The sequence below is a fragment of the Gordonia malaquae genome (genome assembly GCF_037148075.1).
Lineage (GTDB): Bacteria > Actinomycetota > Actinomycetes > Mycobacteriales > Mycobacteriaceae > Gordonia > Gordonia malaquae.
On the sequence record NZ_JBBCUB010000004.1, the window covers coordinates 342187 to 398471 of the forward strand.

Consider the following 56285-nt stretch of genomic DNA (forward strand, 5'->3'; position numbering starts at 1 on the left):
CGCCGCCGTCTTCGCGGTGTTGCCGCTGGCGCCGACCGATCTCCAGGGCGCCGCCGTCACCACGATCGGCAGGCTTCACTACGTGTTGGCGATCACCTGGTTCGCGATCTCCTACTCGCTGACGGGGAACTTCAGCCGATGGATGTCCGACGCTGTCGGCGGCACGGCGGCGTCAGTCGCCTCCGCCCTGCACATCGTGGCGCTGGTGTCGCTGATCGTGCTGGTCGTGGCCCTGGTCACTCCACTTCGACGACGCCTGTTCGGCATCGCCGAGCGGGTGTTCATCGTGGCGATCTCGGTGTTCTATCTGTTGGTCGCCATCGGTTTGCTGCTCTGACCACGACGCACAAAAAAAGCCGTCGCCCCGGCTTCCATGAGGGAAGCCGGGGCGACGGTTGAGATGAGTCAGTCCGTGACTAGTCGCTGTTCAGGTAGCTGAGCAGACGCAGGATCTCGACGTACAGCCAGACCAGGGTCACGGTGAGGCCGAGTGCAACGCCCCACGACGCCTTCGCCGGAGCGCCCGCGCGGATCAGTTCGTCGGCCGAATCGAAGTCGATCAGGAACGAGAACGCCGCGAGGCCGATGCAGACGAGCGAGAAGATGATCGCAATCGGGCCACCGTCGCGCAGGCCGAGACCGGTGCCGCCGTTGAAGAATCCGACGACCAGGTTGCCGATGACCATCACCAGGACACCGAAGATGCCCGCAGTGATCATGCGGGTGAAGCGCGGGGTGACGCGGATGGCGCCAACCTTGTAGACGACGAGCATGCCGACGAACACGCCTAGCGTGCCGAGCACCGCCTGGCCGATCATGACGCCTGCGGACGTGTCGCTGATCGTCAGATTGCCGAAGACGAACGAGATCGCACCGACGAAGAGGCCTTCGAAGGCCGCGTACGCGAGAACGATCGCCGGGTTGTCCTGCTTGCGACCGAAGCTCGCGATGAGGACCAGAACGAGGCCGCCGATGGCGCCGACGCCCATGATCGGCGCAGCGATCGACATCTGCGCGTCGACGGTGTCACGACCGCTGATCACGAAGTATGTGGCTACCGCGAACAGGATGACCGTGCCGAGCGTCATCGCGGTCTTCGTGACGACGTCGTCGATGGTCATCGGGCGAGTACCGGCCTGCGGCTGGTAACCCGGCTGCGTGTACTGCTGGTTGTACTGCTGCTGGCCGTAGGTCATCGCGCCCTGGCCCGCACCGGCCATCCCGGTGCCGAACGTGGCGTATCCACCTGCGTTCTGCTGCTTGTTGTCTTTGACAACGCCCCGCATGATCGGGTTGCTGCTCTCTCGCACTGTCCGCTCCTTAGACGAATGGGTGCTTTCCACGACTGGTTCGATCAGTTCAACGAACGTCGAAGCCGATTGGTTCCCACTTTACCGGTACTTGACTCAAGCCGGAGCAGACGGCGCGCATCGCCGCCTCGGCGGTCGCCAGATCGTCACCCCACGGCAGACCCGGCTTGGTGACCATCAGCGACGCGACGCCGTGCGCAACGGACCACACCTGCATCACCACCGCGACCGGATCGCCTTCAGCTATCAGTCCCGCCGCCATCGCCTCTTCGATGGTCTCCCGGATGTGACCGAACGCCGACGACAGCAGCACCTCGTCGGTGAGGCTCGGCTCCCCCGCTCGGGTGACCCGCGAGAACGTGGTGCGGAAGACGACGTCGTTCTCGATCGCGAACCGCACATACGCAATCCCCTGCGCGACGGCTCGGTGCCACAGATCGTCGATGCCCTCGGCCGCCGCCATCATCACGTCGTCGAACCGCTCGTAGTAATTGGCGCAGACCGCGTCGAGCAACTCGTCCTTGTCCTGGAAGTGCAGGTAGATCGACGGCGGCGTGACGCCGACTCGCTGCGCGACGGCACGGATTGACACCGCATGCGCACTCCCCATCTCGATGAGCAGGTCGGTGGTCGCATCGAGTATCTCGTCGGCGAGCTGATCCCCGGCGCCACGGGGAGACCGCGGGCGCGACACGTTGTCGGTCATCACTCCTCCTTCAACCCGATCCGATCATGGAGTCTGCGGAGCGGCGCGGGCGCCCACCAGTTCCACAGGCCGGCCAGCCGCATGAACGCCGGCACCAACAGCATCCGGATGATCGACGCGTCCATCAACACCGCGAGTGTCAGACCGACGCCGAACATCCGCATGAACGACACCTCCGACGCCGCGATCCCCGCGAACACGATCGCCATGAGAAGTGCCGCCGCGGTCACGACGCGACCGGTGCGGGCGAGGCCGACGGCGACAGCGTGGTCGTTCGCCTCCTTCGTCCGGTCGGATTTGAGCCACTCCTCGCGGATACGTCCGAGGAGGAACACCTCGTAGTCCATGGACAACCCGAATGCGATGCAGAACATCAGAATCGGCATCGTCGCCACGAGATAACCCTGCGGCGTGGTGTCGAAGCCGCCGAGGTGCCCCTCCTGGAAGATCCAGACCATCGCGCCGAACGTCGCCGACAGCGACAGAATGTTCAAGACCAGCGCCTTGAGCGGCAGGAACACACTGCCGGTGAACAGGAACAGGAGTACGTAGGTCGCGACGGCGATGATGATCAGCACCCACGGCAGGTAGTGGAACATCGCGCTCACCACGTCGTTGTTGACCGCGGCAAGCCCGGTGAACGACACCGTCGACCCCGCGGGCCGGTCCACGGCGCGCAGCGCCTCGATCTGGTCCTGGCCGGTGTCGCCCATCGGTTCCACGTCGGTTGCGATGCTCACGAGCGCGACTCCCCCGACCGAGTCGGCCGGGTCGCCGGGTGCCACCGGCTTCCCCTGGACGAACGTTCCCACCGGCGAGGTGACGGCCGCGACCGCGTCGACCTTCGAGAGGTCGGCCACGTAGCTCTTCAACTCCGCCTCGGCGACGCCGCCTTCGACCACCGCGATCGCGGTAGCACCCGGTTCCTGCGCGTACTCGGCACGCGTCTCGTCGGCCATCGAGTGCACGCTCGCGTCCTTCGGAAGCACCCGTTCGTCGGGAAATCCGAACTTCAGCGACAGGAACGGCGCGCCGAGGATCAGCAGCAGGACGGGCACGACGATCGCCACCGGGACAGCACGTCGCAGCACCGCCTGCGACACCCGGTACCACCCCGACTCCTCGATCGGCGCGGTTGCTCGCGCCTGGTCTGCCGCCGGATCGACCGGCCGTCGCCTCAGCTTGCGCCATGCCTTGCGGACGTTCAATGCGTCGACACGGTCGCCGAGGACCATCAGCAACGCGGGAGTCAGCACCAGCGCCGCGATCAGCGCGACGAGAACCACCCCGACTCCGGCGTACGCGAAGGACCGCAGGAAGTACATCGGGAAGATCGCGAGCGCCGCCAACGACAGCGCGACGGTGACCGCGGAGAATGCGACCGTGCGTCCAGCGGTGTCCATGGTCCGGATGATCGCGGCGCGACGGTCCCGTCCGTTCGACACCTCTTCGCGGTAGCGGGTGACGATGAGCAGGGTGTAGTCGATCGCGAGCGCAAGACCCATCGCGGTGGTGAGGTTGAGCGCGAAGATCGAGACGTCGGCGAAGCCTGCGATGACCCGCAGCAGCGCGAGCGTGCCGACGATGGCCGCACCGCCGACGAGTACCGGGAGTGATGCCGCGACAACGCCTCCGAAGATGACGATGAGCAACAGGAAGCTGATCGGGATGGCAATGGCCTCGGCGACGGCGAGGTCTTTGCTCGTCTGCTTGTTGATCGTGCCGTAGACCAGCGCCATTCCGCCGGTCTGAATGCGCACGCCGTGCCGCTCACCACCGAGCAGGTCGCGGAGTTCCTCTGCGTTCTTGGGCGCATGCTCGTCGCCGCCGGCGATGGACGCCACGATCTGAGTGGACGACTTGTCGGTGCTGAGCAGCTCACCGGCGAGATTCGGCGAGTTCCACACCGTCAGGACAAGTTGCTGCACGTATCCGCCACGTGCGACGGACTTGCCGTCGAAGATCGCGAGGATCTCGTCCCGCGTGGCGATGGAGTTCTTGTCGACCGTCATGTCGACGCCGGGCGCGCCGTCGAGCTTGACGACGAACTGCATCCCGCCGCGGTCGAACGTGTCCCGGAGAACGTTGTTCGCGTGAGTCGACTCCGAACCGGGGTCTTCGTACCCTCCGGCGAGCATCTTCCCCGCCGCCCCCGCGCCGTACACGGCACAGAGCGCAAGGATCACGACAGCGACGGCGAGGACCGCGCGTGGAGCGGAAAGGATCCGTTCGGTCATCCGTGCCAGCACGTCGACCTCCTGACTTCGTTCGATCACTGTTATCGCGATTAAGTTACCACCATTAAGTTAACGCCGGAAAGAGCAAAATCGTGCCACCTGAACCTCGACAGATTGGCATAAAACCTGTTCTAATTCGCATGTGTCCCCGATCACAGATGATGAGAGTGCGCAGGTAGCGCGCCCAAGCGAATCCCAGCGCGACCCGGAATGGCTTCGCGACCGACTCGACACATGGCTCAAGTCGCATGAGGGCGACGACGCCGCCGTCCTGACCGTCGAACTGCCGTCGGCCAACGGGATGTCGAGCGAGACGCTGTTGGCCACGGCCCGCATCGCAGGCGTCGAGCAGAGCCTCGTCGTCCGAGTGGCACCGATGGCCGACAGCGACCCGGTGTTCCCGTCGTACGACCTCGACGGACAGTTCAATCTGATCCGCCACGTCGCCGATCACACCGACGTCCCACTTCCGACCCTGTGGTGGTCCGAGCCGAGTCCGGATGCGCTCGGAGCCCCCTTCTTCGTCATGGGACGCGTCGACGGCATCGTGCCCCCAGACGTGATGCCGTACACCTTCGGGTCGTGGGTGTCCGAGGCGACCGACGAGCAGCGCCGCACTCTGATGTCGGAGTCGGTCGGCGTGCTGGCCGCGGTGCACGCCGCGCCGTTGCCCGCCGTCGGCGTCACGCTGCACAACCCGGGCGAGACGCCCCTGCGCGGACACGTGCACCGCCTCCGCGAGTTCTACGACTGGGCCTCGCAGGGTCGCGCAGGCGCGCCGCTGATCGAGCGCGCTTTCGCCTGGGTGGAGGAGAACTTCCCCACCGAGGAATCCGACCCGGTGCTCATCTGGGGCGACGCCCGCATCGGCAACATCATGTACCGCGACTTCGCGCCCGTCGCCGTGCTCGACTGGGAGATGGCGACCGTCGGGCCCCGCGAACTCGACATCGCGTGGATGATCTTCATCCACAGGTTCTTCCAAGACCTCGCGGAGCTCGCCACACTCGAGGGCCTGCCGACCTTCCTGAGCCGCGAGGACGTCGCCGCCGAGTACGAGCGTCGCACCGGCCACACCCCGCGTGACCTCGACTTCTACATCACCTACTCGGCGTTGGTGCACGCCGTCATCATGTTCCGCATCAACTGTCGGGCAATCCATTTCGGGCAGGCCGCCGAACCGGCCGATCCGGACGACATGATCCTGCACCGCGCCACAGTGGAAGCCATGATGGCCGGGACCTACTGGCCTCTCGACTCCGCCCCTCGACTGCGCTCGGGGACCCCACGAGGAACAGAGGAAGCATGAGCCATTCAGCCCTGTCCGAGATGGACGACTACCCGATCCATCAGATCGCCGAGGTGGTCCGCCACGTCGGGACGTCCGATCGCAACTTCTACGACCGGTACTACTTCAACTGCCACGGCGACATGCGCGGCGACAGCGCCGAGCCGTGGCTGATCGTGGGGCTCGGCGTGTACCCGAACCTCGGCGTCGTCGACGGGTTCGCGGTAGTTCGCCACGGCGACGAGCACATCGTGGTCCGCGCGTCGAAGGCGTTGGGAGACAATCGGAACGATCTGACAGTCGGACCGCTGAAGGTTGAGGTGCTCGACGGCCTGCAGCGCTTGCGCGTGTCGCTGGCGCCCGGGCACGGCGACGTCTCGTTCGATCTCGTCTTCGACGCCGACGGCCCCGCCGCCCTCGAACCGCGTCACTACCAGCGCCAACTCGAGCGCGTCACGTTCGACACCATGCGGTTCGTGCAGACCGGCCGGTGGACGGGGTCGCTCACCGTCGACGGCGACGACTTCGACGTCCAGCCGGACACCTGGCGAGGCAACCGTGACCGGTCGTGGGGTGTGCGTCCCGTCGGCGAGGCCGAGCCGCCCGGGCGCCGTGCCGCCGAGACCGACGCGACGTCGTTCTTCTGGATCTACTCGGTGATGCGTTTCGCCGACTACTCGATCGTCGTGATCGTGCAGGAACTACGGACCGGCGAACGGATCATGGGCGACGCCCGCCGCGTGTGGAACGATCCGACACGCGAACCGGAATGGCTCGGTCGGATGGAGCACGAGGTGGAGTTCGTCTCCGGGGGGCGGGAACCGTCCGGCGCCACCCTGCGCTTTGTGAAGCCGTCCGGGGAGTCGACGTCGGTGCGCTGCGAACCGAAGGTCGCGAACTTCATCGGCTTCGGGACCGGTTACGGCCTGGAACAGGACTGGCGACACGGGATGTGGCAGGGCGACGAGAAGGTCGAAGCCGTCCGCAACAAGGTGTCCGAACTGGACCCGACCATGAAGATGTTCTGCCCGATCGACCACTACGCGACGTTCACGTACACGGACGGCGATGCCGTGGTCAGCGGGGACGGACTGTTCGAGTTCGCGGTCATCGGACCGCACGACCAGTATGGGTTCGCCGAGTACATCGACGTCGCGCCGTAGCCTCGCGCGAGTGGTACCGCTGAGCGCCGCCGAGGTCCTCACCAGCATCGGTCATGCCGAGCGGTACCACTCGCGCGATCTACAAATCGGTCAGTGCATTCCGCGGCGGACGGCGAGCACAAAATCGCCCATGTTGGTGATCAGCTCATCGACGGCGGACGGATCCGGTCGGTAGTCGACACGATCGAGTTCGTCGCCGATGAGGCCGAACAGGCCGCCGATCACCGCGAGGGCGATCGCCCCGACGTTCTCGGGCAGGTCGTCGCCGGATCGCTCCCAAGTCGAGACGACCAGGCTCGACGCACCGCGCCGGTTCTCGCGACGAAGCTTGTCGATCCGAACCGTGATTCCGCCTGCGACGCCGAACGTGACGATGCTGACGCGTGGATCGTCGGTGAGCGCGTGGGCGAGCGCGCCGACGAGTGCCCGAGTCGTCGTCTCCTCGTCGACGTCGTCGTCCGGGATCGCCTCGACGACCCTGGTGAACGTCCGTTCCGTGCACCGCTGCAACAGCGCTACGTAGCACTCTTCTTTGTTGCGGAAATGCTCGTAGAAGGCCTTGTTGCCAACCAGTGCGGTCTGGCACAGGGCTTCGATGGTCGTGCCGGCGAAGCCGGCCGTGGCGAACATCTCGAGCGCCGTGTCCAAGAGCAGCTGTCGTCGACGCTCGGCTCGTTCGGCTGCGTCGAGCCCGAGAATCACTCGTCCGGTGTCGTCAGGGGGTTTGGTCATGCGCGCCACACAGCGAACTGTAACGCGTTCTACTTCTTGGGTGTGTCAGTTCTGTGGGACAGCGCAGCCGTCTGGCCCGCACGCATCGCCGTCAGCGATGAGCGTCGGCCCCGGACGATCCGCCCACGCCTTCGCCAGAGCCTGCGCGAACACCTCCGACGACTGCGCCCCCGACACCGCATACTTGCGATCGAAGACATAGAACGGGACACCGCCGACGCCGAACTCCTGGGCCTGCGCCTCGTCGCGTCGGACCTCGTCGGCGTAGCGCGATGGATCGTTGAGCACCTCGCGGACTGCGGCCTCATCGAAGCCCGCACCCGTCGCGACCTGCACGAGCCTGTCATCGTCGCCGAACAGCGGAGCCTGCTCGGCGAAGTTCGCGACGTACAGCGCGTCGAGCATCTGCTCCTGACGGCCGAGCTGAGCCGCCCACTGCAGCAGGCGGTGCATGTCGAACGAATTGCCGTAGTCCCGGCCCGACGTCACGTACTCGAGGCCCGCCTCATTCGCCGCGGCACCGAGCTGCCGTTCGCCGTCGGCAGCCTGCTCCAGCGTACGACCGTACTTCTGTGCCAGGTGCTCCACCACGCTGCCGGACGTTCCCGCGGGAATCGTGGGGTCGAGCTCGAACGAACGGTGAGTGACGGAGACCGACTCGCGTCCATCGAACTCGGCGAGAGCGTCGTTGAAGCGCTTCTTTCCGAGGTAGCAGAACGGGCAGTTGACGTCGGTCCAGATCTCGACCTGCATGTGCGTAGCGCCTCCAAAACAGAATGACTCAATCAGTCTTCTGCAACGCCGGTGCCGGCGTGGATGTTCCCGGCATCCGCAGTGCGAGCAGCGCACCGGCGGCGGTCAGGACGACCGTCCACCAGAACGCGTCACGGAATCCGGCGGCGCCTGCCGTCCCCGCAGTGAGGACAACGGCGACGATCGCGGTCCCGACCGACCCGCCGACCTGCTGGAACGTCCGCGTGACCATCGACGCGTCGTGCTTCATGTCCGATGGCAGCCCGACGAACGACGCCGACATGATCGGGCTGAGCAGCACGCCGAGTCCGAGACCCCGGATGAACAACGCTGTCATCAGCCACCAGAGAGGCGTGTCGACGTCGACAAGTGCAAAAGGAATCGTTGCCGCGGCAACCACCGCAAAACCTGCGACCGCGACCCGCCTGGCGCCGACCGCATCAGTCAGTCGGCCGCCGATCGTCCGGCTGGCGAGGGCGCCGACGCCCTGCGGGACCAGGACGAACGCAGCGGCGAGGACCGATTCTCCACGGATCTGCTGGAGGTACAGCGGCAGCGCCAGCATGGCGCCGAACGACGTCACGCCGAAGAAGAACAGTGCGACGGACGACGATGCGACCGCTCGTCGTCCGAGCACCCGCACGTCGACGAGCATCGGGCGACGGGGATTCAGGCCACGCACCACGAAGCCCGCGAGCAGGACCAGGCCGATGGTCGCCGGGATCAGCACGTCTGCCCGAACGAACCCCGCGTGAACGTTGGACAAGCCGAGAAGCACACCCACGAGTCCCGGCGCGAGCAGCATCAGACCGACCCAGTCGAGCGGTGTCCGGCTCTGCGACCGGTCGTCCGGAATCCGACCGGAAAGCGCGAGCGCGATGAGGCAGACCGGAACGTTGACGAGGAACAGCCACCGCCAATCCAGCCAGTTGAGGATGACGCCGCCGACGACGGGTCCCAGAATCGGGCCGAGGGCGGTGGGGACGCTCACCATCGCTACGAGTCGGCCGAGGGCACGCCCGCCGCTCGCCGCCACCAGTACGGACGTCATCAACGGGAACAGCAATCCTGCACCCAGGCCTTGGAGCACGCGGAACACGATGAGCGCGTGGATGTTCCAAGCTGACGCGCACAGCACCGACCCGAGCAGGAACACTGCGAGACCGGTCCGCCACACCGTCCTAGATCCGAATCGCAACGCCGACCAGCCGGCGAGCGGAACCGCGACAGCGAGTGCGAGCAAGTAGCCGGTGTTGGTCCAGCCGATGGTGTCGACGGATGCCGACATCGCCGCGGCCAGGCGATCGAAGCCGATGGTCACGATGGTGGTGTCCAGGATCGGTGCGATCAGCCCGGCGATGACGGCGACCGCCACCCGTTTGGCTTCGGCAGGTATCGCGTCGAGCGTCTGAGTGCTCATGAAACCTCTTTAGACTCAGTTGCGTATCTTATCTGCCGCCGACTGTAGGCCGATGAGATAAGATGCGCAAGTGACTCTTAATGAGAAGCCGACGCGCAGGCGCGGAGCCGAGCTGGAAGCAGCGCTGCTCGACGCGGCGTGGGAACAGCTGACCGAGCGCGGATACGCCGGATTCACGTTCGAGGCCGTCGCGGAGCGAGCCGGAACGTCGCGACCGGTCCTGTACCGGCGGTGGTCGTCGCGCACCGAACTCCTGCAGGCGACCATCCGTCACCACGGAGCCGCCGAAGACGTGTCGGCGCCCGACACCGGGAGCCTGCGCGGCGACCTGCTCGCCGCTCTGCGTCGCTCCAACCAGCGACGATCAAACTTCCTCGTCCTGCTCTCCGCCAGTCTCGGCGAGTATTACGACGAGTCCGGCTCCACGCCGAGCGACGTCCGCGACCTCCTGCTGGGCGGGCAGCGGTTGGGGATCGACGAGATCCTCGATCGCGCTGTCGCGCGTGGCGACATAAACGAAGCACGGCTCACACCGTTGGTGCGAGCCGTGCCGTTCAATCTGTATCGCCACGAGGTCTTGATGACCCTGAAGCCGGTCCCCGACGAAACGCTCGAGGCGATCGTCGACGAGGTGTTCCTGCCCCTGGTCTGCGACTAGCTGTACTTGTAGAAGCCCTCTCCGGCGGCGAGGCCGAGCTTGCCCTTGTCGATGTAGTTCCCCTTGAGCCAGGCGGCAAGCTTCTGCTCGTCGTCGCCGCCGTTCATCAGGATGTTGTACGGAGTGTTGAGTCCGACGACGTCGTAGATCTGGAACGGCCCCATGGGTGCGCCGGTGCCGATGCGCCAGGTCTTGTCGACGTCCTCCGGCGCGGCGTATCCGCCTGCTGCGAGCGCGAGGCCGGCGTTGAGGAACGGCACCAGCATCGAGTTGAGGACGTAGCCGGCCTTCTCCTTGTGGATCGGGATCGGCACCATGCCGATCCCCCCCGCGAACTCGACCACGGTGTCGAACACTGCCGGGTCGGTCTGGGCGGTGCCCATGATCTCAGCGGTGTTGAACGCCCACACGTGGTTGGCGAAGTGCAGTGCGAGGAATCGGTCAGGGCGGCCGGTCGAGTCGGCGATGTCGCTGGGCAGCAGGGTCGACGAGTTGGTCGCGAAGATCGTCTTGGCCGGCGCCACCTCGCCGAGGGTGGCGTAGGTGCTCCGCTTGAGGTCGAGGATCTCCGGGATCGCCTCGATCACCAGGTCGGCATCTTTGACGGCGTCCGCGAGGTCGGACGAGTAGGACACGCGCGTCAGGGCCTCGTCGGCCTTCCCGTCCGCAGCACCCTTGACCTCGTTCTTGTACGTCTCGACCAGTCCGGCGAATCGGCCTTTCGCCTGCTCGATGGCGTCGTTGTTGATGTCGTACGCGGTGACGGCGAAGCCGTGATAAGCGGACTGGAAGGCGATCTGCGATCCGAGCACGCCTGTGCCGAGGACTACCACGTTCTTGATGTCGGTCATTGCCGGTTCCTCTCGTGAGAAGGGTCGATCAGGTAGCCGTCCACGATCTGCCGCAGTTGTCGGCGGAGGTCGTCGGCGGAGTCTGTGGGTGCGCTCGCCGCATGCGCTGCGACGGCGAGGTGGACGGCCGCGAATGCGGTGCGACCGGCCAGGCGAGCGGCAGCGGGTGACGGGTCGAGGCCCTGCCGCGAAGCTTCCCGCTCGAGCACGTCGACGATCGCCGTCTGCGTCCGCGCGACGAGTTCAAGCCCCACCGCGCGGTACCGCTCAGCCGGAGCGCCGAAGATCAGTTCACGCTGATACGCGGCAGCGTCCTCCGGTCGAACTCGAGCGCTCGCCAGGATCGGCTCGACGACAGCCAGGAGTGCGTCGACGACGTCCGCCGCAGCTTCTGCCACGACGATTCCCTCGTCGAGGGCAGCGGCGAACCTCTCGTTGTAGATCATCAACAGCAACTCGCCCTTGGACGACGCGTAGCGAAAGAGGGTGCCTGCGGCGACGTCGGCGCGATCGGAGATCTGCCGAGTCGTAACCGATTCGAAGCCGTGCTCGTCGAAGAGGTCGGAAGCCGCGCGGAAGATGCGGTCGCGCTTGTCCGCCATGTTGCGGTCGCGTCGTCCCCGCTCCATCTCGCGCCTCCTCTACGGATCGTGCTCAATATTGAGCGTACTCATTTTTGCGAGAAGGGCCAGCCGCACGGCTGTCTCGTCCACCACACCTGGCATGCTTGTCCCCGCGCCCCCATAGCCCAATTGGCAGAGGCAGCGGACTTAAAATCCGCAAAGTGTCGGTTCGAGTCCGACTGGGGGCACGTAGCCCGTCAGAACAACCGGCCTGCGTCTTCGGCCGGCGGTTCTTCAAGGGTCAGGAGCGCCTGTTTCCGCTCGAGACCGCCGGCGTATCCCGTGAGCGAGCCGTCTGAGCCGATCACCCGATGGCACGGAACGATCACGCCGATCGGGTTCGAGCCGACCGCCTGACCGACTGCGTACGACAGGCCTTTGCCGCCGAGACGCTCGGCCACCCACCCGTAGCTGACCGTCTCGCCGAACGGGATCTCCTCCAACATGGCCCACACTTTGCGCTGGAAGTCCGTGCCCACAAGTGCCAGAGGCAGGTCGAACGTCGTCCGCTCCCCCGCGAGGTACTCCGCGAGTTGGGACGACGCAGCTCTAAGCAATGCATCCGGCGCGGAGCTGACGTCCTCGCCGAAGCGTGAGTCCTCGGGACGTCTCGCCTGATCGTCGAAGTACAGCCCGACGACACAGTCGCCGTCAGCGACGATCGTCACCGGGCCCAACCCAGTGGCGACCACCACGTGACGACTCATGCCTTCATAGTGCACGTCATGCGTACCGCCTTGTCGCTCGATCGAAGTTCACGCGATGGAAGCCGACGATTCGTGCCGAACACGACACTGCGCCGTGCGATCGCCACGTCGCGGCGCTAGTCTCCGGCAGTGATCACCTTCCGCTCGCTGCCCCTCCGCGCTGCAACACTGTTCCTCGCAGTCCTCGCCGCCATCGCACTGGTTCCCGGCGTGGCGGGCACCGCGTCGGCCGCCCCTCGACTGGCGAGTGCCTCGAACTTCCGCGACATCGGCGGGTACGAGACGGTGGACGGCAAGACCGTCCGCACCGGGGAGTTGTTCCGCTCCAACAAGTTGAGCAACCTCACCGACGCCGACAAGCAGACACTCGTCGACCTCGGAATCACCCTCGACGTGGACCTCCGCAACGCATCCGAACGCGATGAGGCGCCCGATCAGATGCCCGCAGGCATCCGCTACCAGGTGGCCGACGTCGTCAGCCTGAACAGCGGACTCTGGTTCCACGAATTCGTGCCGATCACACTCGGGCGCGCATTGATCGACGCGTACACGACGAAGTCGTCGAATGTCGGGCAGAGCATCGGCTACCCGTTCATGGTCAGCTTCGTCGGCTCGGACGCGGCTTTCCGTGACCTCGTCAAAGCCGCCGCGACCAACCCCGGCGGCATGGTCTTCCACTGCAGCGCGGGCAAGGACCGCACAGGCTGGGGCACCGCGATCATCCTGAGCATCCTCGGCGTCCCGCGCGCGACCATCGAAGCCGACTTCATGAAGTCGAACACTTACCTCGGCCGCAGCGACGCCGTTGAGCTGTCCTGGCTGAATGCCGCGTTCGATCAAGTGAAGCGTCTCTACGGTTCGATGGACCGCTACGTTCGCAAGGGTCTGAAGATCGACCAGGCGACGATCGACAAGCTCCGCGCGCGCATGCTTGCCTGACATCGGGCATGGCGGTGTCCCCGCCTGACCATGTCAGGCGGGGTCGCGCACCACATCCGTCCCTTCCGGGACCGGTGGTCCCGGTGGTGGACTGGGGAGCCGGCAGCCGAGCCACTTCTCCACGGCCGACCCAGACTCGGTGGTCCGGGCCGCCCGGTCGGGCAGTGCTTTCTCGGGTTGGAGTGCGTGGTTGACCTGCCACGGCTGGTTCGACCCGGTCGGCCGCCACCCGACCCGACCGGCGAACGGACCCACCTCGACGATGGTGCTCTCCCACCCGCCCGGCCGGGTGGACACGATCCGATTGTGGCCGCCGCACGCCCCGCCGAGGTGATCGATGTCGGTCGGCCCACCGTCGGCCCAGTCAGGCATGTGGTGGGCCTGGGTCCGCGACCACGGCACGGTGCAGCCGGGCGCGGTGCACCCACGATCCCGACCGAACAACGCCAACCGCTGCGGCAACGACGCGAAACGCTTCCCCGCCCCAGGTACAGGACCTGCGACGACGCATCGCCGAACACCTCGAGCCACGGCGTGGCATCGGCGGCGATCTCCACCAGGTCCTTCACCGGCATGCGAGTCCCGGTCGCGGTGACCGCCACACCCGAACGAGACTCGAGGTCGCCGAGCGCGGCGGTCACCACCAGATGCGCGGGCAGCCCCGTCGACTCGCCGAGACCACCGGCCTCGAGCAGCACCGTCCACATCGCATCGAGCGCATCATGATTGCGCTGGGCCTGCGTGCGAGTGTCACGCTCACGCGCAGCCGCCAGGGCCGCCGGGTCGACGGTGGTCGCCGCCCCCGACGGCGACTGCGGGTCGTCGGGATTGTTCATCCCGGGCGCGGCCCACAGCACCAGCAACGCCTCGAGCTTGGCTCGCGCGGCCGGAGTCAGCCTGGCGCTGATCGCCGACATCAACCGGCGGTCCTGCGGCGCCAACGTCACACCCCTCGTACGGGCGCGATCGGCATCATCGGTGAGCTCACCATCAGGATCAAGATGGGCCAGGATCCGCTTGCCCGCCGTCCGCGTGCCCTCCGGAGTGAGCGTCCGAGCGACCTCGGCCAGTTGCGCCTCAGCACGCGCTTTGTCCTCGGCCGGGATCGCGGCGGGGATGTTCTCGACCATCGCCACGATCTCGGTGACATGCTCGAGAGACAGGTCCCCGTCGGCGACCGCGGCGGCCGTCGCAGGCAACGGCGAGTCGAGCTTCTCACCGGTGAAGGCGAACATCGGGATCAGCCCGGCGGAGGCATCACGCCTGCGGCGGTTCTCCCCCGCACTCAACCGCAGGTGATGCTGCAGGTAGTGCTGCGGATACGGCGATCCCACATCACGGTGAGCACCCCGCTCAGAGACCTCGACGAACAGCCGGGAATCAACACCGACGTTGCGGCGGTGCGAACGCTCCACATCCTGCACCACACCGAGGAGCTCCCGATTCGACAGCCCGTCGAGGGACACCCGGGCCAGCTTCTCCGCGACCGCGTCCTGCAGGCGGGCGAGGTCGACCGGGTTGTCGGGGAGATCGATGCTGGTCATGGGGTGCCACCTCCTTCGGAGTGCCTGCCGGTGTTGTCGTTATGTCCAGTTTACTCCTGTGTGTGAGAGAACACAATAGTCTAGCTATTGTGTTCGACAGTTGATGCGTGGCAGCATCCCGGCCTTTCGACTCGCAAGCTCGCTCAAGGAGCAAGGGCGGCGTCGCCCAAGGAGCAGAGGGACAGCGGCGTTCAAGGAGCAAGAGCAGGCTCCTGCACGGAGCGGGGAAGGCTAGCGCTGGACGGCTTTGGCCACGGCGATGCAGCGGGTGATCCAGTCGCGCTCGTCGGCGTCGAGGGCGCGGTTCATGCGTTTGGCGTCTTCAACGGCCCAGTGGGCATTGAGGATCATGCGGACGATCACCCAGTCGCGGGCACGGTCGTCGTCGAGTCCGGCAGCTTCGACGAGCGTGTAGAAGCGGCGCTGGATCGACTCGCGCAAGTAGCCGTCCATCTCGTCCCACCGGTTCCACAACATCGGAGCGAGCTCATAGTGCGGGTCGCCCGACATCGGCTGAGGATCGATCACCAGCCACGGCTCACGGTCGGCCGCGAGCACGTTCTCGTAGTGAAGGTCGCCGTGGATGATCCGCCCGACCGACGCCGGATCGTCGACGAACGCCCTGCCGCGGTTGAGGGCGTGGTCTATCAGCCTCCGCGGAACCGGCATCTCCCTGGCGTCGGCTTCAAGCGCGCCGAGCCAGCGGTCGACAAAACCGGTGAGTGGCCGCAGCCGCGGCGGAGCGGGCCGGTGCAGCCTCGAATAGAAGCCCGCGACGATCTCGCACGCCTGCAGGTCCCACTCCTGCGACAGGTCACGTGAATGGAGCTGTTCGAGGAGCATCGCGTGGCGGGCGGGGTCGGCTCGGAACATCGTCACGGCGCCGTCCCCCGCCCAATACGTCAGTGCGAGGTGCTCATGTTCGGTCTCCGGGGACGAGTCGAAGCCGACCTTCAGCATCGCGTCCCCGTCAGAGGTGCTGACCGGAATCACGATCGACGCGAACCCGTTGGTCGGCTCTCCCACCACGGTCAGCCCCCAGTCGGAGACGATCTCGTCGCAGAGCCGCGGGAGCCGGTCGAGCCAGTTCTCCCAGTCGGGCCCGAGACGTCGTTGGGCGTTCAGCTCGTCAGGGATGCGCACCATTCCAGCGTACGGAGACAGTTACTCGACGGCCTTCATACAGCCGCCGAGGCGACCGACGTCGGACGCGGGCACGCCGAACGCGGCACAGTCGATCGAGGTTCCGACGTCGAGTGCCCGCCAGGTTCCATCCGAATAGCGGAACAGCACCCCCGTCGGCTGCGTCCGGCCGTCGGGCATGGTGTGGGCGATCGCCGAGTCACCGGAGCAGTCGACGTGCTCGAACGTGATCGGCCACGCCAGCCGCTCGGAGAGATCCGAATTCTGCACCATCATCACCAGATCGTCCGCTTCCGCGAACGCACACGGCGTCAGCGGCTCGTCGACGGTGGTCTGCTCCGCCGACAGCGGCTCCGCGGAGCATCCGACGACGACGATCGCAGTTCCAGACAGGAGGAAGGCGCCCACGACTCCGGCGATGCTGCGCTTCATCGGTGCGCCCTTTCTCCCGCGCGTCGACCCGGAGTCGAACGCTGACATCAACTACATCGAACACAGCTTGTTCGCTGTGAACAGTCTGTCATTCGACTGGACGACGCGGGCCGGTTGGCCGTTCCCTCGCCGTCGAAGCGGCGAGTAGTCAGGCTGCCACGAGTTCACCGTCGGCCGCGGTTGCCGACTCGCCGCCAGGCAGGCGGGTGGCGACCAGGTAAACAGCCAGCCCGGCCGCGGTGATGATCGCGCCGACCCAGAGCGGCGAGGTGTAGCCGAGCCCTGCGGCCAGGGTGAGGCCGCCGATCCAGGCGCCGAGAGCGTTTCCGACGTTGAACGCCGCGATGTTGGCGCCGGAGGCCAGCGTCGGCGCATCCCCCGCGTAGTTCATGATGCGCATCTGCAGGCCGGGGACGGTAGCGAAGCCGAGGCCGCCCATGAGGACTAGTGCAACGACGGTCGCGATCTGCGAGCCGGCGGTCACTGCAAACGCCGCAAGCACTACTGCGAGAGCGATGAACAGGGCGATCAGCGTGCGGCGCAGATCTCGGTCGGCAGCGCGGCCGCCGAGCAAGTTGCCGACGAAGAGACCGACACCGAAGAGGACGAGCAACCACGGCACTGTCGACGAGTTGAAGCCGCTGACGTCGGTAAGGGTGTAAGCGATGTACGTGAAGGCGCCGAACATGCCTCCGTATCCGAGGACGGTCACGATCATCGACAGCCACACCTGGCGGCTGCGGAAGATGCCGAACTCGGCGAAGACTCCAGCACGCTCACGTGGCGCCGGAGTCGGCTTGACCAACGCCGCGATACCGATGAGCGCGATGACGCCGATGACGGTGATGGCCCAGAAGGTGGACCGCCAGCCTGCGGCCTGACCGAGGAAGGTGCCGAGCGGGACGCCGAGCACGTTGGAGATGGTGAGGCCGGCGAACATGATCGAAATTGCCCCTGCTCGGCGATTCTCTGGAACCAGCTCCGCCGCGACGACGGCGCCGATTCCGAAGAATGCGCCGTGGCACAGTGCGGCGACGATCCGGCCTGCGAGCATCAGTTCATAGGTGGACGCCGTGGCCGACATCAGGTTGCCGACGATGAACAGGACGAGCAGCCCGAGCAACGCCTTCTTGCGGTCGATCCGACCGAGCAGCGCCGTCATCAGAATGCCGCCAACGGCGACGGACAACGCGTAGCCGGAGATCAGATAACCGGCGACGGTCTCGGTGACGGCGAAGTCGGTGGCCACTTCGGGCAGCAGCCCCATGATCACGAACTCCGTGAGACCGATCCCGAATCCGCCGAGGGCGAGGGCGTAGAGCGCTACAGGCATATCAACTCCTTACAATTAGCGGCGTGTGCAATCTTTGCTTACGCAACGAGTTAGATAGTTGCACGCGCTGGTTATCTTCGCAAGGTGCTATGCTGACCGCACTGACGAAAGGCGGCTGACCATGGGAATCGCAGACGACGCGGTCGAGATCCGCGCCCGCGGATGGCGCACCCTCGTGGCACTCCACGCCCTCATCGAGACCAAGCTGGAGCGGTCGCTGCAGTCCGAACACGGACTGTCAGTGGTGGAGTTCACCGTCCTCGACGCACTCAGCCGGCAGGACGGATGGCACATGCGGATGCAGCAGCTCGCTCGTGCGGCAGCGCTGTCGAGCAGTGCGACCACCCGACTGGTGACCCGCCTGGAAGACCGCGGACTTCTGACGCGCATCCTCTGCGCCGACGACCGACGAGGCATCTACACCGAACTGACACCGTCCGGCGTCGCACTTCTCGAAGCCGCACGCCCCACCCACGACCGCACTCTCGAGGAAGCCCTCCAGGAAGCAGGCGCGCAGCCGGAGCTCGCGTCGCTCGTCGACGCGGTGCACTTGAGATCACCGGCCTAAACTGTCGACCATGGCGATCGAACCGGACACCAAGGATTGGACCTGGGTGATGTCGCGCCGATGCACCGACTGCGGGTTCGACCCGTCGACGGTGGACCGAGACGAGGTCGGCGATCGGATCGCGTCGTCCGCCGACGGCTGGGCGAGTATCCTGTCCGGGCCCGACTCGACGCAACGTCCGAACGACTCCACGTGGTCGCCGCTCGAGTACGGCTGTCACATCCGCGATGTGCACCGCATCATGGCCCAGCGTCTCGAACTGATACTGACAACCGAACCCGCCGAGTTCGCGAACTGGGACCAGGACGAGACCGCCGTCGCGGACGGCTACCGGACACAAGACCCGACTGTCGTCGCGGGCGAGATCGCCGACGCAGCGGCCCGGTTCGCAGCCGCCTACGACGCGGTCGCCGACGACCAGTGGGACCGACGGGGCCTCCGCAGCAACGGATCGTCGTTCACAGTGGACACGTTCGCCGTGTACGCCCTCCACGACCTCGAACACCACCGGGTCGACGTCGGCCTCCCGGCTCGATCTCCACGGCCATGACCACCGCTTTTGTCCTTGCAGGCGGTGCCAATCTCGGCGCCACCCAAGTGGGCATGATGCAGGCGCTCCGCGAACGGGGCGTCTCCCCCGACGTCCTGATCGGCACGTCGGCCGGCGCGTTGAACGCGTCGTTCATCTCCGGTCACGGTTTCACGGGAGCGGCACTCGACGATCTCGCCGACGTGTGGCGTTCGCTCAAAGCGTGGGATCTCTTTCCGCCGAGCGTCCGCCAAGTGGTCGGAGCGTTGCGCGGGCAGCGCCCGTCGATGTTCGACGACAGCGGGATGCGCGACCTCGTCGACAAACACCTGACGTTCGATCGACTCGAGGACGCACCGATCGACCTCACCGTCATCGCCACCGACCTGGTCACCGGCGACGAGGTGCCGCTGCGGACCGGACCGGCCGTCGATGCGGTGCTCGCGAGCAGCGCGCTGCCCGGACTTCTGCCGCCAGTTCTGTGGGAGGGCCGCACACTCGTCGACGGCGGTGTCTCCGACAACACCGCTCTGGGACCTGCGATCGACCGGGGAGCGGACATCGTCTACGTCCTCCCCTGCGGTGACCCGTGCACGCTGACCGAGCCGCCGGACAACGTCGCCGAGATCCTCCTCCACACCATGGCCCTGCTCATCCACCGCAGGCTGATCACCGACATCCGCGAATACTCCGACGACGCCGAGCTGATCGTCCTGCCGCCACCGTGCCCGATCACGGTCGGCGCCCTCGATTTCAGTCGGGCCGACGAGCTCATCGTCGAGGCGTACCTGACGGCGGCGTCGTTCCTCGACGTCGACGGAGGCCGTCGCGCCGAGCCCGCAGAGCCTCTCGTCAGTTCGTGAGCATCACTGACCGAAGCGCCGCCGACCAGCACGGATTCACCCCGCAACCAGTGATATAGGGTAGCCTTACTCCTGCCTGGCCGCATGCGATCGATACCATGCGTCCCGTGAGCGAATCTGCATCGGCCCCCGAATTCCTCTACTCGGATCTCCTCCCGGCGAACCAGGACGACACGCCCTATCGTCTGGTGACCACCGAGGGCGTCTCGACGTTCGAGGTGGACGGTCAGAAGTTCCTGAAGGTGGAGCCCGAAGCGATCCAGCGACTCACCTCCGAGGCGATGCACGACATCAGCCATTACCTGCGCCCAGCGCATCTGCGTCAGCTCCGCAAGATCATCGACGACCCGGAAGCGTCGGGCAACGACCGTTTCGTGGCGCTCGATCTGCTGAAGAACGTCAACATCTCAGCAGGCGGCGTCCTCCCGATGTGTCAGGACACCGGCACCGCGATCGTCATGGGCAAGAAGAGCGAAGGCGTCCTCACCGGCGTCGACGACGGCGAGGTGATCAGCCGCGGCGTGTACGACGCCTACACCAAGCTCAACCTGCGCTACTCGCAGCTCGCGCCGATCACGACGTACGACGAGAAGAACACCGGAACCAACCTGCCCGCGCAGATCGAGATCTACGCGACCGAGCAGGGCCCCAAGGGTCCCGAGTACAAGTTCCTGTTCATGGCCAAGGGCGGCGGCTCGGCCAACAAGTCGTTCCTGTTCCAGGAGACCAAGGCGATCCTGAACCCGAAGCGCATGCTCGAGTTCCTCGACGAGAAGATCCGCTCGCTCGGCACCGCCGCGTGCCCGCCGTACCACCTGGCCGTGGTCATCGGCGGAACGTCGGCCGAGTTCGCGCTCAAGACCGCCAAGTACGCCTCCGCTCACTACCTGGACAACCTCCCGACTGAGGGGTCGATGGCAGCGCACGGCTTCCGCGACACCGAGCTGGAGGAAGAAGTCTTCAAGCTCACCCAGTCGTTCGGCATCGGCGCGCAGTTCGGCGGCAAGTACTTCTGCCACGACGTGCGTGTGGTCCGACTCCCCCGCCACGGCGCGTCGTGCCCCGTCGCGATCGCCGTGTCGTGCTCGGCCGACCGTCAGGCCCTCGGCAAGATCACCGCCGACGGCGTGTTCCTCGAACAGCTCGAGACAGATCCTGCCCAGTACATGCCCGATGCGGGCGTCGCCGAGGACATCGCGGGCGGCGAGGTGGTCGACATCGACCTCAACCAGCCGATGGCCGACATCCTCGCCGAGCTGACCAAGCACCCGGTGAAGACCCGTCTGTCCCTGACCGGCCCGCTGGTCGTGGCCCGCGACATCGCGCACGCCAAGATCAAGGACCTCCTCGACTCCGGGCAGCCTATGCCCGAGTACCTCAAGAACCACCCGGTGTACTACGCCGGACCGGCGAAGACCCCCGAGGGCATGGCGTCGGGTTCGTTCGGACCGACCACGGCCGGCCGCATGGACAGTTACGTCGAGCAGTTCCAGGCGGCAGGCGGCTCGATGGTGATGCTCGCCAAGGGCAACCGGTCCAAGCAGGTCACCACCGCGTGCGACGCGCACGGCGGCTTCTACCTCGGCTCCATCGGCGGCCCCGCCGCACGCCTGGCCCTCGACTGCATCAAGAGCCAGGAAGTGATCGAGTACCCCGAGCTCGGCATGGAGGCCGTGTGGAAGATCGAGGTCGAGAGCTTCCCCGCCTTCATCGTCGTCGACGACAAGGGCAACGACTTCTTCACCGATCCCTCGGGCACCGTCAATGTGCCGATCAGCGGCATCCGCGTCCGCTCGAAGGAACGCTGACCCCTCTGATCCTTCACTGCTCCTTGAAGGCGCACTCCCCTGCTCCTTGAGCGAGCACGACTCACTGTTCCTTGAGCGAGCTTGCGAGTCGAAAGGTCTGAACCTCACCGCCTTTCGACTCGCTCCGCTCGCTCAAGGAGCAGTGGGAGAACCCCGTCCAAAGCGCAGTCGAAGCCCGCATGAACGTCAGCGGAGGCGGTCGACGTTCGCCATCTTGAGCACGTCGAGGCGAGCGTCGAGCTCGTCGAGCGACAGCTTGTCGCCGATGAGTCCACGGTCGATCACGGTCTGCCGGATGGTCTTGCCCTCGCGCAGCGCCTCCTTGGCTACAGCGGCGGCCTCTTCGTATCCGATGGCGGAGTTGAGCGGCGTCACGATCGACGGTGACGACTCCGCCAGGGTGCGGAGACGGTCCTCGTGCGCGACGAGCCCGCTGATGCACCGGTCGGCGAACAGCCTCGACACATTGGTGAGCAGGGTGATCGACTCGAGCACGTTACGCGCCATCATCGGGATGTAGACGTTGAGCTCGAAGGCGCCGTTGCCGCCGCCCCACGTGACTGCGGCGTCGTTGCCGATCACCTGAGCAGCCACCTGCGTGACCGCTTCGGGCAACACCGGATTGACCTTGCCGGGCATGATCGAACTGCCGGGCTGCAGATCCGGAAGTGCGATCTCACCAAGGCCGGTGAGTGGACCCGAACCCATCCATCGGACGTCGTTCGCGATCTTCGTCAGCGAGACGGAAACAGTCTTGAGCTGCCCGGACAACTCGACGAGTCCGTCGCGCGCGGCCTGCGCCTCGAAGTTGTCGGTCGCCAGGCTGAGCGCATCGACGCCGGTCAGTGCGATGAGCTGCTCCACCACCTTGGTCCCGAAGCCTTCCGGGGCGTTGAGTCCGGTGCCGACGGCGGTGCCGCCGATCGCGAGCTCACCGACGCGAGGCAGAGTCGCACGCAGACGTTCGACGCCGGCCTCGACCTGCCGGGCGTATCCGCCGAACTCCTGGCCGAGCGTCACCGGAACCGCATCCATGAGGTGCGTGCGCCCGGACTTCACGACCGTCCTCCACTCCGACGACTTGGTCGCCAGCGCGTCGTGGAGCTGCTCCAGCGCCGGAATGAGTTCGCGCACAACGGCTTCAGTCGCGGCGACATGGGTGGCGGTCGGGAACGTGTCGTTTGAGCTCTGGGACATGTTGACGTCGTCATTGGGGTGGACGCTCACGCCGTTCTGCGCGGCGATCGACGCGATCACCTCGTTGGCGTTCATGTTCGAACTGGTGCCTGAGCCCGTCTGGAAGACGTCGATCGGGAACTGGGCGTCGTGCACACCGTCGGCGATCTCGCGGGCGGCGGCGACGATCGCATCCGCCTTCTGCGCATCGAGCAGCCCGAGGTCGTGATTGACCTGTGCTGTCGCCGCCTTCAGCAGTCCGAGCGCACGGATCTGAGTCCGCTCGAGCGGCCGGAAGCTGATCGGGAAGTTCTCGACGGCACGCTGGGTCTGCGCTCTCCAGAGCGCGGCCGCGGGAACCCGCACCTCGCCCATCGTGTCGTGTTCGATTCGGTATTCGATGTCATCAGCAGCCATGCTCTGTCCAACCGCGCCGACGCTCTCGATGTTCCGACCTGTGGACAGCGCTCTGTCGAGAACTGGCGGTCGAGCCTGGTGTCGCGTGGTGAAAGTTCCTAGACGGTTGGTGGTGCTCCGCTGTGCAGCTGGCAAGGCGGAGGAGGGAGGGATACCGGCAGGTATCGCGACCGACGACAACGCTGCCAGGTGTGCAGCGGGGTGCCACCAACCATTAAGGAACGTTCACCACGCGACACTAGACTCGGGCACATGACCCTCGCTTCGCGACACAACGAGTTGATGTCCCTGGAGCAGTGGCGTGCCTTGGGGGAGGACACGTCCGTGCGGTCAGAACTTCAGGAGGGGGTCCTGATCGTGTCGCCGAGTCCAACGCCGAGATATCAACGCGCGATCATGCGGCTCGGGGTGCACCTGCACGGGGCACTGCCCGACAACTATGACGCGATCCCGGAAGTGGACGTCGTCCTTGATGCCGCGTTCCCGCCCACCGTTCGACGACCCGACTTGGTCGTCACGCGGCCAGTATCCGGACCGGTCGTCGCACGCGACGTGGTTGTCATCGTCGAGGTTCTCTCTCCTGGCACTCGACGCGTCGACCTCGTCCTCAAACGTTACGAATACGCCGAGGCAGGGATTCCGAACTACTGGATCGTCGACCTTGAAGGGACTCCACGCTTGGAAGCGCTCACGCTGGTCGACGGCCGCTATGTCGGCGACTGGGTCACCGGCACATACACGTCCGACGTGCCGTTTCCGGTGACCGTCGACCTCGATTCGCTGGTGTGAGCGGTCGGGAAGCGGAGTTCAGCCCTTCATCGCGACGCCGTGGCGCCAGTAGCCCATGAAGGCGACCTGGGAACGGTGGACACCGAGTTCTTTCACGAGGTGCCGACGGATTCCGGTGACGACCTTGCTCTCCCCCGCGATCCAGAAGTAGCGATCGGACGGTTCTGCGACGTCAGCGATCTCCTCGCCCAGTCCGGAGAAGTCCGGCGTCTCCCAGACCAGCGACTCCTCGTCGGGAGCGTCGACCGAATCCGCGGTCGAACCGGTGGTGCTCGCGTCGAGGTGTTCGAGGACGGCGGGACGCAGACGTTCCCCGTGGACCGCACCATCGCGCGGCAGCCAATGGACGGCGACACCTGAGGGTGCGGCGAAGGGCAGGATGTCGGCTTCGGTGGGCACTTCGATGAACGCGTCGCCACGCAGGTCGGACGGTGCGTCTTCGAGGATCCGGGCGATCGCGGGCGCGGCTGTCTCATCACCCGCGAGGAGAACCGATTCGGCGCCACCCGGGGCGTACTCGATTCCGCCGCCGTCGGTGCGTCCGCGGCGCGGACCCATCAGGAGCACCGTGTCGCCGCGCTGCGCACGGGACGCCCACGTCGCCGCCGGACCGGTCAGGCCGGGCTCGAGGTGCAGGACGAAATCCACGACGAGCTTCGTAGTTCCGTTGTCGTCGACCACCACGTCGCGGATCGAGTACGTGCGCATCGAACCGCGCTGGTCCTCGGGGACGTCGAGCCACTGCTGATACCAGTCGTCGCCGCCTGCCAAGTCGGGCAGGACTCCGGACGTGGGCGGGAAGATGATCTTCATCCGCTGGTCGAACGTGTTGCCCGGGGTCGCCATCTGATCGACGTCCGCCCCCGTGAAGGTGATGCGTACGAAGTTCGGCGATACCGGTTCGACGACGTCGACGTCGGCTCGAGCGAGAACGAACGGGCTGGTGGTGTCAGCGGACATGGTGCCTTCCGATCGGCATGACGGCGGGTTTCCCCGAGACGGGGTCGGTGAGGATCTGACTCTTGAGCCCGAAGACGTCGCTGACCAGTTCGGACGTGACGACGTCTTCGGGTGTTCCGTTGGCATGGATCCGGCCGGACTGCATTGCGATCAGCCGATCCGAGTAACGAGCCGCGAGGTTCAGGTCGTGCAGCACCATCACGATCGTGGTGCCACGCGCCTCGCGCAGGTCGGTGAGGAGATCGAGGACCTCCACCTGGTGGGCGACGTCGAGGAATGTCGTGGGCTCGTCGAGCAACAGGATGTCGGTCTCCTGTGCGAGCGCCATCGCGATCCACACGCGCTGGCGCTGTCCACCGGACAGTTCGTCGACCGACCGGTCGGCGAGGTCGGCGATTCCCGTCGCGTCGAGGGCGTCGGCGACGGCCTCGTAGTCGTGAGCCGTCCACCGGGCGAGTGCCCGCTGGTGCGGGTGCCTGCCACGTCCGACCAGGTCGGCGACCGTGATGCCCTCGGGCGCGACGGGACTCTGCGGCAGCAGACCGAGCACCCGAGCGACGTCGCGCGAGCGCTGCGACGAGATGTCCTTGCCGTCCAGAATCACCTGGCCCGACGTCGGGCCGAGCAGTCGTGCGAGTGCCCGCAGCAGCGTCGACTTCCCGCAACCGTTGGCCCCGACGATCGACGTGATCAGGCCGGGCGGCACTTCGAGGTCCAAGGCGTCGACGATCACCCGATCGCCGTACGACAGCCGGATCTTCTCGGCGTGCAATGAGTGGTGAGCGGTCACAGAGTTCCTCCCGACCGGTTGACACGGATGAGCAGGTAGATCAGGAACGGGGCGCCGAGCACACCTGTCACGACGCCGACCGGGTAGCGGTGCGGCAGCGCGAACTGACCGATGAGGTCGGCGGACATCACGAGGATCGCACCGACGAGCCCGGACGGGACGAGCATCGATCCGCCGGCGCGAGTCATCAGTCGCCCGGCGATCGGCCCCGACATGAATGCGACGAACGAGATCGGTCCGGCTCCGGCCGTGGCGAACGCGAGCAGGATCACCGCACCGAGGATGTACAGGAGCCGGGTGCGTTCGACGTGAACGCCGAGCCCCGCGGAGGTGTCGTCGCCGAGCGCGAGGGAGTTCATGTCTCGCGACCGGTAGAGCATCAGAGGCGTGACGACGGCCACGATGACGGCGAGCGGAACGACACGGTCCCATGACGGCTCCCCGAGGCTGCCGGTGAGCCAGCGCAACGCCACCGCGATGTCCCATTCGGACGCGCGCGCCAAGGTGTACGACACGATGCTGGTGAGCATCGAAGCGAGGCCGATGCCGATCAGGATGAGGCGCGTGGCTGCGAAACCGCCGTTCATCGACAGTCCGTAGACGGCCGCCGCGGCTGCGACCGCTCCGATGAACGCCACCATGGACACCGAGGTGCCGGTGAGCCCGAAGACGACGATGCCGACGACTGCCGCCGCCGACGCGCCCCACGAGATGCCGATGATGTCCGGTGAGGCGAGCGGATTGCGGAGCAGAGTCTGGAACGTCACGCCGGCGAAACCGAACGCGAAACCAGACAAGGCAGCGAGGCACGCGCGCGGCAGCCGGAGCTCGCCGACGGTGAACGTCGCGCCGCGCACATGTTCCCCGAACATCACGCGGATTACCGTGTCCAAGGGATAGAACTTCAAGCCCACCATGAGCGACACGAAGAAGAGAACGACGCACAGGGCTGCGAGCACTGCCAGGATCGTGATCCGACGGCGCCCGCGCGACCGACGTCCGGCGAGAACGGACTGGATCGTCGTCGTCATAGTTCACGCACCTTCTGTCGACGGACGATCCAGATGAAGAACGGTGCGCCGATGATCGCCGTGACGACACCGACGTCGACCTCTTCTGGCCGTGCGATCACTCGTCCCACCACGTCGGACAGGACGAGAAGCGATGCGCCGACGAGAGCGGTGAACGGCAGCAGCCACCGATGATCGGTGCCGATGATCGCACGGCACGCGTGCGGCACCAGCAGACCCACGAAGCCGATCGGCCCCGCGATCGCGGTCGCCGCGCCCGCAAGGACAACGGCGGCGACGCCCGTGAGCAGTCGAGTGCGAGCGACGTTCTCACCGAGCCCGGTCGCCACATCGTCACCGAGGGCGAGCGAGTTCATGCCTCGCGCACACGCGAACGTGATGATCACTCCGACACCCAGCACCGGGGCGAGAGCAGCTATGCGGTCCCACTCGGCACCGCCGACACCGCCGACCTGCCAGCGCTGGAACTTCGACATCACGTCCACACGCGGGAGCAGCACGGCGCTGATCAAGCAGGTGATCGCAGCGGCCGTCGCCGCACCGGACAGTGCGAGCTTCAGCGGCGTCGGACCGCCACGACCCATCGAGCCGACCGCGTACACGAACAGCGCGGTCAGGGCCGCACCGACGATCGCGGCGCCGATGAACGAGTACGGGTCGGTGAGTCCGAAGAAGACCAACCCGACCACCACTGCGAGCGACGCGCCACCGGAGATCCCGAGAATCGCCGGGTCGGCGACCGGGTTACGAGTCACCGCTTGCATTCCGGCGCCCGACAGCGCGAGCGCCGCGCCGACCAGGATCGCCAGTACAGTCCGCGGCACTCGCTTGACGATCGCCGCCTCGCCGAACGAGTCGGCGGACCCGAACAGCGCATTGCCGATCTCGTCGAGCGACACCTCTCGGTTGCCGAACGCGATCGACACGCAGAACAGGACCGCCAGGACGGCGAGCGCTATAAGCAGGAACGCGATCCGCCCGGTCACCCGGGTGCGTGTCACTTGAGTGACGCCGCCATCAGATCGAAGTACTTCGCGGCGCCCCACGGAATCGACAGCGGCGAGGGGTTCGACGCTGCGGCCAACGGGGTGGAGTCCTGCAGGATTGCGACATGACCGGCCTTGATCGCCGGGATCTTGCCGAGCAGCGGGTCGGCCTGCAGCCGAGCGAGGGTGCTGTCGTCACCGTAGGTGATGATCAGACCGACGTCGTTGAACTGGTCGGCCTGCTCAGCGCTGACGTCGACGTAGAACTTGTCGGTCTCCGACGACGAACGCTCGACAACCGACGGAACCGGCAGGCCTGCAGTCTTCAGGAACTCGGCGCGCGGATCGTTCAGCGTGTAGTAGCCGATCTTGCTCAGGTCAGTCGGCTCCAGGTACGCGAACATCGTCTTGGTCGTCTTCAGCTGGGGATGCGCAGAGACGGCAGCGTTCACCTGTGCGGTGAGGTCCGCGATCAGCTTCTGGCCGTCGCCCTCACGACCCATCGCCTTCGAGTTGAGCGCGATTGTCTCCTCCCACGTGGTGCCCCACGGGATCTTCGGGTAGGCGACGACCGGCGCGATCTTGCTGAGCTTGTCGTACTGGTCTTTGGTGATTCCGGAGTACGCGGCGAGGATCACGTCCGGTTCGGTCGCTGCGACAGCCTCGAAGTCGGGACCATCTGTCTCGTCGTACATCGTCGGAGTCTCAGCACCGAGTTCTTTGAGCTTGTCTTCAACCCACGGCAGAACGCCGTTGTTGTTGTCGTCTCCCCAGGTGGCCTTCGCCATGCCGACGGGAACCACACCGAGCGCCAGGGGAACCTCCTGGTTCGACCAGCCGACGGTCGCGATGCGGTCTGCCGACTCGATTGTCGTCGAGCCGAGAGCGTGGGAGACGGTGATCGGGAAGCCTTCACCGGACGGTCCGGCAGTCGTGTCGTCGGACGACGAGGAACAAGCGGTGACAGTCACCGCGAGCGCAGCTGCGGTGAGCAGCGCCAAGAGTCGGGTCTTGCGCATGATCGGGGGCCTTTCACAGATGGAGAGCCATACATAATCTTGGGTAGCCTGCCCTAACATATCAGCCGACCGGACGGTCCCCACAGAACGCCGCCACGGAACTCCTCACCCGCTGTAATGTCTAGCCGGGCACACACCAAGTGTTCACTACGTCACAGGTGAGGAACGGGCGAGATCCGCATGATGAAATTCCTTCAGAACCTCGGCAAATCGATCATGCTGCCAGTTGCAGTACTGCCGGTTGCCGCGATCCTTGTCGGTATATCCAACTGGATAATCGGCGCGAACGACGGGCAGGCGAACGTCGTCACGTCGTTCCTGCAGACGGCCGGGTTGGCGATCATCGCCAACATGCCGATTCTGTTCGCCGTCGGTGTGTCCATCGGCATGGCGAAGAAGTCGGACGGCACGTCCGCGCTCGCCGGCCTGGTGTCATGGCTGATCATCACCAGCCTGCTCGCCCCTACCTCGGTGATGACCCTGTTGAACTCGGGATTCGCGAACTCCGAACTCAACCCCGATTCGAAGCTCGGCGCAGGCCAGCAGGTGGCCGAAGTCGGCGGGAAGCTGGTCCTGCAGTCCCCCGACGTCAACGCGGCGTTTGCGCCCGGGTCATTCCAGAACGCGTTCATCGGCATCCTCTGCGGCGTGATCGGCGCGCTCTGCTACAACCGCTTCAAGGACACCAAACTCCCCGACGCATTGTCGTTCTTCTCGGGCCGCCGCTCGGTCGCGATCGTCACCGCGGGCGTCTCCCTGATCGTCGGACTGATCCTGCTGTTCGTCTGGCCGTTCGTGTACACCGGCCTGGTCAACTTCGGCGAGTGGATCGTTGGACTCGGCGCGTTCGGCTCGGGCATCTACGGCTTCTTCAACCGACTGCTCATCCCGTTCGGCCTTCACCACGCCCTGAACTCGGTGTTCTGGTTCGACGTCGCGGGCATCAACGATCTGTCGAACTTCGCGGCGGGCGACAAGGGCGAGGGCGTCTTCGGCGTCACCGGCCAGTACATGACCGGCTTCTTCCCGATCATGATGTTCGGTCTGCCCGGCGCCGCACTCGCCATGTACGTGACGGCGAAGACCAAGCGCAAGAAGATCGCCTACGGCATCCTGCTGTCGGGTGCGGTGGCGTCGTTCTTCGTCGGCGTGACCGAACCGCTCGAGTTCGCATTCATGTTCCTCGCACCGTTCCTGTTCCTGATCCACGCGGTGTTCATGGGCATCTCGATGGCGATCAGCCAGCTGTTGCCGGTCCGCATGGGCTTCGGCTTCTCGGGCGGCTTCGTCGACCTGGTGCTCAACTGGACCAACCCCATGGCCGAGAACCCGTGGATCATCCTGATCATGGGCCCGATCTGGTTCCTGATCTACTTCTTCGTCTTCCGCTGGGTGATCCTGAAGTTCCAGCTCAAGACCCCCGGTCGTGAAGACGACGACGAGGTGGAGGGCGAGGACGGCGACTCGTCCGCAGGATTCGTCGGCACTGCGGCCAAGTTCATCGACGCGCTCGGCGGCAAGGCCAACATCACCGAGCTCGACAACTGCGCGACCCGCCTCCGGATGGAGATCGCCGACACCTCGGTCATCGACGAACCAGCGCTCAAGCGCGCCGGCGCGGCTGGAACCATCAAGCCCGGCGGCAACTCCGTCCAGGTGATCTACGGCCTCAACGTCCAGTTCGTGAAGGACGCGATGGAGAAGATCATGGCCGGTCAGATCGACGCTCCGGACGCCGCGGACGTCCCTGACGCCGTTCCGGACGCGACTGTCGACTCCGGCCCGGTCGCCACCCTCGAGAAGACCGCGACCGTCACCCTGAAGCGTCCGCTGCAGGGCTACGCGATCGCACTGTCGGAGGTCCCGGACAAGACGTTCTCATCGGGCATGATGGGCCCGGGCGCGGCGATCGTCCCGACGTCGGGAGAGGTCACCGCCCCCGCGGACGCCACCGTCGTCACGGTCTTCCCGACCGGACACGCCATCGGCCTCAAACTGACCGACGGCACCGAAGTCCTCATCCACGTCGGCCTGGACACCGTGAAGATGAAGGGCGACGGCTTCGAGCCGCTCGTCAAGGCAGGCGACACCGTCACCGAGGGCCAGGCGCTGCTCAATGTCGATCTCGCGAAGATCGAAGCCGCCGGTTACCCGACGGTGACGCCCGTCGTGGTGATGAACGAGACGCCCGTCGTGGTGATGAACGACAAGTCGGCGGTTGTCGAACTCCTCTGATCCACTACCGTTGACCTCATGTACGTGAAGGTCTGCGGACTCACCGATCCCGACACCGTCGACGTCGCCGTCGAGGCCGGCGCCGACGCTGTCGGAGTGGTGATGAACCGGACGAGTTCGCGTGCCGTGGACGCAGAGACTGCCCGCTCGATCGTCGATCGAGCGGGCAGTCTGCTGGACACGGTGCTCGTGGTCAACGACATGCCCGCGGCCGACGCCGCACGCATCGCTTCCGACCTCGGGTTCACCGTCCTGCAGTTGCACGGCGCCTACACCCGGGCCGATTTCGACGCCGCCGCCGCGATCTTTCCTCGCCTCTGGCGGGCGACGTCGCTCGCCGACGACCCGCCGTTGGAGGTCGGGGCGTACGGCGAGGATGCTCTGCTGCTGGACGCACCGAAGCCGGGCTCGGGCGAGACCTGGGACCTGACTGTTCTCACCGACCGCGCAGTGTCCGGAACCTGGCTCCTCGCCGGCGGGTTGACCGCCGACAACGTCGCCGCCGCGATCAAGCGGTCTCACCCGTGGGGAGTCGACACCTCGAGCGGCGTCGAGGCCTCGCCCGGCGTCAAAGACCACGCCAAGGTCCGCGCTTTCATCGCCGCGGCGAAGGCCGCTTCGTAAGATCCGGCCCGCTTCGAGTCCGCTTAGGGCGCGACGAGTGCTGCCACGTCGTCGGCGACCGACCGTCCGTCAATCGGCCGAATCGTGTGCGCGCTCACACCCGAGTCGCGGTGCGCGTCGTCGAGCCAGCGGGTGAAGGCGCCCACGGCCCCGGCGGCGACCTCGGCCGGCAGGTCGCCCGCGGGCGGGACCACGACAAGAAGCCCGTCGCTGCCGTCGGCCGCCCATCGAGGCGCCAGGTCACGAGCCGCACGAACGTGCGCCATCACGGCGTCCGCCCACATGTCGCTCCACGCGTCGTCGGACGTCTCAAGTCCCTGACCTGCGGCGGATCCGGAGGTCCCGATCCACACGTCGACCCCACCGAGCCACTCCACTGCGATGTCGACGAGGTCGGCGTCGCCCGGCGCCGCGATGGCCCCGATGTGGTGCGCGAGTTCGTGGAGAGCCACCGGATCGAGGTCGTTGATGAGCACGCGGTGCCCGTCTGCGGCCATCCGCGTCGCAATGTCTCGGCCGATCTCCGATGCCGCTCCGGTGACGACGATCCGTCGCTCACCGCTGTCTGCAGTCATGTCTTTCATCCCTTCTGAGGTATCATCTTCTAGAAATAAGCGATCGCTTATTTCCACTGTGCCAGAAGGGAGCGGATATGTCATCCAAATCTGACCTGACGCGTCAGCGCCTCCTCGACGGCGCGATGGCATCGTTCGCCGACCACGGCTTCCACGGCACGAGCACCCGACACATCGCGGCGGCCGCGGGCATGAGTCCGGCCGCGGTGTACGTGCACTACTCCTCCAAGGAGGAACTGCTCTACGAGATCAGCCGAAAGGGCCACCGCGAACTCCTCGAGATCGTGCAGGCCGCGGCCGCTCTCGACGCCGATGCGACGACACGACTGCGGACCCTGGTCCGGGATTTCATCGTCTACCACGCGCAGAACCACGCGAGCTCACGCGTCGTGAACTACGAGTTCACCCGTCTCGAACCCGACCATCTCGCCGAGATCGTCGAGATGCGCGTCGGCATCGACGTCGCCATCACAGCGGTCCTCGACGCGGGCGTCGCCGAAGGCGCGTTCACCATCGGCGACATTCCCATGACCACCACCGCGGTCGCCTCCCTGGCCGTCGACGTGTCGCGGTGGTTCCGCGACGGTCGATCCTGGAGCCCGCAAGCGGTCGGCGACTACTTCGCCGACCTCTCCCTGCGCATGGTGGGCGCAGCCTGACCCGACATCAGTTCCAGTCGACACAATGAAGGAGGCGGCGATGCGCCGCGAGATCTACAACGAAGACCACGAAGCGTTCCGCGAGACCGTTCGCGCTTTCATCGAGACCCAGATCGTGCCCGTGTACGACGAGTGGCTCGAGAACGGCATCGTCCCGCGCGACTTCTACCTCAAGGTGGGCGAGCTCGGCCTCTTCGGCATCGAGGTCCCGGAGGAGTACGGCGGCGCAGGCATCGACTCGTACAAGTTCGAGGCCGTCGTCACCGAGGAGATGGCGCGCGCGGGCGTCAGCCTCGGCGGCAGTGCAGCACACATCCCGCTGTGCCTCCCCTACCTGCTCAAGCACGCGAACGAGGAGCAGAAGCAGCGTTGGCTCCCCGGCATGGCGTCCGGTGAGACGATGTTCGCCATCGCCATGACCGAGCCGGGCACCGGTTCGGACCTCGCAGGCATGCGCACCACCGCCAAGCTCACCGACGACGGCACCCACTACGTCCTCAACGGCGCGAAGACCTTCATCACCGGCGGCGTCAACGCCGATCGCGTGATCGTGTGTGCCCGCACCTCGGCGCCGAGCGAGTCGGACCGCCGCTTCGGCATCACCCTGCTCGTGGTCGACACCAAGACCAAGGGCTTCGAGATCGGCCGCAAGCTCGACAAGCTGGGCCTGCGCACCTCGGACACCGCCGAACTCGCCTTCACAGACGTGCTCGTTCCGGTCGAGGACCTCCTCGGCGAGGAGAACCAGGGCTTCTACTACCTGGGACAGCACCTCCCCCGCGAGCGCCTCTCGATCGCCGTCGGCGCGTACGCACAGGCAGTGGCAGCGATCCGTTTCGCGAAGGACTACACACTCGAGCGCAACGTGTTCGGCAAGCCGGTCGCGGCGTTCCAGAACACCAAGTTCGAGCTCGCCGCATGCCAGGCGCAGGCGGACGCGATGGAGGCTGTCGTCGACCGCGCTCTCGAGGCGTACGACCGCAAGGAGCTGTCTGCAGCAGACGCCGCGTCGGCCAAGCTGTTCTGCACCGAGGCCGCCGCCGACATCATCGACCGTTGCCTCCAGCTGCACGGCGGCTACGGCTACATGAACGAGTACCCGATCGCGCGCCTGTACGCGGACAACCGCGTCAACCGCATCTACGGCGGAACGAGCGAGGTCATGCGCTCGATCATCGCCAAGAACATGGGCCTGTAACCACAGGTCACCAGCCTGAGAGAGCGGCGCAGACCGCTTTCGGGCAGACTTGGAGGGCGTGAGCCACCGACTACCGGACCCAGATCCGCAGCCGGAGGTCTCACGCCCTCCTCATGCGCCCGTCGACCACGGTCATCATCACCATCATTCGCACGGCGGAGACATCCCCGGCACCCTCACACGGTTCGCCAAACCCGCCGTCATCGTGGTCCTCGCCGCAGCGGCCGTGTTCGTGGCCGTCGGAGTGTTCTTGACGTGGCCGTCGAACGCCGCTCATCCGATACCGATGCAGTACAAATCGTCGGACGGCGGAGCACTCCAGGTGTACGAGGCCACCGTCGTCGCGACAACCCGCACCGACTGCTCGATGATCGACGCCGGTGTCCCGACGGCCGACTTCCCGCAGATCCCGACCACGGGAGGTCCGTGCATCGCGACCGTGCTGGCATTGAAATCGGGTCCAGACGAAGGCCGGTACACGGTCTTGTCGATCCCGACGAACAAGGCCCAGTCCGGCACCGGCCCCGACTCCGCGGACATGTCCGTCGGCGCGCCCGACGACCCGCAGCCCGGTCAGCCCCGCCTCGTCGTCGACGACTCGATCAAGGTCAGCGCGATGCCCGACCAGAGCGCCGAGTCGTCGACGGCTTCGCTGCGCTACGCGTTCTACGACTTCGCTCGCGGCACCCCGCTGATCTTCTGGGCGATCGCCTTCGTCCTCGCAGTCGTGGTGGTGGCCACCTGGCGCGGCCTGCGCGCAATCCTCGGCTTGGCCATCGCCTTCGCGGTTCTCGGCTTCTTCACCCTGCCGTCGATCTTGGACGGCAACGACGTGGTGATCGTCGCGATCGTGTCCGCCGCGGCCATCCTGTTCGCCGTGCTCTATCTCGCTCACGGCGTCAACCTGCGGACCAGTGCGGCACTAGTCGGAACTCTGTTGTCGCTGGTGGTCGCGGGCCTGCTGAGCAATGCCGCGATCTCGACCCTGTCGCTCACCGGACTGTCGGCGTCGTCGACGACGAGTCTGCAGATGTACCAGGGCACAATCTCCCTCCAAGGCCTTCTGCTCGCGGGCTTTGTGATCGGCACCCTGGGTGTGCTGAACGACGTGACGATCACCCAGGCATCGGCCACCTTCGAGTTGGCGGCGATGCCGAATCAGACGCGGCTGGGCGCATTCCGTGCAGCGATGCGCGTCGGCCGCGACCACATCGCGAGCACCGTGTACACGCTGGTGTTCGCCTATGCGGGCAGCGCACTCCCCCTGCTCCTGCTGTTCTCCGTGGCGGGACAACCGGTGTCGTCGCTGCTGAGCTCGGAGGAGGTCGCCATCGAACTCGCACGGGCATTCGTCGGCGGCATCGCCCTCGCCCTGTCGGTGCCGTTGACCACCGCGGTCGCCGCGGCCTTGGTGGTCCCGGGCGGCAAGGCGACGGACGTCACGTCCGCCTGAGGTTGCGGCGAAACTGTTACTGACTAACAATCGTTAGCATGTCATCGATTCTCTTCCGCCTCGGGCGGTTCTCCTTCCGGCACAAGTGGTGGGTGATCGTCGCGTGGATCGCCGCGCTCGTGATCACCGGATCGCTCGTCAACGCCATGCAGCCGAAGTTCTCCAAGGACTTCGAATTGCCCGGCACCGACGGCGGCACCGCCATGACGCAGTTGGAGGAGTACTTCCCCGCTGCCAACAAGGCGCAGTCCCAGGCGTCGACGACGGTCGTGATCGGCGCCGAGGACGGCCTCGCCGCCCACACCGCCGAGATCGACAAGCTCGTCACCGGCCTGCAGGGACTCCCCAAGGCCACCAAGGACGCCATCGTCAACCCGGTGACCGCCGCAGCCGCGGCCCCGCAGATGGCGTCGGCGGTTCTCGGTGACGAGGGCCGCGTCGGCCTGATCACCGTCCCGCAGGCCATCGACCTGATGGACGTCAAACTCGAATCGAAGACAGAACTCCTCGACGTCCTCGAGAAACACCGGGTGAACGGCCTGCAGGTCGAGGCCACCGGCGGCGTCATGAGCGCACAGGAACAGGGTGGGGCGGCCGAGATGATCGGCTTCGCCATCGCCTTCGTCATCATGATCGTCGCATTCGGCGCGCTGATCGCCGCGTTCATTCCGCTCGTCACCGGCATCGTCGGGGTCGGCCTCACGATGATGCTGGTGACCCTGTCGGCTGAATGGATCTCGGTGAATCAGTCCGCGACCGGCATCATCACGATGCTCGGCATCGCAGTCTCCATCGACTACGCACTGTTCATCGTGTCCCGCTACCGGTCAGAGATCAATCGCGGCGGCTCTCGTGAAGACGCTGCAGGCAGAGCAGTCGGCACCGCAGGCACCGCCGTCGTCTTCGCCGGCTTGACGGTCGTCATCGCAGTCGCTGCGCTCATGGTGATCGGCTTGCCGTTCATCACCCAGATGGGTCTCGGCGCCGCCCTCGCGATCATCGTCGCCGTTCTGGCCGCCCTGACGTTCATCCCGGCCCTGCTCGGAGCCTTCGGTCGCTTCGCGTTCAGTCCGCGCATCCCGTGGCTGCGTCACGGCGACGCCGACGAATCGACCGAGACGTTCGGCGTCAAGTTCGGTTCGATGGTGGTCAAGCGTCCCGTCGTGTTCATCGTCGCCGGCCTCGCGATCCTGATCGCCGCCGCCCTGCCCATCAAGGGCATGCAGATCGGCATGGACACCACCACCGACGACGAGGTGGCCGCTCAGGAACTCGTCGCCAAGGGCTTCGGCGAAGGCGTCGCCGGACCGCTCGTGGCTGTCATGCACACCGACAACGGCACCATCGACGATGCGGCGAACGCCGCCGTCACCCAGATCGCGAAGCTGCCCGGCGTCGCATCGCCGGACGCCCTGATGTGGATGGGCAACGGCACCACCGATCCGAAGAACCCGAATGTCGGCGCGAACTCGGCGATCATCCAGATCGTTCCGAAGACCGCACCGTCGGCCCCGGAGACCCACGACCTCGTGGAGGACATCCGCGGCATCGCCGGTGACATCGAGAAGCAGGGCGCGTCGATCCACGTCGGCGGTCAGACGGCCATCATGTCCGACCTGTCGGCCAAGCTCGACAAGGCCCTCATCCCGTACCTCGTGGTGGTGGTCGGACTCGCGTTCCTGATCATGATCGGCGTGTTCCGTTCCCTGTGGGTCCCGTTGATCGGCACCGTCGGCTTCCTCTTCTCGGTGCTCGCCACCTTCGGCATCACCACGTGGATCTTCACCGACGGCGCTCTCGGCATGATCGATCACACCAAGCCGATCATCGCGTTCCTGCCGATCTTCCTGATCGGTGTGGTCTTCGGTCTCGCTATGGACTACCAGGTGTTCCTGGTGACCCGCATGCGTGAGGAGTACATGCACGGGATGTCCGCGAAGGAGGCCATCGTCGCCGGTTACCGTCACGGTTCCCGCGTCGTCACCTCGGCCGCGATCATCATGATCAGCGTGTTCGCCGCATTCATGCTGGCACCGGACACCACCGCGAAGATGATGGGCTTCGCCCTCGCGATCGCAGTGTTCTTCGACGCCTTCATCATCCGCATGATCGTCGTCCCGGCTGTGATCTCCCTCCTCGGCGACCGTGCATGGGGTCTGCCGAAGTGGCTCGACAAGCTTGTCGTCGACTTCGACATCGAAGGCAGCAAGGTGCGCGATCGTGGCATCGACGAGACCACCGAGACGCTGGTGGCCGACGCAGAGGCGCTCGAGGCGAAGTAGCCATGTCGACCGAGAGCTCCACCCAGACCGCGGCCCCGGGGACTCCCCCGGGGCCGCGGCCCGGTCTGCGGGAACGCAACAAAGCACGCACCCGGAACGCGATCCGCACCGCCGCGATGGACCTGTTCGAACGACACGGATACACCGCGACCACGGTGGCCCAGATCGCCGACGCGGCGGACGTCTCGCACACCACCTTCTTCCGCTACTTCCAGAGCAAAGAACAGGTGGTCCTCAAGGACGACTTGGACGACGAGCGCCGGACGGCGATGTTCTCCGGGATCGAGCCGGGTCTAAGTCGCTTCGACCTCCTTCGGCGCATGGTGTCGGACATGTTCGCGATCGCCGCGGAGGACGAATGGGCGTCGAACATGGCTCGCTATCGTCTGATCCAAACGGAGCCGACACTGTTCGCAGCGCATCAGACCGAGTCGGACGCCGTCATCTCCGAGACGACTGGTTTCATCGCCGAGTATCTCGGTGTCCGCCCAGACGACCTTCGACTGCGGGTTTTCATCGCCGCAGTGACAGGCGTCCTCTTCCATGTCGTCGACAACAGCGGCAACGGCGAGATCCCGACGCTCGAGGAGTGCATCGAGGCGATCGACCTGCTCGAGGCGGGCCTGCCGGTCTGATCCGATTAGTCTGTTCCACATGAGCAGCTCAGCCGATCGTTCCGGCACCGAACTCGGCCCCTACCGCCTCGTCCGACTCATCGGGCGAGGCGGGATGGGCGAGGTGTACGAGGCCGTCGACTCGGTCAAGGACCGCACCGTCGCTCTGAAACTGCTGCCGCCCCATCTCGCGGACGACGACCAGTTCCGTGCCCGGTTCCTTCGCGAATCACAGACGGTCGCCAGGCTCAACGACCCGCACGTCATCCCGATCCACGACTTCGGTGAGATCGACGGACTGCTGTACCTCGACATGCGCATCGTCCACGGCCGTGACCTGCGCAGTCTCATCAAAGATGCACCGCTGCCCGCCGAACGGGCGGTCGCTCTCATCGCGCAGATCGCAGGCGCACTCGACGCGGCGCACGCGTCCGGACTCCTGCACCGCGATGTGAAGCCGGAGAACATCCTCGTCGACAGCAACGACTTCGCCTACCTGGTCGACTTCGGGATCGCACAGTCGGCCGACGCCACACGCTTCACCGCGACCGGATCGGCGATCGGGTCGTTCGCGTACATGGCCCCGGAACGGTTCAGTGACGACATCGCGCTCACCCCTGCCAGCGACGTCTACTCGCTGGCCTGTGTGCTGTTCGAGGCGGTCACCGGGGCGCCACCGTACCCGTCGACCAGCTACGAGAAGATCATCACCGGCCACTTGACCAGGCCCATTCCACCGACCGGCACCGTCCTCGACCCGGTGATCGCGGCGGGAACCGCAAAGGACCCGAGCCAGCGGATCGCCTCATGCGGGGAGTTCGCCGCCGCCGCGAAAGCCGCACTCGACGGCCGCCACACGCCGACCCTCGTCGCCCCGGTTCACGCACCGCAGCCCTCCCCCGCTATGCCGTATCAGCAGGTCGTGCATCCGACGCCCCAGCCCGCACCGGCGTCGAACGGCGCTCGTGTGGCTCTGATCGCCGCCGCCGTCGCAGTAGTCGCCCTGATCGCGGGCGCCGGAGCCGTCTGGATGGCGATGAAGACCTCCGACACCGACCCCGTCGCCGCCTCGCCGACGAGCGTCACCGTGTCCACCACCACCATCTCGGCATCCACCGCGACCGCGACCGCCACCACGGTCACCGAGACCACCACCCGTCCGGCACCGACGCGGGGTTCGGGCGACCTCGGACTGTCGACACCGATCACCGTCCCCGCATGCGACGGACAGAGCATTCTGATCGTGTACAACGCGACCACTCCCGGCCAGTACGAACAGGAGATCGGCGCCGCGCTCGCCGCGAATCCTGGCGCGAAGTACCTGCGCACGGACAACTCCTGCTCATCGATGCGCCAGGCGTACGACGACGGAAGCCCGATCTACGCCGTCTACTTCGAGGGCTCCTCCGTCGCCGCCACCTGCGCGAAGAAGGCGTCGTTCGGCGGCGCGTCGTATGCCCGCTTCCTCGACGCCACGACTCCGGTCGGCACCGAGATCTGCTGAACCACGGCACAATGGAGCCCATGTGGGGCTTCATCGGCCAGTACTGGTGGCTCGTTTTCGTGTTCGGCGGATCGATCGGCGGTGCGATGCGCGCCGTCTCAGCCTGGAATGAACGGCGTGCCGAACGCAGTCTCGAGCGATACCGCATCAAGCAGGAGACGAGCGTCGCCCGCGCGGAGGCGGAGAGTCGAGGGCGGATCGACGCCGCCTCGGTGCAACGGGAGCGCGCATCGGCGGTCGCCGATCACAATGCCACCGACGAACGGTGGTTCGCCCATGAGACCGATCTCGCGACCCTGCTCGACTATCCGATGCTCGTCGACCTCCGCGAACCGCTGACGGAGAAGTTCCATCGCGCGCGGAGTCGCGCCGAGCTCCTCCGGCCGCCTGCGGACGACTCCACCGACCCGGCAGCCGTCCGCGCCTACCGCGACGCCGTGCACGACTACACGACGTCTCTCGATCTGGCCGAACAGGAGGCGAAACGCCGTCGACGGTCGGATTTCAGCCCTGTCGAGCAGGAACGGCTGGCCCGCGCCCAACGACTGCTCGCCCTGGCGATGGACGACGGCGCGTCACCGCAGGAACGCCGCCAAGCGTACGAGCGGGCCCGTACCGAGTTGGACGGCCTCATCCATCTTCCTGCCGCGGGGACCACAGCGTTGGAGACCAGAGTTCGCGCCGCATTGGAGTCGGGCACGGCCGAGTAGGCCACTCGGTACGTCAGTCAGCGGTAGGCGGCCAGCTGCTGCGCTGCGATCGAGTGCAGTTTCTCGATGCCGAGGTTCAGGTCCACAAGATGTGAATCGAAGAGCGGCAGTTCGTTGAAGTGCTGCGGGACCACAGGCGTTCCGTGCAACCGGTGGAACCCGCTCGGGTTCACACAGTTCACCTTCCACCGACCGGGCCCGGTGGTCCACGTGGACTTCGACGTCGGGAGATCACCCGGGAACGTCGACACCTTCATCAGGAAGGCGATCATGCTCGCCGCGTACGGGCGGCTGGGCACGGTCGCGGCAGCCGGACTGTAGTCGCCGCTGAGCCTGTCGGGGTCGGTGCACGCGACCTGGAATGCCGGACCGGTGGGCAGGTTCATCGGAGTGCTGAGCGCATCGAGGCTGCTGTTGCCGAACAACGACGGCAGGCCGACGAGTTCGGTCGAATAGGCCACCACACATCCGGTCTGTGCACGGCGGGTGCAGATGGGAGTGTTCCGGAAGTCGCCGCCGGTGGTCTTCCCGCGCGCCGTCATCACGTTGCCGCCCATCAGGAAGGCACCGACCATCTTACGACGCAGCTCCGGCTTCGGGTCGATCTCCTCGCGGATCAGCTTGCGCAGCATCATGGTCCCCTGCGAATGCCCGATGAAGATCACCGGCCGCCCTTTGTTGTCGTCGCGGAGGTACTTCTGCCACGCGCGCTTCACATCGCCGTACGACGTGTTCGGGATGTCGCGGTTGCCGACCCACGACGCCATCATCGCCGGGCTGAGGCCCCACAGAGTCATCTGGCGGTAGACCGGCGCGTACACGCGGCACAGGTCGTTGAACGACGCCGCTTGGAAACGAGCGATCGACTGCACCGACGGGACGGGCTTCTTGTCGGCCAGCAGGGACGGTTGATCGGTGACTGTCGGGTAGACGTAGAAGCAGTCGGCCTTCTTCGCCGAGTCCGGCGTCACCGTGGCCGGATGAGTCTTCCCGGTCAGAAGGTCGGTGCGGTCGTTCTTCAGGTCGCAGGGGTCAAGACTGCCGGGACGGCACAGCCACTGCACGGCGGGCTCAGCGGCGGCCGGAGGCGGCGGGGCCACGAACAGACCGGCTACGACGGCCACCGCCGCCACGAGCGCGAACAATGGTCCGTTACGACGAAATGGCATGAATATCCCTCTCCAGGCATGCGATCTGTGACGTTCGACTACTAGACCCTGCCACAGTGACCTGACTCATGAGTAGGGTACGGCCATGTCTCTGCCCCGCAGCATCGTCGCGCTCATCGTCACCATCGGCGCCGTCGTGTCGTCCACCATGCTCGTCGCACCGCAGGCGTCCGCCGCTCCTGCCGATCCGCTGGCGGTGAGCGCGCTGCACACACGCGGCACGTCGATCGTCGACGCGGCCGGTCGCGTGGTGCTGAATCACGGCGTGAACAACGTCGACAAGGAGGCGCCGTACATCAAGGCGGGCGACGGATTCACCGTCACCGCGGCCGACGCCGCGAAACTCGCGGGGTACGGATTCAACTCCGTGCGCCTCGGCGTCTCATTCGACGCGCTGATGCCCACGAAAGGCGACGTCGACGAGGACTACATCGGACGCGTGACGGCGGTGGTCGACATGCTCGCCGACCACGGCATCCGAACTCTCCTCGACAATCATCAGGACGGGATGTCATCCCCGTGGGGCGGCAACGGATTCCCCGCATGGGCGGTCAAGTCGCGCCCCCTGCCCGGTGAGCCGAACCCCGGGTTCCCGCTGTACTACCTCATGCCGAGCATGAACGCGGCCTGGGACGAGGTGTGGACCAACCGCAACGGCATCGTCGACCATCTGGGCACCGCGCTCAAGGCGCTCGCCGCAGGACTCAAGGGCCATGCGGGCGTGATGGGCATCGAGCTGCTCAACGAACCATGGCCGGGCACCGCAGCCCTGACCTGCTTCCCGATCGGCTGCCCACTGTTCGACGTGCAGTACCAGAACACGATGTCGAAGCTCACCCGCTACGTCCGCCAGGGCGACCCCACGGTCCCCGTCTACTGGGAGCCGAACGTCACCTGGAACCAGATGATGCCGTCGTACATGGGCCTCAAGCGCATCAAGGACCGCAACGTCGTGATCGCGCCCCACGACTACTGCATCCCGTCGCAGCTCGCGATCTACCTCGGACTCCCCGAGAGTCTGCGGTCGCTGTGCTCGGCGCAGCAGGGCCTCACGTGGACGCACGTCGACGAGGTGTTCCGCCGCACCGGCAAACCGGTGGTGATCACCGAGTTCGGCGACGTCGACGCCACGGTTCTGAGTCAGACGCTCGATCGGGCGGACAAGCGATTCGTCGGCTGGATGTACTGGCACTACACGAGCGGCCAGTCGCTGTCCGGGGTCGCCCGCCAGCTCGTCCGCACGTACCCGCAGGCCACCGCGGGACGTCCCGGCGCGATGACCTTCGACACGGCCACCGGCGCATTCTCGTTCACCTACCGCCCCAACCCGGCGATCAGCGCTCCGACCGTCATCTACCCGTCGTCGGTGCACTACCCGAACGGCTACACCGTTCAGGTGACCGGCGGGCAGTACGTGACGGCGTCCGACGGCCGACTCCACGTGTCCGCGGACGGCCCCGGACCGGTCACCGTGTCGGTCACCGCAAAGTGATGCAAATCCCTTTCTGCGGCCAGTTCGGGCCGTCACGCGGGACAGTGCGTTGTCGTTCACTTTCACCAGTTACCATCCACTCGTGCTGGAAGATCTGAACAAGAAGGCGAAGAAGGCCGGACTCCATGTGGCCGTCGCGAAGAAGGCTGACCTGTACAGCATTCGGAAGGTGAAGAACGGCAAGCTCATCGCGAAGAACATCGACACCGACGAGGTTCTGCAGATCATCAAGAAGTACAAGTAGCGTGTCTGCGCCCCGTCTGGTCTCGTCCGTGTTGCACACCGCGGTCTACACCATGCTGAATCCGCCGCGCAGTCTCTCCGACGTTCGACGCATCATCGACGGTCCTGCCGACCTGACAGGGAAGGCGATCGTCGTGACCGGCGCGTCGTCGGGCATCGGTGAATCCGCAGCGCATCTCCTGGCTTCCCGCGGCGCGACGATCATCGCTGTCGCCCGTAATCTCGATGCACTCCAGGCCACATGCGATGCGATCGAGGCGGCCGGCGGTGCGGCGCACCCGATGACGGCCGACCTCTCCGACCCGGACGACGCCCGCAGGCTCGCGTCCGATGTGCTCGATCGGTTCGGCCCGCCGGACGTGTTGATCAACAACGCCGGTCGGTCCATCCGGCGCAGCACACTGGACACCGTCGACCGGTTCCACGATTACGAGCGCACCATGGCGCTCAACTACTTCGGACCCGTCGCCCTGATCCTCGGGCTTCTCCCGGCGATGGTCGACGCAGGCCGCGGCCAGATCGTCAACGTCGTCACGTGGGGCGTCACTGCGGGCGCGATGCCCAAGTTCGCGGCCTATCACGCCTCCAAGGCAGCCCTGGCGGCGTTCGGACGGTCGTTGGACGGCGAATGCGAGGGCACCGGCGTCGTCGTGACCAATGCGGGTTTCCCGTTGGTGCGGACGCCGATGATCGCTCCGACCGCGTCATACGACGACGCCCCCGCGCTCACGTCCGAACAGGCCGCCCAGTGGTTGCTGCGTGCTGTCGAGCAGCGTCCGGCCGAGTTGTACCCGCGCTATGCGGTGGCGTTGCGGACCGTCGGTGCGTTCTCCCCGCGCGCTGTCCACCGACTGATCGGCCGCTCCGGCATCTGAAGCACCCTTACGAATGCGCGACGATCCAGTCGGTGACCGTGCTGATCACCTCGTCGCGTTCCGGTTCGTTGAAGATCTCGTGGTAGAGCCCGGGCAGGATCGTGACGGTGAGGTCGCTGCTCCCGGCGTGGCGTTCGACGATCCGGCTGCCTTCCGGGTTGGCCAGGACGTCGGCCCCTCCGTGCAGGACGAGGGCGGGCATGGTGAGTGTCGGAAGGCGGCCGGGGAACGTCGCCATGGCACCGATGAGCGCTCCACCGAGCCCGGCCGGGATCTTGCCGTGCCAGACGAGCGGATCGGATTCGTAGGCGGCGACGACGTCCGGATCGCGGCTGACCGCTGACGCCGACAAGGCCGCCGACGGCAGCCACGGCACGAGCTTGCCGAGGATCGGCGCGATCTTGACCAGCGGCGCGGGCAGATCCGCTCCGGGGACGATCGCCGGTCCGGACAGGATCAGTCCGTCGAGCATGTCGGGGTGATCGAGAGCGTACGACAACGCGATGGCGCCGCCCATGCTGTGGCCGATGAGGAAACGTGGTCTGCACTCGGAGGCCGCCACGCCGATCACACTGTGCAGGTCGGCGACGAAGTCGCCGAAATCGGTGACGCCCAAGCGTTTTCCGGTGGAGCGTCCGTGTCCGGCATGATCGGGGATCACCGCGGTGTAACCGCGGTCGGTGATCGCCCGCGCGACGTGGTGATACCGACCTGCATGTTCACCGAGTCCGTGTGCAACGACGACGACGCCCACCGGCTCGATGTCGGGCCGGTGGACGTCGTAGACGATGGTGTTGCCGTGGCGACCGGTGATCGACGCTGTCGAAGTCTGCATCAGAGCAGAGTAGCGCCGATCACACTCCTGGTCTTCTCGGGGTCATTCCTCCTTGGCTGCGCCGATGGCGAGTTTTCCGTTCTCGAACAGCAGCGGATACAGCAGGCCACCGATCAGTCCGCCGATCAGCGGTGCGACCCAGAACACCCACAACTGCCCGGGTGCGCCGTTTCCGTTGAAGAACGCGACGGCGGTCGATCGAGCAGGGTTCACCGAGGTGTTGGAGATCGGGATCGAGATGAGGTGGATGAGGGTCAGCGACAGGCCGATCGCCAGCGGCCCGAAGCCCTTCGGCGCCCGACCGTCGGTGGCGCCGAGGATCACGATCAGGAAGAACGCTGTGAGAATGACTTCGGCGAGGATCACCGCGCCGAGGGCGTAGCCGTTGGGCGAGTGCTCCCCGTAGCCGTTCGCGGCCATGTTGCCTTCGGCGGTGAAGCCGTCCTGCCCCTTGGCGATCACGAGCAGCGCCAGGCCGGCGAGCAGACCGCCGACCACCTGCGAGACCCAGTATCCCGGCAGATCACGCCACGGCAGGCGACCGCTGACCGCGGCGCCGAGCGTGACGGCGGGATTGAAATGGCCACCCGAGATGTGCCCGACGGCGTATGCCATCGTCACCACGGTGAGACCGAACGCCAGTGCCACACCGAGGAATCCGATGCCGAGCTGAATGCTCGAACTCGTCGCCTCATCGGCGGCGACGACTTTGGCGGCGAAGATCGCGCTGCCACAGCCGCCGAAGACCAGCCAGAACGTTCCGAACAGTTCCGCCAGCCATTTAGCCGGCGTCGAGATGGTGTCGCTCATACGTGCTCCTTCTCTCGTGTCCACCGACCGGCCCCGTGCTCAGTCGGTGTGAATGATTCCCAGCCGTTCGGCGACAGCCCGACCTGCGGACTCCACCATCCCGATGGGACGCAATGCGGTCTCGGCGATCACGACGACGCTCTCGACACGGCCCACGACCGCTTCGAGACGTGCGACGACGCTCGCCATCCGAGTGACCGTCTCGTCGACGCGAACCAGGGTGGTCCCGAACTTGTCGAGGGTCACCTCGAGCTTCTCGAGGGTCCCGTCGAGTTCGGCGGTGGTCTTGCCCAGGCCCGTCAGCACCGGGCCCATCTCGCTGAGGAGATCTTCCACCTGATTGACGGTCTGGTCTGCGTTGAGCGCCGCCTGCGCAAGCTTGCGAAGACGTTGCCGGTCGGCGCCGGTGCGTTCGCCGTCCGCTGCGGACTTGATGGCCATGGCAATCAGTATGACCGGTTCTTCAGCGATCGCCGACTCGGTTCGGACACAAGTCCGCATCACTCGGGAATGAATCCCTCACTGCGGTGGTTGATCCCGCTAGATCGTTCAAATTTTAAGGAAATGGAGAACGTCATGCCCGCCGTCACCGCAGACACCCTGACTCTGCCCCGCATCTCTGCTGCCACCGTCGAGCAGACCGAGCGCCCGGTGCGATCGGTCACCACCGGCCCGCGCGGACACGAGGGGGAAGGCTTCCCCGTCGTCCGCGCATTCGCAGGCGTCTCACAGGCCGCGCTCGACCCGTTCATCCACATGGATCAGATGGGCGAGGTCGAATATCAGCCCGGCGAGCCCCGTGGCACCGACTGGCATCCGCACCGCGGATTCGAGACCGTCACCTACATGATCGACGGTCGGTTCCAGCACCAGGACTCAGCGGGAGGCGGCGGACTGATCGAGAACGGTGCGACTCAATGGATGACGGCCGGTTCAGGTGTCCTGCACATCGAGACCCCACCGGTTGAGCTCGTCGAGTCCGGCGGAACGTTCCACGGCATCCAGCTGTGGGTGAACCTCCCGGCGACCGACAAGTTCATCGCGCCTCGCTATCAGAGCCTCGAAGGCGGCCAGGTGCTCCTGCTGTCGTCACCCGACGGAGGCAGCCTCGTCCGCGTGATCGCAGGCGACCTCGACGGTCATGTCGGTCCCGGAGCCACCCACACACCGATCACCTTCGCGCACGCGACCATCGCCCCCGGGGCCGAACTGTCCACTCCGTGGCAGCCCGACTTCAATGCTCTGGTGTACGTCCTGTCCGGTCGTGGCACCGTCGGCGCCGAGCGTCGCCCGGTCGAGGGCGGCCAGCTCGTGGTCCTCGGCGCCGGCGACCGGATCACCGTCTCCGCCGACGCGGGCCAGGACTCCAACCGACCCGCTCTGGAGGTGCTGCTGCTCGGCGGACAGCCCATCCGCGAGCCCGTCGCACAGTACGGACCGTTCGTCATGAACACCCGACAACAGGTCATCGAGGCCATGGAAGACTTCCAGGCCGGCCGACTCGGTGTGGTTCCGCCGAACGCTCTGCGCCCCCACCGCGTCCGATGAGCGACGCCTGGCGGCTGTTCATCGAGAACAGTGCGCGGCTGCAGACCGAGCTCGACGAGCGGCTCCGCGCATCCGACGACATGACGCTGAGCGACTATCACGTGCTTCTCCTGTTGTCGGAGGCGCCGGAGAGCAGACTCCGGATGCGTGACCTCTCCCAGCGCATGGTCTTCTCCGCGTCGCGCCTGTCGTACCAGGTCCGGGTCCTCGCCGACCGCGGCTGGCTGTGCCGCGAGCCCGTCCCGGGCGATCGACGAGGCAGTTATGCCTGCCTCACCGATGCGGGAGTCGCCGCCTTCACGGCGGCGGCCCGCCGTCATTCCGCCGACGTCGACGAGCTCTTCCACTCCGCACTCTCCGACGACGACGAAGCCGCACTCGCTCGAGTGATGCGGCTCGTCGCCGACGCATCGACGAAAGACGACCCGACATGAGCATGACCGTCATCAACGCGGCCGACCGCCTGCACTGGGCCAACGAGTGGCTCACGTCCCGACAGTCGTTCCCCGGCACCGGAAACTACGACCTCTTCGGCAACGCGCACGGAGTGCTCGTGATGCACAACGACGACGTCGTCGACCCGGGCGAAGGGTTGGACGCCCATCATCACCAGAACATGGAGATTCTCACCTGGGTGCTCGACGGCGGTGTCACGCACCGCGACTCGCTCGGCCACGAGGTCACTCTCGGCCCCGGGGTGCTGGGACGGATGACTGCCGGAACCGGCATCACACACTCGGAGAGGAACGCGTCGACACGTGCGCAGCGAAAGTCGCTGCGGGTGATCCAGATGTGGGTGGCACCGGACACCGACGGACTGGAACCGAGCCATTCCGAGCACGACGTGGCCGCTGCCGTCGACGCCGGGAACCCCGTTCTGGTCGCGTCCGGCCGTCCCTCCCACACGGACCTCGATGTGGCGCGGATCAACAACCGATACGCCGCACTGTGGATCGCGCGACCACTCCCCGACTCCGTCGTGACCCTTCCGGGTGCGCCCTACGGCCACCTGTTCGTCGCTCGCGGCGCCGCGACCGTCGAGGTGGACGGCGAGACCCGCGAGCTCACCGAAGGCGACGCCGCTCGTCTCGTCGGCTCGGGAGACGTCGTCGTCCGATCGGGGTCGGGTTCCCGCCCGGAGATCCTGTACTGGGAGATGCACACGACCTTCGATCTCGTGCGACCCTAGAAGGCATGAGTCCCAACGGCATCGCCGACCGTCTGACCGCATCCGTCACCGACCTCATGGGCCGTGCCCGCGAGGATCTCAGCACCCTCGTCGGGTTCCCGTCCGTACACCTCGATTCGTCGAAGGCCGACGCCAGCCGTGCCAGTGCCGAATGGGTGGCCGCAGCGTTCGCCGAACTCGGCTTCAGCGCCGAGGTCATCGTGACCAGCGACGGCTCCCCCGCGGTCGTCGGCCACCGGCCGGGTCCTGAGGGATCACCGACGGTGGCGCTCTACAGCCATCACGACGTGCAGCCCGCCGGCGACGATGCGCTGTGGTCGTCGCCGCCGTTCGAACTCACCGAACGCGACGGTCGCTGGTACGGCCGCGGCTCGGCCGACTGCAAAGGCAACGTCGTCGCGCACCTGACAGCGCTGCGTGCAGCCGGCGACGATCTCGCCTGCAATGTGCGGATCATCATCGAGGGCTCAGAAGAGGCAGGCGGCGAGGGCCTCGACGACCTCGTCAAGACTCGCCCGGAACTGTTCGCCGCCGACCTGATCCTCATCGGCGACGCGGGCAACGTCGCCGCCGGACTCCCGACGCTCACGACCAGCCTCCGAGGTGTCGTCAACGTGAAACTCACGGTGTCGGCGTTGGAGACGGCGATTCACTCGGGTGCTGCGGGCGGTCCGACGCCGGACGCGATGGCGGCACTCGTCGCGGGTCTCGCGTCGTTGCGCAACGACCGCGGCGACACCACCATCGACGGTGTCCCGAACGATCAGACGTGGGAAGGCGTCGTCTACTCCGACGAGCAGTTCCGCAAAGACGTCGGCGCCCTGCCCGGCACCGAGATCCTCGGCAGCGGAACACCCGCCGAGATGGCGTGGGCGAGGCCCGCCGTCACCGTCATCGGGGTGGACGCGCCGTCCACCGCCGACTGCGCCGCGGCGATCATCCCGCAGGCGTCGGCCATGCTGAACCTGCGCATCCCGCCGGGGATGGAGCCGCAGCCCGTCTACGACGCCCTCGTGGCCCACTTGAAGGCACACATCCCATGGGGTGTGCGGGTAGACGTGGAGCCGGACGCGTTCGGCCGTCCGTTCCGAGCCCACACCGACGGCCCCGGGTATCAGGCGCTCACCGACGCGATGAAGACCGCATACGGTGTCGACGGCATCTTCTATGCAGGTCAGGGCGGTTCGATCCCGCTGTGCACCGTCCTCGCTGAGGCTCACCCGGATGCGGAGATCGCTCTCCTCGGTGTTGAAGAGCCGCTGTGCCACATCCATGCGCCCGACGAGTCCGTCGATCCCGCCGAGATCACCCGGACCGCGCTGACCGAGGCACTGCTCCTGACCTCGTTCACTCGCTGACCGCGCCCGGGCGGCCGGTCAGCAGCGTCCCTTGGGCAGTCGGCGGAGGTTGGCGTTGAGCCACGTCCCGACCTTGTTGAGCACGGCGACGCCGTCATCCATGGGTTCACCCGAGTAAGTGCTCATGGCGACGGCGGTCTGCGAACCGTCCTTGTGGGTGATGAGACCGAGTTGGCGGACTTCGTAGCCGCCCTTGTCGCCTGGACCCCAGCCGCCTTTCACCGCGGTGTCTGCGGGCGACTTCATCACTTCGATGCCCCAGCTCTGCACGGACGCGACATTGCCCATCAGCCCCACGATGTACTTGCTGTCGGGCAGGCACGGCAGGTTCGCCGCAAAGGTCGCCGCACCGCGGAGCGGCCACACAGTGAGACCGAATGTCTCGTCGTCCGCTTTGATCTCGACGACCTCGGTGTCGGTGTCGCCACCGTCGCGGATGACCGCCTCCACCAGCTTGCGGCCCTCAGACGGCGTGCCGAGGGACCTGCGGAGGGCGAGCGCCGCATCGTTGTCGGAGTCGATGATCGCCGTTCGGATCTCAGGAGTCCGGCCGTTCTTGCGCTGCGCGGCGAGCGCCAGCGGGACTTTGATCGTCGACCACGCGACACGTTCGCTCTGGTCGCCGAACGTGTAGACCTCGTCACCTCCGACCGGCGCGAGGGCGACGCCGACGTCGGCGGGCAGATCTTGTCGCGCGAAGCTCGCGGCGAGCGCGGCCTCTGCCCCTGACGGAGCGCTCGACGAACTCGACACCGCACTGGGCGACGTCGACACGGTGACGCGGTCGGCAGCGAGGACACCGTCCTGGTCGGAGCCACCGTTCGAGCACGCCGACAGGCTCGCGACGGCGGTGACCGATACGACGGCCAGTGCGGCCGCCCGGCGGGCGGACACAGATCGCAGAATATTCACTTTTGTCCGCTTAGTAGATGTAGACGACAGCTTGATTGCCACCACGGCACGCGACGATTCCCGCGTAGGGTCCGCACTGCATCACGTAGTTGCGGGCCTGTTGAGGCGCCCACCCGTTGATCGTTCGTGATTCACCGAGCGGTCCGCTCGCGACATACGAGTCGCGCACGTTGCGGGCGAATTCGCACCCGGTCCACTGCGGGTACCCGGTGCCGACGCCGTCGTAACACTCCTGGTTGTCCGCGGGCGGCGGGCCCGGCGTGTACGTCGGCGTCGGGGTGGCCGTCTCGGTGACCGTCTGTTCGCCTTGACTGTCGACGTCGGCCACGTCGGTCGGCGAGCCGCCGGCCTGCGTCGTCGACGGATCCTTCGAGCCGAGCGAGTCGGCCGCCAGCCAGGCGCCGCCGCCGATCAGCGCCGCGACGAGGATCCCGATGACCACCATCAACGCGGTGTTCAGCGTGCTCCGTCCGGTCGGCACCGGACCTGTCGCGTACGGGTAGGGCTGGCCGGGGAAAGCCCCGACGGGCACCGGTCCACTCTGCATCGGGACCGGTCCGCTGGGTACCCGGTGCGGTCCACTGGCGACTGCTGCGGGGTAGTTCGGGCCCGCGACGACGGTGTGGCCGTGCGCACTGTCCGCGGGTGCGCTCGGAGCCTTCTTGACAAGCGTCAGCGCCGCATCATCGACGGGCACGATCGTCGTCTGTGCTTGCGCCACGTCCGGAGCTTCACCAGACAGGGCGCGTCGGGCGGCGCGGGCGAGGTCGCCTGCGGAAGGGCAGCGGTCCGCGGGATCCTTTGTCAGGCCCCACGCGAGGACGGCGTCCATCGGCTCGGACACCGCCGGGTTCACTGTCGACGCCTTCGGGATGTCGCCGAGCAGGACTCCCCGCATGACCGTCGACACCGACTCGCCGGGGTACGGCTGGCGTCCGGTGAGGAGCTCGAAGAACAGTGCGGCGAGTGAGTACACGTCCGACGCAGAACCCACCTCGCCGTCTTCGAACTGCTCGGGCGACATGTAGGCGACCGACCCGATGGCCGTGCCCGTGTGAGTGAGGTGGGTGTCGTCAGCGGCGTGCGCCACGCCGAAGTCCACGAGGTACGCGAAGTCGGCGTCGGTGACGAGCACGTTCTCCGGCTTCACGTCGCGGTGGACGAGACCGGCTTCGTGCGCCGAGTCGAGCGCCGCGGCGACCTGCTCGATCAGCGACACCGCCTCTTCCTGATCGAGCGCGCCGCGGTCCCGTAGGACGGCCCGCATGTCGCGGCCGTCCACCAGCCGCATGTCGAGGAACAGTGTCGACGAGATCTCGCCGAAGTCGTGGATCGGGATGATGTGCGGCTCGCCCAGGCGAGCGAGTGTCTGGCACTCCCGGCGGAACCGCTCCTGGAACGTCGGGTCCTGCGCAACCTGCGCATTGAGCAGCTTCAGTGCGACGTCACGATCTCGCGTCGTGTCGTGGGCTCGATACACCTCGCCCATGCCGCCGCGGCCGAGCAGTTCCTCGAGCCGGTACTGGCCGAACGTCTCGCCGACGCGGCTCGGCGTGTTCTCGCCCATCGATTGTCTCCTTCTTCGCAGCCTTGCCAGGCTAGGCCGCGAAGAAGGCGGACACTCACTCGAAACTGCCGTTCACCGGCGAATTCAACTGTTTGATTTAGTGCAAACGAACTAACAGGTACCGACCGGCATGGAACCGATGTTGGAACCGACCCATCGACCGACACGGTTGAGCATGGCGATCCCGTCGTCGAACGAACCGCTCGACGGCAGGGCCGCCATGCTCACCGCAAATGCGCCACGCGGGGTGGTGACGACTCCGAGCTGGCGCACGACATACTTCCCCGTTGCGTCGGACACCGGCCCCCAGCCGCCCTTCACCGCGGTCGACACTCCGCGCTGGCGCAAGATCTTCACTCCCCATTGCTGATTCGATTCCACTGCCGCCATGTGCCCGAGCACGCGATTCGAGTCGGGCAGGCACGGCAGGTGCGCTCCGAAACGAGACTGACGCGCCAACGTCCACTGGGTGGCGCCCGGGTAGCTCGCGGGCCTGTCGATCTGCGACGCGACGTGCGTGCGCGGGTCATGCCCTTCGCGCAGGACCGCCGTCACCTCATCGACCGCGCGACTGTTCGAACGCATCGAATCCCAGAGGTTCTCGGCCGCCGTGTTGTCGGAACGACGGATGGCCGCGCGGACGTCACCCGCGACTCGCGGGCCGTTCACCCGCTCGGCCGCGATCGACACCGGCACCTTGAGCGTCGACCACGCACGAGCTGTGCGGACCGGACCGAACGACATCGTCGAGTCGCCGCCGACCGGAGTGATGGCCAGCCCGACCGAACCCGACAACCCCCTGGTCGCGCGAGTGAAGCTCTTCGAGAGCTTCGCCTTCGACGCAGGCGGAGTGACGTTGACGTTCGGCAGCACCGGCAAGGCGCCCGCAGCACCGGCGCCCAGCGCAAAACCGCCGGCGAGTACAACAGCGACACACGACGACACCAGACCGCGACGAATCACACAAACCCCTTCAGCAACATGCGCAACACGCGTAACGCTAGTCAACTAGAGGCGAAGCGACCAAGGCGCGTGCCCCACCCGCAACGCGGGCGTTGCCGGACCGTTACTGGAGGCTCAAGACATCCGAACGTCCGACGAACAGTGGGAAACGGGTCATCACGGGCTAGTCTGACCGCATGTCCATGCCCCCTTACGGTGAGTATCAGCAGTACCCGCCCACGATGCCCGGCGGATATCGACCTCCGTCGAACCGTCGTACGCCGCTCATCATCGCGTTCGCGATCGCCGGCGTCGCGTTGCTCATTGCAGTGGTCGCCGTTGTGGTCGCCGTTCTCAAATCAAACGACGACAACGATGACGCTGTCGCATCGCGTACCACCACGACTACGATCGCCGCCCCCGGACCGACGACGACTCAGACCCAGATCGAAACGCCGACGACAGTCGTGCAGACCCCGAACCGCACCGACGTCCGAAGCATTCTCGCCAACCAGGGCTACGTATACGACTGCGACTCCAACGTCCTTCGCATGAGCACGCAGACTCAGTGCGGCTGGGCACAGAACGTACGACAGGCGACAATCTCACGAGGATCATTCAGTGGCGTCCCGATCTACAGCCCGTATCTGGGAAGCAACGTCTACACCACGTGCGCTGACCGCGGTTCGTACTACATCTGCCAGGGGCAGACCAGCAACACGATCGCGGTGATTAAGTGATGGCCAGATCCCGACGCTCAGCACCAGCAGCCTTGCTTGGGCTCACTCTCGTTTTGACATCGTGCTCGGAAGGGTCGAACACGCCTGTCGCAGTCGAAACAGTGGTGGTTACCAAGACCGCTACATCATCCGACTCGACCGCACCGAAGAGCGCATTCCCAGGTGAGTGCGAAGCGCCAACCGTCGCATTCGATCCAGGGCACAACGGACAATCGATCTCGGTATTCGACAAGACTACCGGCGTCGAGATGCGCGACTATCCGAACGGAGCCGAGGACGGAGACGTATTCGCCGTCGCAACCATCGCAAAACGCGGACTCGAGCACGCCGGCTACACCGTGGTGATGCTGAAGAAGAGCACTGCCGAAAGCGTCACTTACCGTGAACGTGTCAACCGCGCGGAGCGCGCTGGTGCCGACGTCGGAATCAGCATTCACACATCACCCGGCGAGCACTCTGTCTTCGACCAACGCCTCGGCGGATACCGCGAAGGAACCGGCGCAGACGGCACCCCGCTTAGAGTGACGTTCTCCAACGCCGCGATCGCCAAGCAGAGTGGCCAGATGTCGACCAAGTTCGCTGCTGGCCGCAGTCGGGTCGAGGGCCGCCAAGTCAATGTTGTTCAAAACAACTTCGGCGGTCGAGCCCCGTTGTGGGCAGGCGATCTCCCCATGATCTCGCTGATCTCACAGAAGGTCCCATGGGTCTACAGCGAATTCGGAACCTCAGACGGCGCTGGAGGCGCGAACCCAATCGGCAGCGATAACCGCAACCTGTACGCGAAGGCGATCGTTGCTGGTGTCAAGGCCGCACTGCCGAATAGGTGCCGGAGCTAGCGCCCCGATGCTTGACGCGGGTCCAAGGAGTCGCTCCACAGTTTTGTAGGCCGTTCAGTAGATATGAACCTCGGCGTTCACGCCACCTCGACAGATCACTATTCCCTGCTCCGGGTTGCATGACATCGCGTAGGTCCTTCCTGTTGTCGGCGACGCCGCATAGACAGTTCGACTCTGGCCAATAGGTCCACCACTGACGTATGCGTCTCGAACATTCAGCGCAAAGCCGCATGTCGTCATTCCACCGCCGACACCGACGCCATCGGCACACGCCATCGATCCCGCAGGAGGCGTTGCAGTCGTCGATTCCGCGGCTTCCAATGTGCTGGTGATCGTCGTCGTAGACGACGAGGCAGCCTCGGTCGAGCCACCTCGGACACCGAACCAGTACACAGCAAGTCCAGCTAGAGTGAGAATCATCAGACCTGCGATGATCGCGAGAACGACGTTCAGCGCCTTCCCATCTCGATGGCCGTACTGGTCGGGATACACCGGACCACTCGGGTACCCCTGCGGTCCCGTGAAAACCTGCTGCCCCGGGTAGCCGTGGGGACCCGAGTACGAGATGTGTTCGGTCGGCGCGTGCGATTCCGTAGCCTGCCGCTTGACCAGGGACGGTCCAACCATCGTGCGATTGAACGCGGGGTCCGCCGGTGCACCGGACAGTGCAGCACGTGCTGCGGCCGCGAGTTCACCGGCCGACCCGAATCGTTGACCGGGCTCCTTCGCGAGACCCCGCCGGACGACGGCGTCGAGCGCGGGCGGGACGTTCGGGCTGAAGGCGCTCGGTGCGGGGACCGCGTTCAACACTGTCGCCTTGACGACTGCGCTCACCGAGTCGCCGGGGTAGGGCTGTCGCGCGGTCAGGAGTTCGAAGAGCACCGCAGCGAGCGAGTACACGTCGGACGCGGGTCCGACCGGCACGTTGTCGAGCTGCTCGGGCGCCATGTAGGCGATCGAGCCGACCGCCGTCCCGGTCCGGGTCAGGTGGGCGTCGCCCTCGTGATGAGCGATGCCGAAATCGACGAGGTACGCGAAGCCGGCCGACGTCACCAGGACGTTCTCCGGCTTCACGTCCCGGTGGACGAGTCCGGCGGAGTGCGCCGCGTCGAGCGCGGCCGCCACCTGCTCGATGATGGC

55 protein-coding genes, 1 tRNA gene and 1 pseudogene (2 of these 57 only partly in view) are annotated in these 56285 nt (G+C 66.2%); 29 read left to right on the forward strand and 28 right to left on the reverse strand.

All coding sequences use genetic code 11. The features are described from left to right. Window positions 1-337, forward strand: the 3' portion of a protein-coding gene (locus tag WFK36_RS16045) for a DUF998 domain-containing protein (RefSeq protein WP_336792868.1). Its footprint begins 260 nt before the window's first position; the window shows 337 of its 597 coding nt (coding positions 261-597); the start codon falls outside the window, past its left edge; the stop codon is at window positions 335-337. Between the two features lie 79 nt (window positions 338-416). Here the strand turns inward: WFK36_RS16045 and WFK36_RS16050 are convergent, their stop codons facing one another. Genes WFK36_RS16050 through WFK36_RS16060 form a run of 3 tightly spaced genes read right to left on the reverse strand, consistent with a single transcriptional unit; the run spans window position 417 to window position 4265 of the window. After that, entirely contained in the window at window positions 417-1310 is an 894-nt protein-coding gene (locus WFK36_RS16050) for a Bax inhibitor-1/YccA family protein (protein WP_008379647.1), read from the reverse strand. A gap of 49 nt (window positions 1311-1359) precedes the next feature. Next, a complete protein-coding gene (locus WFK36_RS16055; RefSeq protein ID WP_336792869.1) occupies window positions 1360-2016 on the reverse strand; it encodes a TetR/AcrR family transcriptional regulator in 657 nt (218 codons plus the stop codon). After that, window positions 2016-4265: an MMPL family transporter gene (locus tag WFK36_RS16060; protein ID WP_336792871.1), complete on the reverse strand. Its 2250-nt coding sequence runs from the start codon at window positions 4263-4265 to the stop codon at window positions 2016-2018. The genes WFK36_RS16055 and WFK36_RS16060 overlap by 1 nt, the downstream gene beginning before the upstream one ends. Before the next feature lie 130 nt (window positions 4266-4395). Here WFK36_RS16060 and WFK36_RS16065 point away from each other — a divergent pair, with 130 nt between their 5' ends. Together WFK36_RS16065 and WFK36_RS16070 are read left to right on the forward strand one after the other, a co-directional pair. After that, entirely contained in the window at window positions 4396-5562 is a 1167-nt protein-coding gene (locus tag WFK36_RS16065) for a phosphotransferase family protein (RefSeq protein WP_336792872.1), read from the forward strand. Further along, window positions 5559-6704 carry an Rv3169 family protein gene (locus tag WFK36_RS16070; protein ID WP_336792873.1) on the forward strand — a complete coding sequence of 382 codons (1146 nt, stop codon included), beginning with the start codon at window positions 5559-5561 and terminating at the stop codon, window positions 6702-6704. The genes WFK36_RS16065 and WFK36_RS16070 overlap by 4 nt, the downstream gene beginning before the upstream one ends. A gap of 90 nt (window positions 6705-6794) precedes the next feature. On the opposite strand, the gene WFK36_RS16075 is transcribed toward WFK36_RS16070, so the two are convergent. Genes WFK36_RS16075 through WFK36_RS16085 form a run of 3 tightly spaced genes read right to left on the reverse strand, consistent with a single transcriptional unit; the run spans window position 6795 to window position 9609 of the window. Continuing rightward, window positions 6795-7436, reverse strand: coding sequence for a TetR/AcrR family transcriptional regulator (locus WFK36_RS16075; protein WP_336792875.1), 642 nt, complete (start codon window positions 7434-7436; stop codon window positions 6795-6797). A gap of 45 nt (window positions 7437-7481) precedes the next feature. Beyond that, window positions 7482-8189, reverse strand: coding sequence for a DsbA family oxidoreductase (locus WFK36_RS16080; RefSeq protein ID WP_336792876.1), 708 nt, complete (start codon window positions 8187-8189; stop codon window positions 7482-7484). Window positions 8190-8217: 28 nt separating this feature from the next. Further along, window positions 8218-9609 carry a DHA2 family efflux MFS transporter permease subunit gene (locus WFK36_RS16085; protein WP_336792877.1) on the reverse strand — a complete coding sequence of 464 codons (1392 nt, stop codon included), beginning with the start codon at window positions 9607-9609 and terminating at the stop codon, window positions 8218-8220. 70 nt (window positions 9610-9679) lie between these two features. Here WFK36_RS16085 and WFK36_RS16090 point away from each other — a divergent pair, with 70 nt between their 5' ends. Continuing rightward, window positions 9680-10267, forward strand: a complete 588-nt coding sequence (locus WFK36_RS16090; protein ID WP_336792878.1) for a TetR/AcrR family transcriptional regulator — start codon at window positions 9680-9682, stop codon at window positions 10265-10267. On the opposite strand, the gene WFK36_RS16095 is transcribed toward WFK36_RS16090, so the two are convergent. Beyond that, the gene (locus WFK36_RS16095) at window positions 10264-11118 is read right to left on the reverse strand and encodes a 3-hydroxyacyl-CoA dehydrogenase (RefSeq protein WP_336792879.1); all 855 of its coding nucleotides are present in this window, start codon (window positions 11116-11118) and stop codon (window positions 10264-10266) included. The two genes, WFK36_RS16090 and WFK36_RS16095, sit on opposite strands and share 4 nt — an antisense overlap. After that, complete coding sequence (locus WFK36_RS16100) at window positions 11115-11747, reverse strand: TetR/AcrR family transcriptional regulator (protein WP_336792881.1); 633 nt, start codon at window positions 11745-11747, stop codon at window positions 11115-11117. Before WFK36_RS16100 ends, WFK36_RS16095 begins: the two co-directional genes overlap by 4 nt. A gap of 108 nt (window positions 11748-11855) precedes the next feature. Between WFK36_RS16100 and WFK36_RS16105 the strand changes: the two genes are divergently transcribed. Then, window positions 11856-11929, forward strand: a tRNA-Leu gene (locus tag WFK36_RS16105). 9 nt (window positions 11930-11938) lie between these two features. Here the strand turns inward: WFK36_RS16105 and WFK36_RS16110 are convergent. Next, window positions 11939-12448 (reverse strand): methylated-DNA--[protein]-cysteine S-methyltransferase, encoded by a 510-nt coding sequence (locus WFK36_RS16110; protein WP_040520165.1) that lies wholly within the window; start codon window positions 12446-12448, stop codon window positions 11939-11941. Window positions 12449-12577: 129 nt separating this feature from the next. On the opposite strand from WFK36_RS16110, the gene WFK36_RS16115 reads away from it, so the two are divergent. Beyond that, window positions 12578-13387 (forward strand): tyrosine-protein phosphatase, encoded by an 810-nt coding sequence (locus WFK36_RS16115; protein WP_336792883.1) that lies wholly within the window; start codon window positions 12578-12580, stop codon window positions 13385-13387. A 33-nt stretch (window positions 13388-13420) separates the two neighbouring features. Here WFK36_RS16115 and WFK36_RS16120 read toward each other — a convergent pair. The 4 genes and pseudogenes from WFK36_RS16120 to WFK36_RS16135 form a co-directional block, all read right to left on the reverse strand. After that, window positions 13421-14931, reverse strand: a pseudogene (locus WFK36_RS16120) (HNH endonuclease signature motif containing protein). 231 nt (window positions 14932-15162) lie between these two features. Next, window positions 15163-16077 (reverse strand): aminoglycoside phosphotransferase family protein, encoded by a 915-nt coding sequence (locus WFK36_RS16125; protein ID WP_008382253.1) that lies wholly within the window; start codon window positions 16075-16077, stop codon window positions 15163-15165. 18 nt (window positions 16078-16095) lie between these two features. Continuing rightward, window positions 16096-16506, reverse strand: coding sequence for a hypothetical protein (locus WFK36_RS16130; RefSeq protein WP_008382254.1), 411 nt, complete (start codon window positions 16504-16506; stop codon window positions 16096-16098). Between the two features lie 148 nt (window positions 16507-16654). Continuing rightward, window positions 16655-17839 carry an MFS transporter gene (locus WFK36_RS16135; protein WP_336792886.1) on the reverse strand — a complete coding sequence of 395 codons (1185 nt, stop codon included), beginning with the start codon at window positions 17837-17839 and terminating at the stop codon, window positions 16655-16657. Window positions 17840-17960: 121 nt separating this feature from the next. Here WFK36_RS16135 and WFK36_RS16140 point away from each other — a divergent pair, with 121 nt between their 5' ends. The 4 genes from WFK36_RS16140 to WFK36_RS16155 all read left to right on the forward strand — a co-directional run bounded on the left by WFK36_RS16140 (window position 17961) and on the right by WFK36_RS16155 (window position 21607). Next, window positions 17961-18407: a MarR family winged helix-turn-helix transcriptional regulator gene (locus WFK36_RS16140; RefSeq protein WP_336792888.1), complete on the forward strand. Its 447-nt coding sequence runs from the start codon at window positions 17961-17963 to the stop codon at window positions 18405-18407. 10 nt (window positions 18408-18417) lie between these two features. Next, window positions 18418-18957, forward strand: a complete 540-nt coding sequence (locus WFK36_RS16145) for a DinB family protein (protein ID WP_336792890.1) — start codon at window positions 18418-18420, stop codon at window positions 18955-18957. Continuing rightward, on the forward strand, window positions 18954-19799 hold the full coding sequence (locus WFK36_RS16150; RefSeq protein ID WP_336792891.1) for a patatin-like phospholipase family protein: 846 nt from the start codon (window positions 18954-18956) through the stop codon (window positions 19797-19799). The genes WFK36_RS16145 and WFK36_RS16150 overlap by 4 nt, the downstream gene beginning before the upstream one ends. A gap of 107 nt (window positions 19800-19906) precedes the next feature. Beyond that, window positions 19907-21607: a fumarate hydratase gene (locus WFK36_RS16155; RefSeq protein ID WP_336792892.1), complete on the forward strand. Its 1701-nt coding sequence runs from the start codon at window positions 19907-19909 to the stop codon at window positions 21605-21607. A gap of 186 nt (window positions 21608-21793) precedes the next feature. On the opposite strand, the gene WFK36_RS16160 is transcribed toward WFK36_RS16155, so the two are convergent. Then, window positions 21794-23200 (reverse strand): class II fumarate hydratase, encoded by a 1407-nt coding sequence (locus WFK36_RS16160; protein WP_336792893.1) that lies wholly within the window; start codon window positions 23198-23200, stop codon window positions 21794-21796. A gap of 252 nt (window positions 23201-23452) precedes the next feature. On the opposite strand from WFK36_RS16160, the gene WFK36_RS16165 reads away from it, so the two are divergent. Beyond that, window positions 23453-23989: a Uma2 family endonuclease gene (locus WFK36_RS16165; protein WP_336792894.1), complete on the forward strand. Its 537-nt coding sequence runs from the start codon at window positions 23453-23455 to the stop codon at window positions 23987-23989. 18 nt (window positions 23990-24007) lie between these two features. On the opposite strand, the gene WFK36_RS16170 is transcribed toward WFK36_RS16165, so the two are convergent. Genes WFK36_RS16170 through WFK36_RS16190 form a run of 5 tightly spaced genes read right to left on the reverse strand, consistent with a single transcriptional unit; the run spans window position 24008 to window position 28775 of the window. After that, the gene (locus WFK36_RS16170) at window positions 24008-24949 is read right to left on the reverse strand and encodes a siderophore-interacting protein (protein WP_336792895.1); all 942 of its coding nucleotides are present in this window, start codon (window positions 24947-24949) and stop codon (window positions 24008-24010) included. Continuing rightward, window positions 24939-25739 (reverse strand): ABC transporter ATP-binding protein, encoded by an 801-nt coding sequence (locus WFK36_RS16175; RefSeq protein WP_336792896.1) that lies wholly within the window; start codon window positions 25737-25739, stop codon window positions 24939-24941. The genes WFK36_RS16170 and WFK36_RS16175 overlap by 11 nt, the downstream gene beginning before the upstream one ends. After that, entirely contained in the window at window positions 25736-26770 is a 1035-nt protein-coding gene (locus WFK36_RS16180) for a FecCD family ABC transporter permease (RefSeq protein ID WP_336792898.1), read from the reverse strand. Before WFK36_RS16180 ends, WFK36_RS16175 begins: the two co-directional genes overlap by 4 nt. Beyond that, window positions 26767-27771 (reverse strand): FecCD family ABC transporter permease, encoded by a 1005-nt coding sequence (locus WFK36_RS16185; RefSeq protein ID WP_336792900.1) that lies wholly within the window; start codon window positions 27769-27771, stop codon window positions 26767-26769. The genes WFK36_RS16180 and WFK36_RS16185 overlap by 4 nt, the downstream gene beginning before the upstream one ends. Further along, window positions 27768-28775 carry an iron-siderophore ABC transporter substrate-binding protein gene (locus WFK36_RS16190; protein ID WP_008381036.1) on the reverse strand — a complete coding sequence of 336 codons (1008 nt, stop codon included), beginning with the start codon at window positions 28773-28775 and terminating at the stop codon, window positions 27768-27770. The genes WFK36_RS16185 and WFK36_RS16190 overlap by 4 nt, the downstream gene beginning before the upstream one ends. 180 nt (window positions 28776-28955) lie before the next feature. On the opposite strand from WFK36_RS16190, the gene nagE reads away from it, so the two are divergent. Continuing rightward, on the forward strand, window positions 28956-31010 hold the full coding sequence (gene nagE, locus WFK36_RS16195; RefSeq protein ID WP_336792901.1) for an N-acetylglucosamine-specific PTS transporter subunit IIBC: 2055 nt from the start codon (window positions 28956-28958) through the stop codon (window positions 31008-31010). Between the two features lie 18 nt (window positions 31011-31028). Further along, a complete protein-coding gene (locus WFK36_RS16200; protein WP_336792903.1) occupies window positions 31029-31634 on the forward strand; it encodes a phosphoribosylanthranilate isomerase in 606 nt (201 codons plus the stop codon). Between the two features lie 23 nt (window positions 31635-31657). Here the strand turns inward: WFK36_RS16200 and WFK36_RS16205 are convergent, their stop codons facing one another. Beyond that, window positions 31658-32209 carry an SDR family oxidoreductase gene (locus WFK36_RS16205; RefSeq protein WP_336792904.1) on the reverse strand — a complete coding sequence of 184 codons (552 nt, stop codon included), beginning with the start codon at window positions 32207-32209 and terminating at the stop codon, window positions 31658-31660. A 77-nt stretch (window positions 32210-32286) separates the two neighbouring features. On the opposite strand from WFK36_RS16205, the gene WFK36_RS16210 reads away from it, so the two are divergent. The 7 genes from WFK36_RS16210 to WFK36_RS16240 are packed head-to-tail and all read left to right on the forward strand — an operon-like array spanning window position 32287 to window position 40629. Further along, window positions 32287-32868 (forward strand): TetR/AcrR family transcriptional regulator, encoded by a 582-nt coding sequence (locus WFK36_RS16210; RefSeq protein WP_008381029.1) that lies wholly within the window; start codon window positions 32287-32289, stop codon window positions 32866-32868. A gap of 40 nt (window positions 32869-32908) precedes the next feature. Beyond that, window positions 32909-34066, forward strand: a complete 1158-nt coding sequence (locus WFK36_RS16215; protein ID WP_008381027.1) for an acyl-CoA dehydrogenase family protein — start codon at window positions 32909-32911, stop codon at window positions 34064-34066. A gap of 58 nt (window positions 34067-34124) precedes the next feature. Then, window positions 34125-35519, forward strand: coding sequence for a YibE/F family protein (locus WFK36_RS16220; RefSeq protein WP_336792905.1), 1395 nt, complete (start codon window positions 34125-34127; stop codon window positions 35517-35519). 38 nt (window positions 35520-35557) lie between these two features. Next, window positions 35558-37801, forward strand: a complete 2244-nt coding sequence (locus tag WFK36_RS16225) for an MMPL family transporter (protein ID WP_336792906.1) — start codon at window positions 35558-35560, stop codon at window positions 37799-37801. A 2-nt stretch (window positions 37802-37803) separates the two neighbouring features. Further along, window positions 37804-38436, forward strand: coding sequence for a TetR family transcriptional regulator (locus WFK36_RS16230; RefSeq protein WP_336792907.1), 633 nt, complete (start codon window positions 37804-37806; stop codon window positions 38434-38436). A 19-nt stretch (window positions 38437-38455) separates the two neighbouring features. Beyond that, window positions 38456-39919, forward strand: a complete 1464-nt coding sequence (locus WFK36_RS16235) for a serine/threonine-protein kinase (RefSeq protein ID WP_336792908.1) — start codon at window positions 38456-38458, stop codon at window positions 39917-39919. Window positions 39920-39930: 11 nt separating this feature from the next. Continuing rightward, complete coding sequence (locus WFK36_RS16240) at window positions 39931-40629, forward strand: hypothetical protein (protein ID WP_336792909.1); 699 nt, start codon at window positions 39931-39933, stop codon at window positions 40627-40629. 17 nt (window positions 40630-40646) lie between these two features. Here the strand turns inward: WFK36_RS16240 and WFK36_RS16245 are convergent, their stop codons facing one another. Then, entirely contained in the window at window positions 40647-41798 is a 1152-nt protein-coding gene (locus tag WFK36_RS16245; RefSeq protein ID WP_008381017.1) for a DUF3089 domain-containing protein, read from the reverse strand. An 85-nt stretch (window positions 41799-41883) separates the two neighbouring features. Here WFK36_RS16245 and WFK36_RS16250 point away from each other — a divergent pair, with 85 nt between their 5' ends. The 3 genes from WFK36_RS16250 (at window position 41884) to WFK36_RS16260 (ending at window position 44408) form a co-directional block, all read left to right on the forward strand. Then, window positions 41884-43290 carry an endoglycoceramidase I gene (locus WFK36_RS16250; protein ID WP_336792911.1) on the forward strand — a complete coding sequence of 469 codons (1407 nt, stop codon included), beginning with the start codon at window positions 41884-41886 and terminating at the stop codon, window positions 43288-43290. Between the two features lie 82 nt (window positions 43291-43372). Beyond that, window positions 43373-43534, forward strand: coding sequence for a hypothetical protein (locus tag WFK36_RS16255; protein WP_336792912.1), 162 nt, complete (start codon window positions 43373-43375; stop codon window positions 43532-43534). Between the two features lie 52 nt (window positions 43535-43586). Continuing rightward, window positions 43587-44408, forward strand: coding sequence for an SDR family NAD(P)-dependent oxidoreductase (locus tag WFK36_RS16260; protein ID WP_336793085.1), 822 nt, complete (start codon window positions 43587-43589; stop codon window positions 44406-44408). Between the two features lie 7 nt (window positions 44409-44415). On the opposite strand, the gene WFK36_RS16265 is transcribed toward WFK36_RS16260, so the two are convergent. The 3 genes from WFK36_RS16265 to WFK36_RS16275 are packed head-to-tail and all read right to left on the reverse strand — an operon-like array spanning window position 44416 to window position 46494. Then, window positions 44416-45243 (reverse strand): alpha/beta hydrolase, encoded by an 828-nt coding sequence (locus WFK36_RS16265; protein ID WP_008381010.1) that lies wholly within the window; start codon window positions 45241-45243, stop codon window positions 44416-44418. A 42-nt stretch (window positions 45244-45285) separates the two neighbouring features. Continuing rightward, on the reverse strand, window positions 45286-46053 hold the full coding sequence (aqpZ, locus tag WFK36_RS16270) for an aquaporin Z (RefSeq protein WP_008381009.1): 768 nt from the start codon (window positions 46051-46053) through the stop codon (window positions 45286-45288). Window positions 46054-46092: 39 nt separating this feature from the next. Further along, window positions 46093-46494, reverse strand: a complete 402-nt coding sequence (locus WFK36_RS16275) for a hypothetical protein (RefSeq protein ID WP_008381008.1) — start codon at window positions 46492-46494, stop codon at window positions 46093-46095. 135 nt (window positions 46495-46629) lie between these two features. Between WFK36_RS16275 and WFK36_RS16280 the strand changes: the two genes are divergently transcribed. From WFK36_RS16280 to WFK36_RS16295, 4 genes are read left to right on the forward strand one after another with little or no spacing between them, the layout of a single operon-like run. After that, on the forward strand, window positions 46630-47601 hold the full coding sequence (locus tag WFK36_RS16280; RefSeq protein WP_336792915.1) for a pirin family protein: 972 nt from the start codon (window positions 46630-46632) through the stop codon (window positions 47599-47601). Beyond that, window positions 47598-48035 (forward strand): MarR family winged helix-turn-helix transcriptional regulator, encoded by a 438-nt coding sequence (locus WFK36_RS16285; protein ID WP_008381004.1) that lies wholly within the window; start codon window positions 47598-47600, stop codon window positions 48033-48035. The genes WFK36_RS16280 and WFK36_RS16285 overlap by 4 nt, the downstream gene beginning before the upstream one ends. Then, entirely contained in the window at window positions 48032-48790 is a 759-nt protein-coding gene (locus WFK36_RS16290; RefSeq protein ID WP_336792917.1) for a pirin family protein, read from the forward strand. The genes WFK36_RS16285 and WFK36_RS16290 overlap by 4 nt, the downstream gene beginning before the upstream one ends. Window positions 48791-48795: 5 nt before the next feature. Beyond that, a complete protein-coding gene (locus tag WFK36_RS16295) occupies window positions 48796-50148 on the forward strand; it encodes a dipeptidase (RefSeq protein WP_336792919.1) in 1353 nt (450 codons plus the stop codon). An 18-nt stretch (window positions 50149-50166) separates the two neighbouring features. On the opposite strand, the gene WFK36_RS16300 is transcribed toward WFK36_RS16295, so the two are convergent. The 3 genes from WFK36_RS16300 to WFK36_RS16310 all read right to left on the reverse strand — a co-directional run bounded on the left by WFK36_RS16300 (window position 50167) and on the right by WFK36_RS16310 (window position 53590). Continuing rightward, window positions 50167-51042, reverse strand: coding sequence for a serine hydrolase (locus tag WFK36_RS16300; RefSeq protein WP_336792921.1), 876 nt, complete (start codon window positions 51040-51042; stop codon window positions 50167-50169). 28 nt (window positions 51043-51070) lie between these two features. After that, on the reverse strand, window positions 51071-52627 hold the full coding sequence (locus WFK36_RS16305; protein ID WP_336792922.1) for a serine/threonine-protein kinase: 1557 nt from the start codon (window positions 52625-52627) through the stop codon (window positions 51071-51073). 111 nt (window positions 52628-52738) lie between these two features. Further along, window positions 52739-53590, reverse strand: coding sequence for a serine hydrolase (locus WFK36_RS16310; RefSeq protein ID WP_008380996.1), 852 nt, complete (start codon window positions 53588-53590; stop codon window positions 52739-52741). A gap of 176 nt (window positions 53591-53766) precedes the next feature. On the opposite strand from WFK36_RS16310, the gene WFK36_RS16315 reads away from it, so the two are divergent. Together WFK36_RS16315 and WFK36_RS16320 are read left to right on the forward strand one after the other, a co-directional pair. After that, window positions 53767-54309 carry a hypothetical protein gene (locus WFK36_RS16315; protein WP_336792923.1) on the forward strand — a complete coding sequence of 181 codons (543 nt, stop codon included), beginning with the start codon at window positions 53767-53769 and terminating at the stop codon, window positions 54307-54309. Between the two features lie 104 nt (window positions 54310-54413). Beyond that, entirely contained in the window at window positions 54414-55145 is a 732-nt protein-coding gene (locus WFK36_RS16320; RefSeq protein ID WP_419717502.1) for an N-acetylmuramoyl-L-alanine amidase, read from the forward strand. A gap of 54 nt (window positions 55146-55199) precedes the next feature. On the opposite strand, the gene WFK36_RS16325 is transcribed toward WFK36_RS16320, so the two are convergent. After that, window positions 55200-56285 carry the 3' portion of a serine/threonine-protein kinase gene (locus tag WFK36_RS16325; RefSeq protein ID WP_336792925.1) on the reverse strand. 333 nt of this gene lie beyond the right edge of the window, so 1086 of the gene's 1419 nt are visible here — the last part of the coding sequence; the start codon falls outside the window, past its right edge — the gene reads right to left on this strand; the stop codon is at window positions 55200-55202.

Bases quoted from the DNA above. Each gene is read 5' to 3' on its own strand.
- WFK36_RS16145 (WP_336792890.1), top strand. From the start codon at position 18,418: ATGGCGATCGAACCGGACACCAAGGATTGGACCTGGGTGATGTCGCGC.
- WFK36_RS16165 (WP_336792894.1), top strand. From the start codon at position 23,453: ATGACCCTCGCTTCGCGACACAACGAGTTGATGTCCCTGGAGCAGTGG.
- WFK36_RS16215 (WP_008381027.1), top strand. From the start codon at position 32,909: ATGCGCCGCGAGATCTACAACGAAGACCACGAAGCGTTCCGCGAGACC.
- WFK36_RS16265 (WP_008381010.1), bottom strand. From the start codon at position 45,243: ATGCAGACTTCGACAGCGTCGATCACCGGTCGCCACGGCAACACCATC.
- WFK36_RS16305 (WP_336792922.1), bottom strand. From the start codon at position 52,627: ATGGGCGAGAACACGCCGAGCCGCGTCGGCGAGACGTTCGGCCAGTAC.
- WFK36_RS16075 (WP_336792875.1), bottom strand. From the start codon at position 7,436: ATGACCAAACCCCCTGACGACACCGGACGAGTGATTCTCGGGCTCGAC.
- WFK36_RS16100 (WP_336792881.1), bottom strand. From the start codon at position 11,747: ATGGAGCGGGGACGACGCGACCGCAACATGGCGGACAAGCGCGACCGC.
- WFK36_RS16210 (WP_008381029.1), top strand. From the start codon at position 32,287: ATGTCATCCAAATCTGACCTGACGCGTCAGCGCCTCCTCGACGGCGCG.
- WFK36_RS16125 (WP_008382253.1), bottom strand. From the start codon at position 16,077: ATGGTGCGCATCCCTGACGAGCTGAACGCCCAACGACGTCTCGGGCCC.
- WFK36_RS16235 (WP_336792908.1), top strand. From the start codon at position 38,456: ATGAGCAGCTCAGCCGATCGTTCCGGCACCGAACTCGGCCCCTACCGC.
- WFK36_RS16245 (WP_008381017.1), bottom strand. From the start codon at position 41,798: ATGCCATTTCGTCGTAACGGACCATTGTTCGCGCTCGTGGCGGCGGTG.
- WFK36_RS16130 (WP_008382254.1), bottom strand. From the start codon at position 16,506: ATGAAGCGCAGCATCGCCGGAGTCGTGGGCGCCTTCCTCCTGTCTGGA.
- WFK36_RS16225 (WP_336792906.1), top strand. From the start codon at position 35,558: ATGTCATCGATTCTCTTCCGCCTCGGGCGGTTCTCCTTCCGGCACAAG.
- WFK36_RS16240 (WP_336792909.1), top strand. From the start codon at position 39,931: ATGGAGCCCATGTGGGGCTTCATCGGCCAGTACTGGTGGCTCGTTTTC.
- WFK36_RS16110 (WP_040520165.1), bottom strand. From the start codon at position 12,448: ATGAGTCGTCACGTGGTGGTCGCCACTGGGTTGGGCCCGGTGACGATC.
- WFK36_RS16205 (WP_336792904.1), bottom strand. From the start codon at position 32,209: ATGACTGCAGACAGCGGTGAGCGACGGATCGTCGTCACCGGAGCGGCA.
- WFK36_RS16250 (WP_336792911.1), top strand. From the start codon at position 41,884: ATGTCTCTGCCCCGCAGCATCGTCGCGCTCATCGTCACCATCGGCGCC.
- WFK36_RS16290 (WP_336792917.1), top strand. From the start codon at position 48,032: ATGAGCATGACCGTCATCAACGCGGCCGACCGCCTGCACTGGGCCAAC.
- aqpZ (WP_008381009.1), bottom strand. From the start codon at position 46,053: ATGAGCGACACCATCTCGACGCCGGCTAAATGGCTGGCGGAACTGTTC.
- WFK36_RS16275 (WP_008381008.1), bottom strand. From the start codon at position 46,494: ATGGCCATCAAGTCCGCAGCGGACGGCGAACGCACCGGCGCCGACCGG.
- WFK36_RS16260 (WP_336793085.1), top strand. From the start codon at position 43,587: ATGCTGAATCCGCCGCGCAGTCTCTCCGACGTTCGACGCATCATCGAC.
- WFK36_RS16095 (WP_336792879.1), bottom strand. From the start codon at position 11,118: ATGACCGACATCAAGAACGTGGTAGTCCTCGGCACAGGCGTGCTCGGA.
- WFK36_RS16160 (WP_336792893.1), bottom strand. From the start codon at position 23,200: ATGGCTGCTGATGACATCGAATACCGAATCGAACACGACACGATGGGC.
- WFK36_RS16085 (WP_336792877.1), bottom strand. From the start codon at position 9,609: ATGAGCACTCAGACGCTCGACGCGATACCTGCCGAAGCCAAACGGGTG.
- WFK36_RS16285 (WP_008381004.1), top strand. From the start codon at position 47,598: ATGAGCGACGCCTGGCGGCTGTTCATCGAGAACAGTGCGCGGCTGCAG.
- WFK36_RS16190 (WP_008381036.1), bottom strand. From the start codon at position 28,775: ATGCGCAAGACCCGACTCTTGGCGCTGCTCACCGCAGCTGCGCTCGCG.
- WFK36_RS16280 (WP_336792915.1), top strand. From the start codon at position 46,630: ATGCCCGCCGTCACCGCAGACACCCTGACTCTGCCCCGCATCTCTGCT.
- WFK36_RS16080 (WP_336792876.1), bottom strand. From the start codon at position 8,189: ATGCAGGTCGAGATCTGGACCGACGTCAACTGCCCGTTCTGCTACCTC.
- WFK36_RS16055 (WP_336792869.1), bottom strand. From the start codon at position 2,016: ATGACCGACAACGTGTCGCGCCCGCGGTCTCCCCGTGGCGCCGGGGAT.
- WFK36_RS16070 (WP_336792873.1), top strand. From the start codon at position 5,559: ATGAGCCATTCAGCCCTGTCCGAGATGGACGACTACCCGATCCATCAG.
- WFK36_RS16180 (WP_336792898.1), bottom strand. From the start codon at position 26,770: ATGACGACGACGATCCAGTCCGTTCTCGCCGGACGTCGGTCGCGCGGG.
- WFK36_RS16140 (WP_336792888.1), top strand. From the start codon at position 17,961: ATGGGAATCGCAGACGACGCGGTCGAGATCCGCGCCCGCGGATGGCGC.
- WFK36_RS16200 (WP_336792903.1), top strand. From the start codon at position 31,029: ATGTACGTGAAGGTCTGCGGACTCACCGATCCCGACACCGTCGACGTC.
- WFK36_RS16150 (WP_336792891.1), top strand. From the start codon at position 18,954: ATGACCACCGCTTTTGTCCTTGCAGGCGGTGCCAATCTCGGCGCCACC.
- WFK36_RS16315 (WP_336792923.1), top strand. From the start codon at position 53,767: ATGTCCATGCCCCCTTACGGTGAGTATCAGCAGTACCCGCCCACGATG.
- WFK36_RS16170 (WP_336792895.1), bottom strand. From the start codon at position 24,949: ATGTCCGCTGACACCACCAGCCCGTTCGTTCTCGCTCGAGCCGACGTC.
- WFK36_RS16295 (WP_336792919.1), top strand. From the start codon at position 48,796: ATGAGTCCCAACGGCATCGCCGACCGTCTGACCGCATCCGTCACCGAC.
- WFK36_RS16230 (WP_336792907.1), top strand. From the start codon at position 37,804: ATGTCGACCGAGAGCTCCACCCAGACCGCGGCCCCGGGGACTCCCCCG.
- nagE (WP_336792901.1), top strand. From the start codon at position 28,956: ATGATGAAATTCCTTCAGAACCTCGGCAAATCGATCATGCTGCCAGTT.
- WFK36_RS16135 (WP_336792886.1), bottom strand. From the start codon at position 17,839: ATGCCTGTAGCGCTCTACGCCCTCGCCCTCGGCGGATTCGGGATCGGT.